Origin of the sequence: Clostridium liquoris (assembly GCF_002995785.1) — a bacterium.
GTDB classification, from domain to species: domain Bacteria; phylum Bacillota; class Clostridia; order Clostridiales; family Clostridiaceae; genus Clostridium_AO; species Clostridium_AO liquoris.
Window position 1 is genome coordinate 57,672 of the sequence record NZ_PVXO01000036.1, and the last position, 57,671, is coordinate 115,342.

Consider the following 57,671-nt stretch of genomic DNA (forward strand, 5'->3'; position numbering starts at 1 on the left):
GGTAGGAGCTACAATATTAGTACCAATGTTAACAGGAATGAGTCCATCAATAGCTCTATTTTGCAGCGGCGTGGGAACTCTTCTATACATTTTGTGTACTAAAGCTAAACTTCCAGCATATATAGGCTCTTCATTTGCCTTTATTGGACCTATGACAGTAGCATCAGCAGCTTATGGACCAAATGCAATGATGTCAGGTATAATAGCAGCAGGATTAGTTTATATAATTGTTGCCTTTATAATTAGTTTAACAGGTACGGATTGGTTAAACAAATTATTGCCATCAGTAGTTGTAGGTTCTGTAGTAATAGTTATAGGGCTTGGATTAGCGGGAGTAGCTATAAACTGGGCAGGATTAAACCCATCATTCTCAGTCCCTGCTATGGCTAGTGTACCAAGATGGGCTTGGATATCAGTTTCACTTATAACTTTGGGCGTAGGTGTATTCGGAACCATGTATTTTAAAGGTTTTTTGGGAGTAATTCCAATTCTTATAGCAATGATTACAGGATATATATCAGCTTTAGCGCTAGGAGTTATATCCCAGGAAAGTTTAAACAAGATTATGGGAACAAAATTATTTCAGCTGCCACCTTTTATGGCACCAAAGTTCAATATAAATGCAATCATACTTATGGCTCCTATAGCTTTTGTAACTTTAGCAGAACATATTGGCCATGTTTATGTAACTAACAATGTAGTAGGAAAAGATTTTACAAAAGATCCAGGTCTTCATAGATCCATTTTAGGAGATGGTGTAGCAACTATATTTGCAGGATTCATAGGAGGCCCTCCAAACACTACTTATGGAGAAAATATAGGCGTTATGGCTATAACTAGGGTATATAGTGTATGGGTAATAGGTGGAGCAGCAATAATTGCTGTAATACTATCCTTCATAGGTCCAGTATCTGCTATAATAGAGACTATGCCAATGCCAGTAATGGGAGGAGTAAGTATACTACTCTTTGGAATAATAGCATCATCAGGATTTAGAATATTTGTAGAAGATAAGGTTGACTTTAGCAAAAAGAGAAACTTAATCATAGCTTCAGTAATAATAGTATTAGGAATAGGTGGAGCGTCAGTTAAGTTTAAGTTCAATGGTGCAGATGTAGAAATAGCAGGTGTTGCCTTAGCAACCTTAGTTGGAATAATACTTAATTTAATACTGCCAGCTAAAAGCAGAACAGAAGATGATGAATTTCCAAATAATAATGACAAAGAAGCAAGTGTTGAAAAAGCAATTTAAAAAAATTACGAAGTAATTTTAAAATAATAAATAGTAGAGAATAAAGAATAAATGCGGAAGAAAATCCTTCATATTTATTCTTTTTCTTTTTTATTTATTATTTAAATAATGTATAATATAGGTAGTGAGGTGTATGAATTCCATAGTTTTGAGAAGAAACTATGAATAAAGGAGGAAAGTCACAATGACGCAATTAATATCAGTATGCGCTGTAATAGATCCTGTGGTGACCATAATGGCTAAAATGGCTTTTATATTTGCTGCTTATAAAGCAATGCAAGTGATGAATATATATATAAATAAAAACAATAAAAAATATTAAATGCTTAAGATTAAAAAAGAATAAATTGTTATAATTACCTTCAATATTATATTATATTAAAGTGCCTTTTTGTACAAACTTATAGTACATAATTAAATAGCATAATAAAAAAATTCAAAGAGGAGGTAATCTTTATGGCAAGAACAAATAGAGTATTGATACCAGAAGCTAGACAGGGATTACACAGATTTAAAATGGAAGTAGCTAATGAATTAGGATTTACAGATTATGAAAATATAGATAAAGGGAATCTAACCTCTAGACAAAATGGTTCAGTAGGGGGAGAAATGGTAAAGAGAATGGTAGAAGCCTACGAAAGGAATCTGTAGTTATATCAAAATGGTTAGCATAGCTCTGCTAACCATTTTCTCTTAAAAAACTTTTAATATTTTAATCAATTCTTTCTAATATTGGTTTTTCTGGAGTGATATAAATAGTTTTATTTGTATAATATATTACCATTCCAGGTTTAGCTCCATTAGGTTTGTGAACATGTTTTATTTCAGTATAATCCACAGCTACCTTTGAGGAATCTTTTGCTTTACTATAGTAAGCTGCAAGATTTGCTGCTTCTTCAATGGTTTTTTCAGAAAAGTCTTTTGTTGTTTTTATTATTACATGGGAACCTGGTATTTCTTTTGTATGGAGCCATATATCATGATTGTTAGCAAACTTTAAAGTTAGATAATCATTTTGTATATTATTTTTTCCTACATATATATCTAAACCTTCTGAAGATAAGAAATGCATAGGCTTGCTAAGTTTTTCTTTTTTCTTTCCTTGCTTTTTAAATTTAATGTAGCCAGTTTCCATTAGCTCTTTTTTTATATCATCTATACTTTTATAATCTTCAGCATTTTTAATACTGGTAAATACGGATTGAAGATAATCTATTTCTTCTTTTGCAGCCTTTATCTGAATGAAAGCAGATTCCTCAGATTTTTTTAATTTATTGTATTTTTTAAAATATCTTTGAATATTTTGAGAAGGAGTTTTATTTGGATCTAATTTTACATCTATATATTCTTCATTTTCGCTATAGTAGTTTAATACACTTACTTTTTCTTCTCCTTGTTTTATATTATATATATTAGCAGTAAGTAATTCTCCATATATTTTATAGTTATCCTTTTTTTCACACTCTTTTAAGATGGACTCTAATATGTTAAGCTTTTTATAACATCTATCTAGATTGTTATTAATAAGTTTTAAAAGATTAGAACTCTTACTATTTAATCTATCTTTTTTATCTTTACAAGAATAATAATGGTCTAAAAGTTCAGAGGCACTGGAATAGTTCTTGCACTGAGTATCTTCTAAATTTGTAAGTTCCAAACAATAAAAATCCTTAATTTCATTTTCCTGCGAGTAAAGAGCAAAGAAGAAGTTATTATTTTTTATTTCCTTAAATATATTTTCTAATTCCATATATATTTCGCTTAAGTTATCAATATTTAATTGAATATTAGATTTTGAAATTCTATAAAAGATTTCTTTAGAAAACTGAGTACTTATACCAGTAAAAACTTTTGAACAAAAATTTTTATCTAATTTTATGTCTTTTTCTCTAACAAAAGTTACTAGATCATCGTATGTATAATTTAGAGGGCTTAATTTTTCGGAAGCAGGAGGAAAAACAAAAGGTATACCAGGATAAAGACATCTAATGCTATTTATTTCTGGAGTAACATGCTTAATGCTGTCCATTATAATATTGTCCCTATGTCTTATTAAGGTGATATTACTATGTCTTCCCATAATCTCAATAACTAATGAATATATACTATTGAATCCTAATTCATCTTTGCTTTCAAAATCTAAAAACAATACTCTATCTGTATCTAGCTGTCTTATATTAACCAATTTAGAACTATTTAAATGTTTCCTAAGCAGCATACAGAACATGGGCGCAGTCATAGGATTTTCTTTTGATATATTTGTTAAGTGTATTCTAGGATAAACAGGACTTGCACTTATTAGCAATTTATAATTATTTCTATCTTTTTTAATGGATAGAATGATTTCATCTTTTTCAGGTTGATTAACTTTTTCAACCTTTCCATTTAAAATTGAATTTTTTAATTCTTCTGCTATGCTATATAGAAAAATACCATCTAAAGCCAAAGTTATCATCCTTTCAGTATGTTGATTTATGTGGAGAATTAGGAAAGAAATTTTAGAAAGTCTTTCCTAAATTGTTGCTATTATTGTAGTATATAGTATACCATTATAAAAATTTAAAATAAAGGCATATTTATTATTGATATTGTTAGCCTAAAGTAGTAAACTAATTCTGATATTTTCTTAGGAGGGGGAGAGATATGTATTTTACTAAAATGCAAGGCAATGGAAATGATTTCATAGTTATAGAAGATCTTAATGACGTATATTTAAATAGAGAAAAGGAATTGGCAATAAAGCTTTGTGATAGGCATTTTGGTATAGGCGGAGATGGATTACTTTTAGTTAGGAAAAGTAATATATCCCAAGTTCAAATGGTAATAATCAATGCTGATGGCTCCTATGCTTCTATGTGTGGAAATGGGATAAGATGTTTTGCAAAATATGTTTATGATAAAGGTATAGTAAAAGACAAAACTATGAAAATAGAAACAGGAGATGGAATTAAAGAAGCCACTTTAGATATTGAAGAGAATAAAGTAAAGAATATAACTATCAGCATGGGAAATTCCTCCTTTAACCCAAAGGATATACCAGCTAATTCTAAAAATGAAATAATAAAAGAAACAATAGAGGTAGAAGGTAACACATATGAAATAACTTCTATGTTAATGGGAGTGCCCCATACAGTAATATTTGGGAAATTAGATAGTTTTCATATTTTAGAAGGAAGTCTTATAGAAAGGTACGAATTATTTCCTAAAGGTACCAATGTAAACTTTTGCGAAATAGTTAATAAAGACAAAATAAAAGTTAAAACTTGGGAGAGGGGAGCAGGCCCTACTCTTGCCTGCGGTACGGGAAGCTGTGCTAGTGTAATTGCTGCTAATAAGCTTGGGTTAATAAATAGTAAAGCAGAAGTTGAGCTGCCAGGAGGAATACTCTATATAGAGATTACTCATGCTGGAGTATTAATGACGGGACCTGCTGAAGTTGTATTTTCAGGAGAGATTATTATATAAATGTCTGTTAAAAAAAGAATTGTATTAACAATATGTTTTTTATTATTAATGTTAACTGCTTCATCCTGCAGCAAAGGAAAAAATAAAGCTATAGATAATCAAAAGAATTTTGATGTGCCTAAGTATCCAAATATTATGATTATGGAAAATAAAAGTGATAAGATAAATTTTTATAAGGCAGATCAGGACAGCATGACAAAAATGGGCTCAATGGATAATGTACGGGAAATAGTATATAACAATAATAACTCTATAGTTGGATTGCTTATGCCTGACAAAGATAATTTAAAGAAAAATACAATAAGAGTAATAAGCGGCAAGGGAGAAAATACAATAGATGGTTTTTATTTTGCTAAAGATTTAAGACTTTCTCCTAATGGAGAAAATTTGGCTTATAGGAGTTTTAAGGATCAATCTTTAGATAGTGCACAGGGACTATCGCTGTACAGTGTAGAAAATAATAAAAAAATAGATTTTGAAAGCCAGGTACTGACTTCTGGAAATCTATATGCGTGGATTAGTGATGAGGAAATTCTTTATTATGGAGCTAGTGTTAAAGATGGAAAAAATACAGGCATATTTAAATATAATACAAAAGAACATAAAGAGGAAATGTATGTAGGCAATATAAAGGGTTATTGCACTTATTTTATGCCTTTAGGAGATAAAATATTGATTCTTTCTAGAGATATAGAAGAAAATAAATTATATATATACAATAAAGGAAAAGATGAAAGTATTAATATCAGTAATAATATAGAAAATGTGTATGACGGAATCTTTGATAGAAATAATAATTTAGTCTATATTATAGCCTCTGAGAAAAATGTGGATATACCAACTTTATATAAAATAAATTTAACTTCATACAAAATTGAAAGAATTAATTATGATTTTCCTAAGATAGTAGATCCAGATGGAGGGCTTCGTGTAGATTCTAATGGCTTGTTATATTATTGTGGATTCACCAGCTTAGAAGAGAATACTGATAATAATAATGATGTGTTTATGTATAATCCTAAGGAAAATTCTAACAATCTAATTTCTATAGATTCTTCTCAATACAAGATAAATGGAAGCAATTAATTAAAACCTATTCTTATTCTTTGTAGTGTTATTAACTACAGAGGAAGAATAGGTTTTTTATGTTTATAAAAGCCTACATTGGGTATAATGCAAATAATAATAGGGGGAAGATTATTACAAGGAGGTTATTAAATTGGAAGAGAAAATATTGGATACAGCTAATTTAAAGGTAAATAATGAGGCCCTAAAATATATTCCATTGAATATTGCGTTAACCTATGAAGTGCTTCCTTACAATATAAAAAATAATAAACTGTACCTATTTGTGACAGATAAATTTACAGCTTCCATAGAAGAGGAATTAAGATTTATTTCAGGTATGGAAATAGAAACTAAAAGAATGAATAAAGATATTATTAGTCCATCTATACATAAATTTTATTATAAAGAACATGAGAATAAGGGAATGGGTGATTTAATAGAACAGGTAAGGAATAAAAGCGAATTGAAGAGATATGGCAGCCAAGAAAAGGGTGCACTAGAAGGTATACCTATAGTCAAGATTACTGATTATTTGATAACTTCCGCCATATTAAAAAAAGCTAGTGACATTCATATAGAGCCTTTTAAAGAAGAAGCAGTGATTAGATTTAGGGTGGATGGTATACTTTATGAATTTTCAATGATACCAATGGACATTTATTATCAAATACTGCGAAGAATAAAGGTTTTGGCTTTTATGGATGCTGCTGAAAAAAGGATACCTCAAGATGGGAAACTAAAATATAAATTTGCAAAGGAAAATTATGATTTAAGAGTGTCTACTCTACCCACAGTTAACGGAGAAAAAATAGCTATAAGAATATTATATGGAAAACATAATAAAAACACATTAAATTCATTAGGCTTTGATGAAGAAGGCATAGAAAGTATAAAAAGAATACTAAATTATTCTCGTGGCATGGTGATTGTAACAGGACCTACAGGCAGCGGCAAAACCACTACCCTATATGCTATGTTAAATGAATTAGATAAAGTACATAAAAATGTAATTACCGTAGAAGAACCAGTGGAGTATTCCATAGATGGAATAAGTCAGGTAAATGTAAACAATAAAGTTGGATTGACATTTTATACTGGATTAAAGAGCATTATAAGACAGGATCCAGATGTGATTATGATAGGAGAGATAAGAGATGAAGAAACAGCAGAGACAGCAGTTAGAGCGGCTATAACAGGACACCTAGTGCTATCTACTCTTCACACTAAGGACGCTCCATCTTCCATACTCAGGCTCATTGATATGGGAGTACCTAAGTATTTAGCAGCAGATGCTGTAACTGCAGTAATAGCCCAGAGATTAGTGAGAAAATTGTGCCCATATTGCAATAGCAAAAGTATTAAAACTGAATATAAAAAGGAATGTAATAGATGCAATAACACCGGATTTTTAGGGAGAACAATAGTTTATGAATTGATGGAAATTGATAATAAACATAAGGAGATTATATCCAAAGATTTCAGCGTGGAAAGGTTAAGAAATTACAGTTTAGAAAAAGGTATGAAATCTTTAAAGAATTGTGGCCTAAAATTAGTTAGAAAAGGTATAACTTCTCTAGAGGAAATAGAGAGTCTATGATTTTTTAGGAGGTGGATAAGGATATATTATTATAAAGCTGTGAACCTAAAAGGAGAAAAAATAAAAGGAATCTATGGTGGAGATAATATTGATAAGTTAAAATATGATCTTCGTCATAAAGGATTTTATATATTTTATATAAAAAGGAAAAATAGATTTAAAAGATTTTTAATCAATAACAGGTTATCTAATAAAGATTTATATATATTTTGTGATGAATTGTCTATTTTGTTGGAGTCAGGAGTAAATTTACCTCAATCAATAGGACTATTGGGAGAATATTTTAAAAATACTATGGTGAAAAACAGTTTGGTAAGTATAAATCAAGGGCTCTTTTCAGGAGAAACTCTATATTCCAGCATAAATAGATATAGATTTATATATCCCACATTTTTAATAGAAATGATAAGAATAGGAGAAGATAGCGGGGAATTACCTAAAATATTAAAAAAGCTTTCTTATTACTATAGGGGAGAAGAAGATATTAATAGTGAATTAATGAAAGCCTTATCCTATCCTATTATGGTGTTTTTTGTTGCACTATCTGTGATAATTTTTCTTGTATTTAATATCCTGCCAAATTTTATTCAATTATTGGTTAGTTTTGAAAGTGAAATACCTAAGTATTCTAAAATAATATTTTCAGTGGTAAATTATTTGAATAATAATATATATTTTATTTCTTTAATTCTAATAAGTTTAACTTTATTTCTATTATATTACTTTAAAACCCATAGGGGATCGCAAAGATTTTATAGTATTATAATCAATACACCCTATATAGGGAAAATATATAAGAAAGTACAGATATCCAGACTGTTTATGACAATAGGCATTATGTATAGTTCAGGCATGAACATTTTAGATTCTTTAGAAAAATCAACAGCGGTAATAAAAAATACAATAATTTTGGGAAAGGTAAATGAAATAAAAAACTCTATACTGAAGGGTAACTCCTTAAGCAAATCCTTTAATGATTCATCTTTATTTTCTCATAGTGTTATTGCAATGATAGCCATAGGAGAGGAAAGGGGAAACTTACAGGATATATTTATAAAAATATCTGAAAGATATGAGAAAGAAGTATTACAGAGCATAAATACATGGATTAAATATATAGAGCCTATGATTATTATAATAATATCAATTTTAGTTGGAATTATTTTAGTAGCTATATTGATTCCTATGCTAAGCATCATGGACTCAATAGCTTTATAGAAATCATTATTTAGATTAGTAATTTAATATATGGTTTATGGAGGTAACAATAATGAAAAAGCATTGTATAAACAGTAGCAAAAAAGGTTTCACTATAATAGAGTTATTAACTGTCATGTCTATAATCTTTATTCTCATGGGATTAATAATACCAAAGCTAAATGGATATAGAGGGAAAGCAGAGAAGCTAAAGATAGAAAATTATGCTAGACAAATATATATAGCTGCCATGGCAAGCTATGGAGAGAATAATGGTAAATTTATTGCAGATGCAATAAAAAATGATATAAATGATTTAACAAGTATTACCGTAAAGGAAGGCGTAAATACTAAAGTGGTAGCTGCAAATGATTCTGCTACAGTTACATTTACCATAGAAGGAGTTACATATGACGTAGTTATAGATAACAATGGATATTCTTATAAAGAACAATAAATGGGAAGCTGCTATGATATTTAAGAATATAATTAATCATAAAAAAGTTTTTAAGCTTAAAAAAGGTTTTTCTCTTATAGAATTATTAGTATCAATAGCTTTACTCTTAATGGTAGCTACTTTTATTAATATAAATATTAAAGGATATCTTAATATTATGAATGATATTGATTATATATTATGTGATGAAGCCATTGTTAGTTTTATAAATAATGGCAAACAGTACTGCAGAGAGAAAGAAGTTATGGGAAGAATATATTTTCCAAGTAATAATGACAGTTTGATTTTATATAGCGGCAGTAAGAGAATAGATATATATAATTTGCCAAAAAATTTTAAGTTCATAAAAGTTGGCGTTAGAAATAGGGAAATAAACATAAATAGCAAGGGGATAACCGGTGATGCTGGAACTTTGAATTATATAGATAGAAAGGGAAAAATTCATGAAATTACAATCTCAGTTGGAACTGCCCATGTGCAAATTAAATAAAAAGGCTTTTACGTTGATTGAGGTATTGTGCAGTATTGCCCTATTTTCATTGATGACAATAACTGCTGCTACTGTAATTATCAGCTCTTTTAAAATGAAGCTATATAATGAAGATTTGAAAAATTACACTTATTTTATTGAAGGATTAAAAAATAACATATTGTATAATACAGAAAATATGGATTTATTATATATGAAGGAAAATAAACAAAATTTTATACATAAGGGAAATATTAATATGGAAAGCTTAAAGAAAAGAAACTTAAGAGAAATTTTATCAGAAAATATTCCCCAGGAAGAGCCATATGTTGTTTTGAATGTACAGGAATTACAAGATGAAAATAAATATTATAGTATAAATATTGTTTTAAAGATGTCAAAGGATAAACAGATAAAATGTGAATTTAATAAAGGTAAAGATCAATGAAAAAAGGATTTACATTAATAGAAATTTTAATAACCATAAGCATAGTGTCAGTTATGTCATTACTAGGCATAAAAAACTTGGTAACATATTTAAATTTATATAAAAAGGAAAGTAGACATACTTTAGAAGAATTTTATGTAAACCAAGCATTTATTTTTATTGAAGAGCAATTTGATGAAAATCAGTACATTGAACTTTTTACAAATAATCAAAATAAGAATGAAATAAAAATTACATCAAATGATATAAGTAATTATATAAAATTAAAGGGTAATAAGTTAGTTATTGCTTATTATGAAAGTGATTCAATCTACACCAATAATATAATGTATGATGTTAAAAACTTTACTGTAGAAGCTGTTAATAATACCATGTATGTAAAAATAATGACAAAGTATGGAAAGGAATATGAGAGATGTTTTGCCATAAGAAAAAAGCAGGATTTGTCCTTATATATACCCTATTAATCTGTACAATATGTATTACAATTTCATTTCATCTACTTACTTTAGAGCAAATGAAGCTAAAGAACAATAAGTTTATTAAAAATTACATAATGGAAAAATAAGAATTATATTTTTATGGAGGAGAGACAGTGTTTAAGAAAAATAGTGTAATAGAAATAGATGATAAGTATATATATCTAAATGACTATAATGGGAAAAGACTGCTAAGAAAAGATTTTAAAGAAAATATTGAAAGAAAAATCATAGGAAATACTAACTTTTCATCAAATTTAAAAGTAAACATAGAAAAAAGAAATGTACATTTTGTATTAGATGGGGAGAAAATCTTTGTTAAGCTAATAACTATACCTAAGATAAAAAAAGCTTATATGGATAAAGTTATTAGAGAAGAAATTGAATATTATTTTAAAGATATAGATAATCTTATTTACTCTTATAGTATTTATAAAGAAGAAAAAGAAATTATAGAAGTATTAGTATTTTGCTTGAATTGGAAGGAAATTGATGTGCTAAAAAGTATTCAGAATAATAAAAATAGCATAAAAGGGGTATGGCTAATACAATTTTGTTTCTTAAACTTTTTTATAAACAATTTTGCTGAAAAGCAATTTATTTTCACTTTTATCTATAATGGTAAGCTATATTTATTGGCTTGTAAGGATAAAAAATTAATTTATAATAATATCATAAAGGATTACACTGAAAGCACATTTAGTAAAAACTTGAAATGTTTTATAGAGAATTGTAATAGGAGAATCCTGGGAGAGGACTTTAACACAGTATATTTTGTAAACTTTGAAAATAAAAATCTTATAAAAGACAATGTAAATAATTATAATTGTAAGGATCTAGGATTTGTGAATAGAGAAAATATGATAAAAAAATTAATTACCATGAGAGGATAATATAATGAGTAAGCTGAATTTTATTCCCTATAGTTATTTACAAAAGAATTTAAAAAGAAAAGAAAAAATATTTAGAAAAATATTTATACTAATTTCAATTCTTCTATTATTTTCAGTAGGCATTTTAATATCTAATATAAGTATGTTGAAAGGTTTGAAAAAGGAAGAGGAACTATTTAGCAGTAAAATACAGGGATTATACTTAAATGGAAATAGTAAAGAAAACATTAAAAATTCATTGGAAACAATACAATGTCTTAAGGATTTTCAGAATATAACAATAGAAAATAATATTCTATGGATAGAGGCAACTGGAAAAAGTATTGAATATTGTAAAAAAAGCATAAAGGAATTGGAAGAGAAAAGTGGTTTAAAAATAACAAGTTTAAAAGGTCCTGAGAAAAAAGAAGATTATTATTTTTATAAAGTAGGTGTGGTAATAAATGAAAAATAATAACTTTAGGTTGTTTTTACTTACTTTATCCTTATTATTAATAGCTGCTATTTTTAATTTTAATATTTATAGGGAATTAAAAAAGCAAAGGGATATTAATGAAAAAATACATGATAAATATAAAAAAATATCTGAAAACAAAGTGAAAAAGTATACATATAGTGATATTATAGAATTTGTAGAAAGAAATAAAGATTTTAGTATAGTATATATCAGTAAGGAGAAAAATAATGATATAAATGTTGAGTTAGCCTTTAAAGGAAGCTTTAAATCTTTCACAGATTCTATAAATAGTATTATAAATCAAGGAGAGTTTAGAAAAATAGCACACCTAAGTCTACAAAATGACAATAGAAATATAAATGATATTATAGGAAGATTAAAATTGATTTTATAGATTATTAAGGGAGAGGATAGCATAAATATAATCTTAGTAGGTATGCCGGCCTCAGGGAAAACTACTATAGGTAGAATGTTAAGCGGAAAAATGAATTATAATTTTATTGATACGGATAAAGTTATAGAAATAAATGAGAATATGACAGTGGAGGAAATCTTTAAATACAAAGGGGAAGAATACTTTAGAAATTTAGAAGGTAAAATGGCTGATAATATAATGCTTGTGGATAATATGATAATAGCAACAGGTGGAGGTCTTCCCACCTGTTTCCATAATATGGATAAGCTAAATAAGGCGGGGATAACTGTATTTTTGAATGTCCCAATAAAAGAACTGATTAAAAGAAATGAGCAAAGCCATGGTAGACCTTTATTGCAAAATAACATGAAAGAAAAAATAATTGATCTGTATAGGAAAAGATTTTTCGTATATAATAAAGCTCATATTAAGGTAAATAATTATAATAAATCCATTGATATTGTTTGTAATTCAATACTTAAAGCTATAATAGAATACGAAAATAATAACAAAATCAAATAATTATGCAATATTATTTGCAAATAATCACAAGTTTTGATAAAATATCATTGTTCAGCAGTAATAATACTCTTATTGAACTTTTTAATTAAATATGATATAGAGAGGTAAAAGTGAATTGGATTCTATTAAAATATTAGTAATAAATGGGCCTAATTTAAATCTTCTTGGAGTAAGAGAAAAAAATATATATGGAAGCTTAAATTTAGAAGAGATGAATAAAAAGATACAGGAAGAGTTTAAACATAGTAATGTTGAAATTGAATTTTTTCAAAGTAATATGGAAGGTGAAATTATTACTAAAATAGGAAACAGCATAGGTAACTTTTCTGGTATTGTAATAAATCCAGGGGCATATTCCCATTATAGTATAGGAATATTAGATGCTATAAGAAGTATTGATATACCTGTAGTTGAGGTTCATTTAACCAACATATACAATAGAGAAGAATATAGAAGAAAGAGTGTAACTGCAGAAGGATGTAAGGGTATCATTAGTGGTTTTGGCTATTATGGATATATAATGGCAATACATGCGCTATTAGATAGTATTTTAAATAATAATTAGTTAAATATATATTGCGGGGTGAAAATATGTTTGAAAACAGAATAGAAAAATTAAGAGAAAGAATGAAAGAAAATTGTTTAGATGGAGTTCTATTGGTAGGAGATCCCAATAGAAATTATATGAGTGGTTTTACTGGAGACGAAAGTTTTGCTGTTATAGGATTGGATAGAGCTATATTTATAACAGATTCAAGATTTACAGAACAGGCAAAATCACAGGTAAAAGATTTTGAAATAAGACAATATAATGGTAAAATTGAAGAGTTTTTAAGTGATGTAGTAGAGGAATTAGAAATAAAAACTCTTGGTTTTGAAGAAGATATACTTACTTTTGATAAATATTGTTTATATGCAAAAAACTTAAGCTGCAAGCTAGTACCCATGGAAGGTATGGTAGAGCAGATAAGAATAATAAAGGATAGTGATGAAGTTGCAGCCATAAAAAAAGCAGCTTCTATTGCTGATGAAGCCTTTATGAAGATATTGCAATTTGTAAAGCCTGGCATGACTGAAAGAGAAGTTGGAGTAGAGCTAGAATATTGGTTAAAAAAATTCGGAGCTAGCGGATTATCCTTCCCTTCTATAGTTGCTTCAGGTGAAAGATCTTCATTGCCTCATGGACAGGCAACAGATAAGGTAATAAGGATGGGAGATTTCTTAACACTAGATTTTGGTTGTGTATATAATGATTATTGTTCAGATATGACTAGAACTATTGTTATGGGAAATGCCACAGAAAAAATGACAGAAGTATATAATATAGTTTTAAAAGCTCAGGAAGCAGCTTTGAAATCATTTAAACCTGGCGTAACAGGTTCAGAGGTTGATAAAGTAGGTAGGGATATTATAAAAGAAAATGGTTATGGTAATTACTTTGGTCATGGGCTTGGTCATGGTGTAGGAAGGGAAATACATGAGAATCCAAGAGTAAGCCCTATGGGAAATACTGTACTAAGAGCTGGTATGGTAGTTACAGATGAGCCAGGAATATATTTACCAAATGAATTTGGTGTAAGAATTGAGGATTTAGTAGTTATTACTGAAAATGGATGCGAAGTGCTTTCAAAATCACCAAAAGACATGATATTTATATAAATTTAATAAGTATTAACTTACCTGATAAGGTTATAATATAAATGAATTAATAGTTTTGGAGGGATACTTAAAAATGATATCAGCAGGAGATTTAAGAAAAGGAACTACTTTTGAATTAGATGGACAAGTTTTCACAGTTGTAGATTTTTTACACGTAAAACCTGGTAAAGGAGCTGCTTTTGTAAGAACAAAATTAAGAAATGTTATGTCTGGCGGAGTAACTGAAACAACTTTTAACCCAACAACTAAATTTCAGGAAGCAGTAATTGAAAGAAAAGAAATGCAGTATTTATATACTGACGGACAGTTATATTACTTCATGGATCAGGAAACTTTTGAACAAATACCTTTAAATTTTGATCAAGTTGAAGATGCAATTAAGTTCCTAAAGGAAAATATGTTTGCTATAATAAAATTCTACAAAGGGGAAGCATTTTCAGTAGAAGCACCTAACTTTGTTGAATTGCAGATAACTCATGCAGAACCAGGTGCTAAAGGGAATACAACATCAAATGTATTAAAACCAGCTACTGTAGAAACTGGAGCAATTGTTCAAGTACCTTTATTCGTAAATGAAGGAGATATGATTAGGATAGATACTAGAACAGGTGAATATATGGAAAGAGTTTAGGCTATAATATAATATGTACATTTTGGTAACGACATACATGTAAATGTATGTCATTACTATTAAATAAATAAAAAGGAAGTGACATTATGGATTCTTTAAAATCAAAGATTTCATATCTAAGCGGATTGATTGATGGCCTTGGCTTGGAAGCTGAAGGCAAAGAAGGAAGAATAATAACAGAAATAGTTGGCATATTGGAACAAATGGCAGATGAAATTGAAGAAGTACAAGATTCTCAAAATGATATGCAGGAACATATTGATGCATTAGATGAAGATTTAACTTCAGTAGAAGACGATTTATATGATGAAGATGACTATGATGATGACTATGATGATGAGAATATTGAAGACTTTATAGATATGACCTGTGATAATTGTGGTGAAACAGTATATGTAGATACTGCTATACTAAAGGGAAAAGATAGCATAACATGTCCAAATTGTCATAAAGATATCCCTCTTCATTTTAATTGTGGCTGCGACTGTGATGATTGCGACGACTGTGAATAGAAAATTATAATATATATAAGAAAAGCAGATTGATTTTTTAAAATCAGTCTGCTTTCTTTTTTTGAAAAATAAATAAAAAATTTCTTTAGGTCAGTCATATTTTTACTTAAATAAAAATACCTTGTAATAAGAAAGGAGGATAAAAAAATGATAAACACTAAAGAAATATTAAATATTTTACCTGATAGCATTAAGAAATCAATTGATTTAAAAGACATTGACAATCTCCAAGAGATCAGGATAAAAGGAGAGAAGCCAATTTTACTTCAAGTTGGAGAAAGGGAAGTAATAACTAAACATATTGCATCCTTAGAAGAAATTAAGATTATTCTTCAAAGGATGAGTAATTATTCTATTTATGCCTATGACGAAGAAATTAAACAGGGATATATAACTATAAAAGGTGGACATAGGGTAGGTATATGTGGAAGATGTGTTATTGATAACAATATGGTTAAGACAATAAAGGATACAGCCTCTTTGAATATAAGAATATGTAGAGAGGTAATGGGATGCTCCGATAGAATAATGCCCTATATTATTCAAAAAAATAGAATAGAAAATACCATAATAATTTCTCCTCCTAAGTGTGGCAAAACAACTCTTTTAAGAGATATAACCAGAAATATATCTAATGGCATAAAAGAAATAGATTTTAATGGCAAGAAAGTATGTGTAATAGATGAAAGAAGTGAAATAGGAGCTTGCTATAGCGGAGTGCCTCAATTAAATGTGGGGTTAAGGACAGACGTATTAGATAGCTGCCCGAAAAGCTGCGGCATAATGATGGCAATTAGAAGTATGTCTCCAGATGTTATAGTGTGTGATGAAATAGGTACAGATGCAGATATTGAAAGTATTATAAGTGCTATGAATTCAGGGGTTAGTCTTATAACAACCATACATGGCTATCATATAGAGGATCTATACGAAAGAACAGTTTTTAAAAGAATAGTGGATAACAAAGTTTTTAAAAAGGCTATTGTATTGAGTAATAAAAATGGCGTAGGCACTGTGGAATATATATATAGTTTTGTAGATGATGAGGTTATCTTAAGGAGGTAATGTATTGAAATTTATTGGAAGTTTATTAGTCATAATTTCTACCACAGTAGCAGGATTCATTTTAGGGGGAAAATTTAAAAAAAGAACCTTTCAATTAAAGGAAATGGAAAGGGCTATATATCAACTACAGAATGAAATAATATACACTCATACTGCTTTACCAGAGGCTTTCTTGAAGGTACATGAAAAAAGCAGCTGTCCATTAAATGAGTTTTTTAAAATTGTATCCCATATGCTGTATTTTAATGAGGTGGACAGTGTATATGAAGGGTTCAAATGTGCTCTAAAAAAAATGAAAAACCCATTAGATATAAACAAAGAGGATATGAATGTAATTTTAAGTCTTGGGAAAACCTTGGGGGAATCTGATATAGAAGGTCAAAAAAGAATGTTTGCATTGACTTTAGAAAATTTAAAAAAACAAATAATAGAGGCTGAAATATTAATGAAGAAAAATGTGAAGATGTATAGATATTTAGGTTTTACTTTGGGAACCATGATTGTAATTATGTTCATTTAAAAGGGGGATAAAACATGTTAGATGTAAATTTAATTTTTAAAATAGGAGCTGTAAGTATTTTGATAATTGTACTTGACAAAATACTAAAAACAAGCGGGTATGATGATTATGCAGTATTAACCAATTTAGCAGGTATAGTAATAATATTAATGATGGTAATAAATCTAGTAAATAAGTTATTTAATACAGTTAAAACTATGTTCCAATTATAGGAGGAAGACATGGAAATAGTAAAAGTAGTGGCTTTTGCCTTCGCTTCTTTGTTTATTGTTATGGTTGTAAAAGACAGCAAAAAAGAAGAATTGGCAGTACAAATTAGCATATGTGTAGGTATTTTGATTTTCCTTTTTATGATAAGCAAAATAACATCCATTATGAATTTATTGCAGCAGCTTTCATTAAAAGCTAATATAGACTTTATATATTTAACCACTGTTTTTAAAATACTTGGTATTGCATATTTAGCATCCTTCTGTAGTGAAATATGTAAAGATGCAGGACAGGCAAGTATAGCTTCAAAGGTAGAGTTTGCAGGAAAGATATTAATACTTGTATTAGCAATGCCAATTCTAATGGCTGTGTTGCAGTCAATTCTAAGGATAATGTAGGAGAGAAAGATGAAAAAATGGATAATTATTTTATTAACGGTTTTTATTATGGCTTTCATAATGCCACTTAATGTACAAGCATCTCCAAATCAAGAGCAGTTTGATAAAAATAAAGAAGTTGAACAACTATATGATTACATCACCAATATGAAAAGTGAATGTGAACTATTAAAGGATATGGATATTAAATCCTATGTAAATAATTATATGAAAAAGGGAGAAGGTAATTTTTCTATACAAAAGTTTTCCAAAGCCATCACTTCATATTTATTAAGGGAAACCGCGGTATCTCTTAAACTTATGTCAGTACTTATTATTATAGCTATTGTATGTGCTTTAATAACTAACCTAGAGAGGGCTTTTAGCAATGAAAGTTTATCTAATATAGCTTATTTTGCATGTTATTCATTAATAATCATTATTATGGCTAAAAGTTTTTATATAGGGGTGGATTTGGCAAGAGAAACCATAAATAGGATGTCTGATTTTATGCTAGCTTTATTGCCTATACTCATAATGCTGCTTGCTTCCATTGGTGGAATAACGGAAGCTGCGGTAATGGATCCTATTATAATAGGAACAATTAATATAGGAGCTAAAATATTTGCCAACGTAATAATCCCCTTAATATCCATGAGCTTTGTATTGCAATTTGTAAATAATATTACAGAGGAATATAAAATAGATAAGCTAACTAAGCTGTTAAATCAAATAGCATTATGGGGACAAGGCATACTAATGACTGTATTTATAGGGGTAATGACGGTCAGAGGGATATCATCTAAAACATTGGATCAAGTGGTTGCTAAAACAGCAAAATATGCGGTAGATAATTTTGTGCCCATAGTAGGGAAGTGTCTTTCTGATGCAGTGGCTACGGTAGCTGGATATTCATTACTTTTAAAAAATGCCTTAAGCAGCGTAGGATTAGTAATTCTTATCTTAATAATGATTTTACCGATTTTAAAAATACTCGTAACAGCAATTTTATATAAACTTACTGCAGCTCTAATAGAGCCTATAGGAGATAAAAGGCTTGTAAATTGTATAGGATCAGCAGGGGACTCTCTTATTCTCATAACTTCTTGTCTTATATGTGTTTCTGTAATGTTCTTTATAATGATATCTATTGTTGCTGCAGCAGGGAAAATAGCTGTGGGAGGGTGATTGAATGATGGAGAGTTTAAAAGCCTGGGTAATAAATATATCCTCAGTGGTATTATTTATTACCGCGGTAGAAATGATACTTCCAGATAATAGCTTAAAAAAATATTCTAAATTTGTTCTTGGATTAATACTTATATCTGTACTTATAAATCCTGTGATAAAAATATTTGATAAAAAATTTGATATTAATGTATATAGTAATAATATTTCTAAAGCCATGGATGAAGAAGAATATAAAAATAATATACAAGAATATAAAGATAAAGCTCTGAAAAATACTATAAATACCTTTCAAGCAAATCTTGAAGGCATAATAGAAGAAAAGATTAAAGAAAATTTTTCCGATGTAAATCCTAAGATTAATGTAAAGGCAGAGTTTGATAGCAAAGAAAATAAATTTAATATAAAGAGCATAGATATAGGAATAAAAGATAAAAAAGTTCAGAAGGTTAAAAAAGTGCAGGTAAACATCAGTGGAAAAGAAAAGGAGGATAAAGTCCTAAAGGATCAGTTATCTATTGATATAAAAGAATATTTAAGCAAGGAACTAAAGGTCCCTAAAAATATAATAACAATTTATAAGATATAAAAGGAGGTAAACCATGGATTTTAAAAAGCTTTTAGAGAAACTTAAAAATGAAAAGGCCAAAAAGACCTTAAGCAACAAAACTACAGTGAACCTATTAATAATTTTTCTTATAGGAGTACTAATTTTAATAAGTGCAAGTTTTTTTAAAACTACAAGCAATACTGCAAAAGGGACTATTTCCCAGGACAATAGCGATGGTGCCCCTATGGAGGAAATAACCAAAAAGCCAGAGGATGAAAGTGAAAAGGAATTAAAATTTGAGTTAAAAAATATACTGCAACAAACAGATGGTGTAGGAAGAGTAGAGGTAATGATTTATTTTGCCAGTGGGGAAGAACAAGTTCCTGCACTAAATATCAATGATTCAACTAATGCTACAGAAGAAATAGATACTGAGGGTGGAAGAAGACAGACAACTCAAAAAAACAATGGTTCTACTGTGGTTATAACCAATGACGGAGACAAAAGTCAACCTTTAATAGTAAAGAAAAATAAACCAAAGGTAACAGGAGTGCTTGTAGTAGCTGAGGGAGCTGAAGATAAAGTTACAGAGTATAGGATAAGAAAAGCTGTAACAAACTTATTCGATATACCTGACAACCAGGTAAATGTTTATCCAATGAAAAAATAGTATATATTTTGAAATTAAAGCATATAATTTTGTAGAAAGAAAGATAGGGGGAATTTTTATGAATAAAAAACAAGCTGTTATTATTGTCACATTGCTAGCTCTTATAGTATGTATGGGTTTATTAGCTACAAGACTTAACAATCCGCTATATGTTCAAGGAGAAGGAGATAAAAGTGCCATTTCTTTAAAAAATAATGACAACAAGAAAGCTACAAATACCTCAAATTATTTTGCAGAAGCAAAGATGGTAAGAGATAATAAAAATGCCCAAACATTGCAGAATTTAAAGAGCGTAATGGAGGATAAGAACATATCTCAGCAGCAAAGGGACAAGACGGCAGAAAAATATGCAGCTTTGGCTATGGCAGTAAATTATCAAAATAATATTGAATTAAATCTTCAAGCAAAAGGATATGAAGATGTAGTATGTACATTAAATGAAACTAAAGCTACGGTTATAGTAAAATCAAGCGAAAAATTAACGGACAAACAGCTTAAGGAAATACAAAGTGCAGTAATGAATGAAACAAAAATAAAGGAAGTAGAAGTTATACCTAAATAATAATATTTGTAAAAGCAATATGTATTTGATATAATATACCTAAAGATAAACCTTTTATTAACGTAGAAGAATTACTAAGGTAGAATAGAAGCCAGGGGGTAGAGAATATGGAAGAAAATATAACTAATGAAATGGATATGGGTGTAGTTAAAATATCTGATGAAGTAGTAGGCGTAATAGCAGGGCTTGCCACTACAGAGATTAAAGGAATAGTTGGTATGAGTGCTGGTCCTGTAGGTGGAATTACTCAGATATTAACAGGGAAAAAGAACTTATCAAAGGGAGTAAAGGTAACTGTTGGAGAGAATAGTGCTACTATAGATTTACATGTTGGTATGGAATATGGAGTAAGAATTCCAGATGTTGCTGTGAAAGTGCAAGATAATGTAAAGAAAGCAGTTGAATCTATGACCGGGCTTACTGTTTCAGCGGTAAATATACATGTACAAAATGTATTGATACCTAAATCTGAAGATAATAACATAGAAGAATTAGAAGAATAAAATTTATTCACCCTCTGTTTTCAGAGGGTGTTTCCATGTTATAAATAGTTTAGTATAATTATGAATAATATGACAATAATTTAAAATATAATAAATATCCAGGAGGAATAACATGAATAGGAAAAAAACTAGAGAAGTGGCAATGAAATTACTATTTGAAATGATAATAAAAAAAGAAAACTATATGGATATAATAAATAACTTAAAAGAAATAAATAGTGAAGAAGAAACTGCAACAGAAATTATGGGAATTAAAAAAGAAAAAGACCCAGAAGATATGGATTTAGATGATATAGATATGAAATATGTGATCAGAATACTAAAGGGTATACAGGAAAATGAAAAGTTAATCGATGGGAAAATAGAAAAATACCTTAGTAATTGGAAATTAAACAGAATTGCAAAGGTAGATTTAGCAATTTTAAGATTATCTACCTATGAGATATTATTTGAAAATGAAATACCGAAAAATGTTTCTATAAATGAAGGAATAGAATTAGCTAAAAAGTACGGAGAAGATAAATCCCCAGCTTTTATAAACGCAGTACTAGATAACATAGCAAAAGAATAATAAGAGGAGTTGGAGCATAAATGGGAGTACCTATTGATGGGAAAAAAGTAGCTATAAGCTATAAGGGAAAATTAAAGAAATTCATATATGATAGATCAGCAAATGGGCTAAGACCTCCTTGTATTGCTAGTATATTAATAGGTAACGATAAAGGATCGCTTTTTTATATAAGGAATCAAAGCAAGTTATGCAAAGAAGTTGGGGTAGAATTTAAAAGTATAGTTTTAGAGGAAAGTGTTCCGGAAAAAAGCATATTGGATACTATTGACAGATTAAACTTAGACTCTAATGTAGATGGAATAATACTTCAAATGCCATTGCCATCCTATTTAAATGAAGAAAAAATTATAAGTAAAATAGATCATTTAAAAGATGTAGATGGTTTAACAGATATTAATGCGGGAAAATTTTATAAAGGTGAGAAGTGCTTCATACCTTGTACATCTCAAGGTATAATAGAACTAATTAAGAGCACAGGTATAAAAATAGCTGGTAAAAATGCAGTGGTATTGGGAAGAAGCACTATTGTAGGAAAGCCAGTGGCTCAATTGCTGGTAAATGAGGATGCAACAGTAACCATTTGTCATTCAAAGACAAAAGATATAATTAAAATATGCAGAGAAGCAGATATATTGGTTTCTGCTATGGGAAAGCCAAGGTTTATAACTGAGGATTTTGTAAAAGAAGGAGCTGTTGTAATTGATGTAGGTTTTTCTGTACTAGATGGCAAAATGGTTGGAGATGTAGACTATGATGCTGTTTTACATAAAGTAAGTTTTATAACTCCAGTACCGGGCGGAGTTGGATCTATGACGCCTATAATGCTTATAAAAAATACATGTGAGGTATTGAAATAATGTTTATTAAAACCCTAACGGTTTCAGATATAAATAATTACATAAAAAAAGTTATGGATAATGACTTTATTTTAAACAATGCTGGTGTTAAAGGGGAAATTTCCAATTTCAAACTTCATTCTTCAGGACATATATATTTTTCCCTAAAGGATTCATTCAGCAAAATAAATTGTGTTATGTTTAAAAGCTATGCAAATAAATTAAAGTTTATACCTGAAAATGGTATGAAGGTAATAGTAAAGGGAAGAGTATCCGTATATAGTAAAGAGGGAACTTATCAGCTTTACTGTGAAGAAATTGAGCCAGAAGGTTTAGGAGAACTGTACATAGCTTTTGAGAAATTAAAAAGCAAATTAGAAAAAGAAGGGCTATTTGACATTTCACATAAAAAGACTATACCTAGATATGCAAAAAAAGTAGGTATAATAACTTCACCTACTGGTGCAGCAATAAGGGATATAATAAATGTTACTAAAAGAAGAAATAAAAATTGTGAACTTTTAATATACCCAGCAGCAGTTCAAGGAATAGGAGCAAGTAGAGAAGTAATAAATGGCATAAAGGAATTTAATAAGAGAAATGATGTTGATGTTATTATAGTTGCAAGAGGGGGAGGTTCCATAGAGGAACTATGGGCCTTTAATGATGAGGAGCTAGCAAGAACTATTTATAATTCTAAAATACCAATTATAACTGGAGTTGGTCATGAAACTGACTATACTATAGTAGATTTTGTTTCCGATAGAAGAGCTCCAACTCCATCTGCAGCTGCAGAAATTGCTGTGTTTAATTTAGATGAACTAGAAAATAAGATAGAAAATTTCAGAAAAAGTCTAAATTATTCTATGATAAAAGATCTAAAGGATAAATATAATAGGATTCATGTACTTAAAAGAACTTTAGACTTAAACAATCCAGGCAAAATAATAGTAAATGAATACAATAAAATAGATAGATTAAAGGAAATGTTAAATTATAAAGCCAAAAGGCAAATAGATATAAGAAAAGAGAAACTTAGCAGTATAAGCTCTCTTTTAACTGCCAATAATCCTTTAAATATTTTAAATAAAGGCTATGCTGTAATACAGGATGAAAATAGCAATGTGGTTAGTGAGATTAGTAGATTAAGTGAATATGGAAATGTTAAAATTACATTAAAAGATGGAGAAGGTAAATTTCAGATAATGAAGAGTGAAGAATGAAGAGAGGTGTTTACTATGGCTAAGAAGACAGAAAACTATGAAAGTTTAATGGGAAGGCTAGAAGAAATAGTAAATGAAATGGATGGAGGAGAACTTTCTCTAGAAGAATCCATGAAAAAGTATGAAGATGGAATAAAGATTTCTAATAAGCTATATAAGATATTAAATCAAGCTGAAGGAAAGATAAAGATTTTAACAGAAGAGGGAGAAAAGGAATTTGACTCAGTAAACAAGGAATAATTAATATTTATCCCATAAATATCTGTATCTTAATTATCCAATTAAAATGAGGTGATACCATGTGCATAGAAAAGTTAAAAAATGAAGTAGATCAATGGTTGTATGAATATTTTAATAATAAAGGCACCTATAACAAGAAATTATACGAAGCTATGGCTTATAGCGTAAACATAGGTGGAAAAAGAATAAGACCAATACTTATGCTACTTACATACAAAATGTATAATGAAGACTATAAGGATATACTTCCTGCAGCCGGTGCTTTAGAAATGATACATACTTATTCACTTATACATGATGATTTACCTGCTATGGATAATGATGATTTAAGAAGAGGAAATCCTACAAATCATAAGGTATTTGGTGATGCTGCAGCTATCCTTGCGGGAGATGGTCTTTTAAATGAAGCCTTTAATATTTTATTTAGAGAGTCTCTAGAAAAAGGAGAAAAGTGGATAAAGGCAGGCTGTTTAATAGGTAACTCTTCTGGCGCTGATGGAATGATAGCTGGACAGATAGTAGATATTTTAGGAGAAAATAAGACTATGCAGGAAGATGAATTAGTTTATATGCATAGTAAAAAGACTGGTGAACTCATTAAAACAGCAATATTGTCGGGAGCAACTTTGGCAGGTGCAGAAGAAAAGGATTTAACATTATTAAAGGAATTTGGAGAAAAATTAGGATTAGCTTTTCAGATAAAAGATGATATCTTAGATGTTGTAGGCGATGAATTAAAGCTAGGAAAGACGACAAAAAAGGATGAAATACAGAATAAAAGCACCTTTGTAAGTGTATATGGATTAGATAAATGTAATGATATGTGCTGTAAATTAACGGAGCAGTGCATAGAGCTTTTAAATAATATAGAAAGAGATAGCTCTAAATTGAAGGAATTAACTCTATTCCTACTAAAAAGAGATTATTAGCACATTGACTTTATAAATTGCATATTGTAAAATTAAGAGATGTTGATGTAATAATTATACCTATTTTTGAATATATAATTTATATTTGATAGAATGTAAAATTTAAATAGATATGAAATTAAAAAAAATTTAATAAAAAGGTGGCGCAGTATTCTAGTCAGGTAAGTATTCTCTGAAGGCGGGGCTAAAAATCCGCCAAAGGGCATATCGATGAAGTTCTTTGTGCTGGCTTATGACGCCCAGTCATGGGCTGGTGCTGGGAGTAAGGAAGATGGGGCGGCCGCAATGGCATGCGACAACTGACCCTACTTTCGTGGAGACCATTGTTTGTGTTTTAGGTTAGTCGCCTATTGCACGAAAATGGATTAAACCTGTATCGTGGTGTAAGCTATGTACAGTGTAGCCTGCCTTGAGTGATATTGGGAGAGGTAATAACACCTTTTGGACTTTGGCCAAAAGTTTAGAGGCTTTGCTTACTGAAACCTATATTGCAAAAGAGGCTAGGGGGGTACCTAACTGCTGAGGAAATCTCCTAGACTGTTCCATTGGAAGTATTTTGAGGATTGCAGTGCGGACTAAGTGGCAATCCAGTCCTGCTTATGGTAACATAGCAGATAGGATATTAAAGGGAAACCGTCAAAATGGCGACATTTTGGTTATTCTATGGGAAATCCTACTGGACCTAAGCCGCAAGTTTTACTCAAATTGCTGCCACTTTTTTCTATACATATTATAATGGAGGATTATTGTTGGATAATGGTTTAAAGGGAAACGGCAAGAATGCTAAAAAAAATGGAAATAAAGATAGTAAATTAAGAATTGATAAAAAGTGGATTATAACTATTATCTTATGGACAATATTAATATCTGGAAGTGTTAATCTTCTTTCTGATGTGCTACTAAGAAATGTAAATATATTAGTAGCTTTTATTATATTAATTTTTATAATATTTGTTGGAATAATTTTTGATATAATAGGGGTGGCTGTGACAGCAGCTGATGAAACGCCCTTTCATGCTAAAGCAGCAAAAAAGATTCCTGGGGCGAAAATTGCAGTAAAACTTATAAGAAATGCAGATAAGGTTTCTAATTTTTGTAATGATGTAGTAGGAGATGTATCTGGAATTGTAAGTGGTACTGTAGGTGCTTCAATTGTAATTAAGGTTATCGCAGTTTTTAAAAATATTAATATTACAATAATAACAGCTCTTATTGGTGCTCTTATTGCAGCTGCAACAGTTGGAGGAAAGGCTTTAGGAAAAAGTTTTGCTATGAATCAAAGCGAAATGATTGTCGATAAGGTTTCAAGGATAATATACTTAATAAAAAAGGAAAGATGAATATGGGCAGATTATTAGAAGACTACCAAGATATAAGTGAAATAAAGAATATGTCATTAGAAGAATTAGATATATTTTCTGAGGAAATAAGGAAGTTTTTAATAAATCATGTATCAAAAACAGGAGGACATTTAGCTTCAAACCTAGGAGTAGTGGAGCTGACCATAAGTCTTTATAATGTGTTTGACTTTAACGTTGATAAGCTAGTTTGGGATGTGGGACATCAAAGCTATGTACATAAGATACTTACAGGTAGAAAGGATAAATTTGATACTTTAAGAAAATTTGGAGGATTAAGTGGTTTTCCTAAAAAATGTGAAAGTAAATTTGATCACTTTCAAACAGGACACAGCAGTACTTCTATATCTGCTGCATTGGGAATGGCTAGGGCCAGAGACATAAAGAAAGAAAATTATGAAGTGGTAGCAGTTATAGGAGATGGAGCTTTAACTGGTGGTATGGCACTTGAAGCTTTAAATGATGTAGGATACAGAAAATCAAAGATGATTATAATATTAAATGATAATCAAATGTCTATTGGCAAAAATGTTGGAAGTCTATCTACATATTTAAGTAAAATAAGAGTAGAACCTGGATATAATAAACTTAAACAGGATATAGATGCTGCTTTAAAAAAGATACCTAACATTGGGAAAGGTATGGCTAATACTTTGGAAAAAGTTAAAAATGGAATAAAACAAATGGTAGTGCCAGGAATGCTTTTCGAAAACATGGGTATTAAATATTTAGGGCCTATTGATGGACATAATATAAAGCAATTGAGCAAAGTGTTGTCAAATGCTAAGGAAATAGATGGACCTGTGTTAATACATGTAGTAACAAAAAAAGGCAAAGGATATAAATATGCTGAAAAAAACCCTGGTAAATTTCATGGGATAGGACCTTTTGACTATATAAGCGGAGAAGTATGTGCAGGCAAATGTTTAACCTATTCACAGGCTTTTGGAGAAGCAATGATGAAAATTGCCTCCGAGGATAGCAGAGTAGTTGCTATTACAGCGGCCATGAGGGATGGCACGGGACTTCATGATTTTGCAGAGAAGTTTAAAAATAGATTTTTTGATGTAGGAATAGCTGAACAGCATGCAGTAACCATGGCAGCAGGTATGGCTACAGAAGGTTTAAAGCCTGTATTTGCAGTTTATTCTACTTTTCTTCAAAGAGCCTATGATCAAATACTACATGATGTGTGTATACAAAACCTTCCTGTAGTTTTAGCTATAGACAGAGCGGGAATAGTTGGAGCAGATGGAGAAACCCATCAGGGCGTATTTGATTTATCCTATTTATCAAGTATGCCTAATATGACCATAATGGCACCTAAATCTGTTTCTGAATTAGAATATGCTTTACGATTTGCTATAGCTCAAAATTCACCTGTGGCCATAAGATATCCAAGAGGAGGAGATAATCCTAGTGTTAATTTAACTCCATTAAAGGAGTTCAAAATGGGGAAATGGGAGACACTATATGATGAAGGTGAAATTACCTTACTAGCTGTAGGAAGAATGGTTCAACAGGCGGTACTAGTAAGAGAAAAACTTAGAAAATCTGGTATAAAAATTGGAGTAGTAAATGCTAATTTTGTAAAACCTTTAGATATTTCTTTATTAAAGCATTTGGTATACTGCGGTAAAAAAATAGTTACATTAGAGGACAATGTATTACATGGCGGTTTTGGTTCCATGGTTTTAGAGTACATAAATACTTTAAATAAAGAAACTAAAGTTATTAATCTAGGTTTCAAGGATGAATTTATTCCTCATGGAGGAGTAGATATACTATATAAAAATTATGGCTTAGATGTAGATGGTATAATACAAAATATTGTAAAACTGATATAGAAAAGGAGTTAGAAATGTCTGAAGCAAAAGTTAGACTTGATGTATTACTTGTAGATAAAGGTATTTTTTCCTCAAGAGAAAGAGCGAGAGCCAGCATTATGGCGGGAGAAATATTTGTTAATGGTGTTAGAGTAGATAAATGTGGGGAAAAGGTAAAAGAAAATGCTCATATAGAATTTAAGGGAGACCAAATGCCATATGTTAGTCGTGGCGGTTATAAACTAGAAAAGGCTATAAAGAGCTTTAATATAAATTTAAAGGATAAAGTATGCCTGGATATAGGTTCCTCTACAGGAGGATTTACTGATTGTATGCTTCAAAATGGAGCTAAAAAGGTATTTTCCATTGATGTAGGATATGGTCAATTAGCTTGGAAGTTAAGGGTAGATCCAAGGGTTGTATGTATGGAAAGAACTAATTTTAGATATGTCACACCTGAAGATATAGGGGAATATGCGGACTTTGCTAGTATTGATGTATCTTTTATTTCTTTAGAGAAAGTGATACCGGCAGCGTTGAATATATTGAATGACAATGGATGTATTGCAGCACTTATAAAACCACAATTTGAAGCAGGTAGAGATAAAGTAGGGAAAAAGGGGGTAGTTAGAGAAAAGAGTACCCATGAGGAGGTTATACAAAAAATAATAGATTTTGTAAAAGCTTTGAATCTTAAAATAATAGGTATTCAATTTTCTCCAATAAAGGGTCCAGAGGGTAATATAGAATATCTTATATATTTTACTAAGGATAAGAATTATGAGGAAGATTTATCTTTAACTATTGCCCATGACATAGTAGAGTTATCTCATGAAAATCTAGATGAAAGGTAATAAAATGAAAACAATAGGAATAAATGTAAACACAAATAAGGATACTGGGGGAAGAATACTGAAATCAATTATTCAAAAAATAAAAGAGTATTCTGCGGATGTAAATATAAAAGTATTTAAGGATTCTATGGGACTAGAAAATAAGGATACTTCAAATTTAGAGGCAGTTATAGTATTAGGCGGAGATGGTACAATATTAAAAGCCTCTAAGTTTTTAGCCAAATATGATGTACCTGTGTTGGGCATAAATGTAGGACATTTAGGATTTTTAGCTGAGGTAGAAAGCTGTAATTTTGATTTAGCAGTTAAAAGCATCTTAAACAATGACTACCATATTGAAGAAAGAAAAATGATACAGTGTAAAGTAGATTATGAACAAGAAAGTAAAATATTTCATGGATTAAATGAAATAGTAGTAGCTAAGGATGCAATTGGCAGAGTGGCAAAATATAAAATAGATATAGATAGCAATTACTATACTACTTTTGTATCTGATGGATTAATTGTATCTACTCCAACTGGCTCTACGGCATATTCTCTATCTGCAGGGGGACCAATTATATATCCAACACTAGATGTTGTCTGTTTAACTCCAATATGCTCTCATTCCTTGGGTATGAGAAGTATAGTTCTTAGCGGAAGTAGTAATATAAGAGTTACCATGGAAAGAAAATTTACAAATGTGCACTTGGCTATAGACGGTCAGGAAGTTATAAACTTGCAGGGCATAAACCATGTGGATATATCTTCTTCACCTTATAAATGCAAACTTATAAAGCTAAATAATGATCACAATGATTATTTTAATATACTAAGGAAAAAATTATATTTATAACTCTTAAGAAGGCGAAGGTGAATATAAATGAAAGTAACCCGTCATGCAAAGATATTGGAATTAATTGCTTCAAAGGATATTGAAACTCAAGAGGAGTTGGCGGAAGAATTAAGGAAAACTGGTATGAATGTAACTCAAGCTACTGTGTCTAGGGATATTAAAGAATTAAAGCTTATAAAAGTGCTATCTAATAGTGGTAAGTATAAATATGGAACAATAAATCATACGGAAAATTATCTTTCCAATAAGTTGGTAAATATTTTTACACAGTCTGTAGTGAATGTAGAAAATGTTTCTAATTTTGTTATAATAAAAACTTTACCAGGTTCTGCTTCAGCAGCAGCAGAGGCAATAGATTCCTTAAGATTTGATGGAATAGCTGGAACCTTAGCTGGTGATAATACAATTTTTGTTATGACGAGAAATGAAGAACAAGCTATTCAGATAACTCAAAGAATGAAAAAAATGATTATAGAACAGGAGGATTAGATGTGCTCCTTCAATTAAATATTAAAAATTTTGCTTTAATAGAAGATTTAAGTATTTCTTTTGAAAGAGGATTTAATATTTTATCCGGAGAAACTGGAGCTGGTAAATCCATATTAATTGATGCCATAAACTATGTGATTGGAGGTAAATTTAATAAGGATTTTATAAGAACGGGGAAAAATAAAACTTTTGTAGAGGCAATATTTACTTTAGAAAATGAAAAATCTAAAGAAGAATTAATAAAACAAGGCATAGAATATGAGGACTGGATAATAATAAGTAGAGAAACCTTTCAATCTGGGAAAACCATTGCTAAAGTAAATGGAAGGGCTATTTTACTTTCTCAATTAAAACTTATAACTGAAACCCTTTTAGATGTTCATGGACAACATGAAAATCAGAATCTTTTAGATGGCTCCAAACACATATTTTATTTGGACTATTATGGTGAAAAAGATATAGAAAAATCATTACTATGTTATAGAGAAAGCTATGATAAGTTAAAGGAAGTAGAAAATAAAATACATGAGTTATCAGGAGAAGTGGGAGAAAGAGAAAAAATAATCGATTTTTTAAAATACCAAATAGATGAAATAAATAATGCTAATTTAAGGATTGGAGAAGAGGATGAGCTCCAAGAAAGATACAATGTATTGTCCAATGCAGAGAAGATTAGTAAAATTCTAAATATCAGCTATGAAAGCCTATATAATGGCAATGAAAATACCTCTTCAATATTAGATGGCATAGGAGCAATAGTAAAGGATTTAAAGTCTATTGAAATGCATATGGATAAGATAAAGCAGGTTAGTAGCTCCTTAGAAGAAATATATTATAATATGGAAGAAAACATTGATGACATAAGAAAAATAAAGGATAACATTTACTATGATGAAGAGGAATTGAATTCTGTAAATAGTAGATTATATCAAATTGCTTCTTTAAAGAAAAAATATGCTCCAGATGTTAAAGGCATATTAGAGTATAGGGATAAAATAACTAATCAATATGAGGAACTTGTGCATAGTGGTGAAATAATTGAAGAATTAAACAAAAAGAGAACTATTATATTAAATGGACTAAAGGAAAAGGCTATGACAATTCATAATATAAGATTAAACATTGCACAGTCTTTAGAAAAAGATATTAAAGAAGAACTAAACTATATAGGTTTGGAAAAGAGTACATTAAAAATATCCATAGATTTAAAAGAAGAATATAATGAAAATGGATTAGATAGAGTTCAATTTTTAATTTCCACTAATCCTGGTGAGCCATTAAAACCTCTAGAAAAAGTTGTATCTGGTGGTGAGCTTTCAAGAATTATGCTAGCTTTAAAGACTGTATTTGTAGATAAAGATAATATACCATCTGTTATATTTGACGAAATAGATACTGGTATAAGTGGTAGAATTGCTCAAAGTGTAGCAGAAAAAATGTATAGTATATCAGGAAAACATCAAGTTTTTTGTATAACACATCTTCCACAAATAGCCTGTATGTCAGATACACATTATTTAGTGTCTAAAGAAGTTATAAAAGACAAGACATATACCTCTGTAAGAAAATTAACTAGCAAGGAGAAGGAGGAAGAAATATCCAAAATGATTGGAGGAACTGAAGTAACTGAACTAACACTAAAGCATGCTGAGGAAATGATTAAAATGGCAGATGATAAAAAACCGCATCTTATATAATGATACATGTAATTAAAAATTTTCAAAATTTAAGCAAATAAGTAAATATAAAATGATATATTTTTTACTAAAAAGGTTACAATATTAAAAGTATTGTAATCTTTTTTATTTTACCTTATAAATTTAGTTTTAAAAAGGAATAGTTAACTACTTATACAGTGAAATGATAGCATAAGAAAGGTTTCTGGAGGGCAACTTAAAGGTATACAAATGAAAGAAACAGGAGGTAAAAGCATGAAAAAATCAACTTTAAAATTTATTTATTCTTTTATAATATCCGTCCTGTTAATAGCTTTAGGTGCTTATTTTAGAGCTTCTAATGTGCCAACAACTATATTTGTAAGAGAAGGAAAAAACTTAAAATCTAATAACATTGTAAAACTAGTTCAGGATAGCAGTGTGAAAGCATCACAAGGAATAACTAACGGAGATAAAAATGCAAATGTAAGTTTGCTAGGGATATTTAATGTTAAATCCGTTTCTATAAAATCTATACCTAATGAACTATCAGTATATCCTGGAGGGCAGCCAATAGGAGTAAAACTCAACACAAAAGGTGTATTAGTAGTGGCTTTATCAGATCTGGAGACGGATAAAGGCAAGGTGATTAGTCCTGCAGCCAGTGCAGGAATTGAAATAGGAGATAGTATAGTAGAAATAAATAGTGAGAAAATCATGAATGCGGAAAATATATCTTCTATAGTTAACGCATCAGAAGGAAAAGAAATAACTCTTACTATAGAAAGAAAAGGTATAATTGTTAAAAAGAAGATAATACCTATAAAAACCAACGATGGTAAATATAAAATAGGTTTATGGATAAGAGATTCTACTGCAGGAGTGGGAACATTAACCTTTTATGATGATAAAACAGAAAATTTTGCAGCATTAGGTCATCCTATTACGGATGTGGACACGGGAACTATATTAAATGTTAATTCGGGTCAAATTGTAAATTCTTCTATAGTATCAGTAAGAAAAGGAGTAAAAGGAACTCCAGGTGAACTAAAAGGTATTTTTATTGATGAGGATGTAGTATTAGGAGAAATAATAAAAAATACTGAATGTGGGATATTTGGAAAAGGTAATATAACGTTAAAAAATAAATATAATAAAAAGATGAAATTAGGCCTTAGAGATGAAATAAAAGAAGGACCAGCTCAAATACTTACTACAATTGACGGAAATACTCCTAAGCTGTATAATATAGTGATAGAGAAGCTATTACCTCAAAATTCACCGGGTCCTAAGAGTATGGTAATAAGAATTACGGATAAAGATTTGTTAGAGAAAACTGGTGGGATAGTTCAGGGTATGAGCGGTAGTCCAATAATACAAGATAATAAGATAATTGGTGCAGTCACTCACGTACTAATAAATAAGCCAGATACAGGATACGGTATATATATTGAATGGATGATTAAGGATGCAGATATACTAAATAAATAGTTATCTTAAAATGTAGATAAAACTATAAAAGAATAGATAGCCTATAATGCTATCTATTCTTTTATATAATTTATTGAAAATATTTTCTTATTTAAGAAGGAATTATCATTCTTTTGTCGAATTTAATAATTGCTAAGATATGGGAATTAATTTGTAAAGGGGAGTAGTTTTATGGAAGATTCAAAAATTAGTGTAGTGATTGCTGATGATAATAAGGAATTTTGCAATATTCTTAATGATTATCTTTTAAATCAAAGGGATATTGTAGTAGTGGGTGTAGCAAAGGACGGAGTAGAGGCCTTAAAGTTAATAGAAGAAAAGAAACCGGATCTAGTTGTATTAGATATTATAATGCCACATCTTGACGGGTTGGGAGTGCTTGAAAAACTAAACAGCATGGATATAGATCCAATGCCAAGGATTATAGTTCTTTCGGCAGTTGGTCAAGATAAAATTACCCAGAGGGCTATTACTTTAGGTGCCGATTATTATGTTGTAAAACCATTTGATATGGATGTATTTACAAAGAGAATTAGACAGATGTTTAACAATACTATTTCTAGTGATGAAGTTAAAAGAAGTGTAACTGCAATGGATAGCACCATGGATAGTAAAGCAAATAGAAATGAACCTATTGATTTAGAAGCAGAAATAACTAATATTATTCACGAAATAGGTGTTCCAGCCCATATTAAAGGTTATATGTATTTAAGAGAAGCCATAACTATGGTGGTAAATGATATGGAATTGTTATCAGCAGTAACTAAGGAATTATATCCATCTATAGCAAAGAAATATAATACCACAGCTAGCCGTGTAGAAAGGGCCATAAGACATGCTATAGAAGTTGCATGGTCAAGAGGGCAAGTAGACACAATAAATAGAATTTTTGGATATACCGTACATAACGACAAAGGTAAGCCAACAAATTCAGAATTTATTGCTATGGTAGCAGACAAATTAAGATTAAAGAATAGGGTTAGTTAATGTAGTAAAATCAAGGGCTTGAACAAGGTTCGTTCTTTATCTAAAATGTAAAAATAGTGTTTCAGTGCAACTAATCCTAAAAGTACAGTACAACAAATCCTCCTATTTATTGGTGTGTAAAGATTACCAGTAAATAGGAGGATTTTATTATGCAAGAAGTTTACAATAGGTAGTATTCATGAACTGTCAATTGCCCTCTGTCAACTGTCAACTAAAAATGATTATTTAGGCATAATTCTTCTAAAGAGTTCTTGTATTTCAGCACTAAACTCTGACATTGGTTTTCCTTGGCTAATTCCTGTTCCTATATGGGTGATTCTTTGAACTATGTCTGGATCTGCAGATACAGCCACAGTTTTTATTTTAGAATCTATAGCTTTAACTTTTTTATCTACTTCACTTTTTATATTATTTGTCATGTCACCTTTTACGGTTTTATCAAGGGTAATGCCAACCAAGGCAGCATCTTCAGAAATCACTACATTGGCTACTTTTACTCCTTTTATGGTAGTTAATTGTTTAGCTATTTTATCTGCTCTTTTAGATAGATCCGTTACAGCTAGAGGAGCACTTTTTTCTGGAGTAATTTCTGTTGGTGTTGGTGCAACATTTTTATTTGCACATGCGGAAACGTTCAAGGAAAAAAGAATTAGTAATACTGAAGATACAATCATATTTTTATTTTTAAATTTCATAAATTATCACCTCAATGATATTATGTACAAAATAAAACATTTTACTATAAAATATTTGTTTGCTGCTATATAAAGGAGAGGATAAATATTACTCATATACCCAAACTTGCAATCATAAATATAAGAAGATGAAGAACAAAGGGGGATATATATGAGTAAAAAAACTCTAATTGGAAATTTTAATGAACATATACAGGATAATTTTTGGCTTTATATAATAAGTTTATTATGTATTTTTACTGGAATAGTTTTGGGAATATATAAAGTTAAATATTTAGGAGATACATATAGAAATGACCTTTTAAGTTATATAAATAGTTTCATGGATTATATGAAAAATAAAAATGTGAATTACAACACTGTTTTGATGACAACTATAAAGAATAATATACCATTCATAGCAATAATCTGGTTTTTAGGGATGACTATGATTGGAATACCTATAATACTTATAATAGATTTAATTAAGGGATATACTTTAGGATTCACCATAAGTATTATGATAAATTCCATTGGAACTAAGGGATTATGGATAGCTATGCTGGGTGTAATTCCTCAAAACATAGTATATATACCTTGCTTACTTTTATCTTCTGTATTAGCTATGGAATTTTCTCTTAATTTTTTAAGGGAAAGGATGGGAAAAAGATTTAGCAATGGAATATGGATGAGAATTCTTTCTTATTCATTAAGCTTTTTATTTATAGTGGTAATTATGTCATTAGGTTTTATTTTAGAGGCCTATGGAACGCCTAATGTATTAAAAATAGTAATGTAGTTTTTTATGTAAATGGAGAGGAAAGTATGAGTAATAAGTATTTATATTTAATAGAGCTTTTTATATGTTTTTTAAGATGCTTTTTCATACTATTAGTTTTGGGAGATTTTTTACCAAAAATATTGGATTTCATATTATATAGATATATGGGCGAAATAAATATTTATGATAATAGCGTTTTAGTTTACAACATGGTTAATATAAATAAAAAGATATTGTATAATTATATATATATCTTCAATGAATTTATAAAATTATAAAGGTTTTTCTATTCCTTTGTTGAATTAATTACAATATAAGAATACATTATAGTAGGAGAAGTGCTATGGATGAATTATTAAATAGTTATATGTCGTATTTAAAAAATAAAAATTTAAGTAAAAATACATTAGATGCGTATAAACGAGATATCAAAAAATTTTGCCAGTTTTTAAATAGCAGAAATGAAGGTATAAAAGATGTAGAAGAGACAACTATAATGGCTTATGTACAAGAATTACATAAAAACAAAAGAGCTAATTCTTCTATTATAAGGAATATAGTTTCCATAAGAAATTTTTATAAATATTTAAGTAAACAGGGAATATTAGAAGATGACCCAGTAATAAATTATGAGATGCCTAAATTAAAAAGAAACATTCCTCCGATTCTAACTGTAGAAGAGGTGGACAAACTTTTACAGGCTCCAGATTTAAATACTGAAAAAGGAATAAGAGATAAGGCTATGCTTGAAGTAATGTATGCTACTGGCATGAAAGTAAGTGAACTTCTTAATATAACTACATTTGATGTTAATTTAAAATTATGCTATATAAAGTGCAATGGAAGTAAAAATATTGAGAGAATAATTCCAATAGGATCTTATGCTGTTAATTGCTTAAATGAATACTTAAAAATAAGGCCCTCTTTAAATATATATAATTTGGACTATTTATTTTTAAACCTTCAGAGTACAAAGATGACAAGACAAGGATTTTGGAAAATAGTTAAATATTATGCTAAATTATCTGGGATTAAGAAAGAAATAAATTCATATACATTAAGGCATTCTTTTGCTGTGCATTTATTACAAAATGGTGCAGATATAAGAGTGGTACAAGAACTATTGGGGCATAGAGATATGGCCACTACACAAATTTATTCTACTATATGTAAGAAGAGTAAAATTGTGGAGGTATATAAAAAAACCCATCCAAGGGCATAGAATTTATGATATAGTATCATGCTAAAGTGTGGTTAATACTAATGAAAAAGAGAAAAAAGGAGGTAATTACAAATGAATTTAGAACAAATTAAGGAAAGTGTACAATATGTGAAGGAAAGAATAGACATAACACCAGAGATTGGAATAATTCTTGGATCTGGATTAGGGGATTTAGCAAATATGGTGGAAGAAAGAGTTAATATAAAGTATGAAGATATACCTAATATGCCTAAGTCTACAGTAGTAGGCCATGCAGGCCAATATGTTTTTGGTAAATTAAATGGCAAAAATGTGGTTATGATGCAGGGAAGAATACATTACTATGAAGGATATCCAATGGAAATATTGGCATTGCCTATACATATTATGAAGTATTTAGGAATAAAAACTTTAATAGTAACTAATGCTGCTGGTGGAGTAAATGAAGGTTTTATCCCAGGGGACTTAATGCTTATAAAGGATCATATTAATTTTGCATTTACTAATCCACTTATAGGTAAAAATGAAGAAGATGTGGGTCCTAGATTTCCGGATATGAGCAATGCCTATGATAAAGATTTGATACAATTAGGTGAGAAAATAGGCAAGGATATGAATATAGAACTTAAAAAGGGAGTTTATGTGATGATGACAGGACCAACCTATGAAACTCCAGCAGAGATAAAAATGATTAGAATATTGGGTGGAGATGCTGTAGGTATGTCAACGGTTCCAGATGTTATAGTGGCTAAACATTGCGGATTAAAAGTCTTAGGAATATCTTGTATTACCAATATGGCAGCGGGAATACTAGATCAACCTTTAAATCATAAAGAAGTTATAGAAACCTCAAATAGGGTAAAGGATAAATTTGTAAAGCTGGTAAGTGAAATAGTTAAAGAAATTTAGAGTATACTACAACAAGGAAAGGATGATTAACTATGGATTTATTAGAAAAGGTGCAAAAGGCAAAGAATTATATTACATCAATTGATAATTGTAAATTTGATTTAGCAATAATATTGGGTACTGGGCTTGGCAGTATAGTAAATGATATAGAAAATAAAAAGAAAATAAAATATAAAGATATACCTGGTTTCCCTGTATCCACAGTAGTAGGTCATGCAGGGGAACTAATAATAGGGGATCTTATGGGGAAAAAGGTTTTAGCTTTAAATGGAAGATTTCATTATTATGAAGGATATGAAATGAGTGAAGTGACTTTCCCTGTTAGGGTAATAAAAGCTCTAGGTATAGAAAAGATAATAGTTACTAATGCAGCAGGAGGTATGAATCCAGATTTTTCAGCTGGGGATTTGATGATAATAGAAGACCATATAAACCTTATGGGCAACAATCCTCTTATTGGTAAGAATTATGAAGAGTTTGGGCCAAGATTTCCTGATATGTCAGAGGCCTATAATAAAGACTTAGTGAATTTAGGCAAAAGTTGTGCTAAGAAACTAGGCATTAATGTACAAAGTGGTGTATATGCAGCGGTTTCTGGACCAACCTATGAAACTCCAGCAGAGCTTAGAATGTTAAGAAATGTAGGAGGAGATGCAGTAGGTATGTCTACTGTACCTGAAGTTATTGTAGCAAATCATATGAATATGAAAGTCTTAGGTATATCCTGCATAACTGATATGGCTATTGCGGACAATTTGAAACCTCTAGACCATGCAAAGGTTGTGGAAACTGCTAATAGGGCAATGGTGAAATTTATATCCTTGGTTAAGGAAATAGTTTCAAATATGTAAAACTATTTACACTATATGAGGTGAAAAAAATGAGAATGTACGATATTATTTTAAAAAAAAGAAATGGACAGGAGTTATCCACAGAAGAAATAAACTTTTTTATTGAAAACTATACTAAAGGAAATATACCTGATTATCAGGCTTCAGCCCTAACTATGGCTATATATTTTCAGAAGATGAATAAGAGAGAAACTGCAGATCTAACTTTGGCCATGGCACATTCGGGAGATGTATTAGATCTATCTTCTATCAAAGGAATTAAGGTTGATAAACATAGTACAGGCGGAGTTGGAGATACTACTACTTTGGTGCTTGGACCAATGGTAGCTTCTTTAGGAATACCAGTAGCTAAAATGTCTGGAAGAGGGCTAGGGCATACAGGTGGTACTATAGATAAATTAGAATCCTTCAAAGGCTTTTCTGTGGAGATGTCTGAAGAAAAGTTTGTGGAAAATGTAAATAAAATAAAATTAGTAGTGGGAGGACAAACTGGTAATTTAGCTCCTGCAGATAAAAAGTTATACGCTTTAAGGGACGTTACTGCAACAGTAGATAATGTGTCCTTAATAGCATCGAGTATAATGAGTAAAAAAATAGCTGCTGGTGCAGATTGTATCGTACTAGATGTAAAAGTAGGAGAAGGAGCCTTTATGAAGAATAAAGAGGAAGCCTTTGAACTAGCAGAGGAAATGGTGGAAATAGGTAAAAAGGTAAATAGAACTACAGTAGCTATAATTTCTGATATGGATCAGCCCTTAGGGTTTAGTGTTGGAAATGCTTTAGAAGTAAAAGAAGCAATAGATACATTAAATGGGAGTGGACCACAGGATTTATATGAATTATGTTTAACTTTAGGTTCACATATGGTAGTACTTGCGCAAAAGGCAAAAGATATGAAGGAAGCAAGAAAAATGCTTATACACGCTGTGGAAAGTGGAAAAGCATTAGAAAAATTAAAGGAGTTTGTAGCTGCACAAGGTGGAGATCCATCCTATGTAGATAATACAGAAAAGTTTTCAAAGGCTGAATTTATTATCCCTGTAAACAGTGACAGAGAAGGTTTTGTAACTAAAATTCATGCAGAAAACATTGGATTAATAGCAATGGAATTAGGGGCAGGAAGAGCTACAAAAGATGATATTATAGATCTTGCTGTAGGTGTAGTATTAAATAAAAAAAGAGGAGATAAGGTTACAGAGGGAGAACCATTAGCTTATGTACATGCAAACAGCATGGAAAAGGCTGAGAAGGCTGTAAAAGATATATTAGCTAATTATGTTATAGGCAGTGAATATAAAGAAAATATTCCCCTAATCTATGGAATAGTAAAATAAGTATGAATAAAAAGGAAAGAAGTTTTAACTTCTTTCCTTTTTAAATTGTTATATTTAAATGGATAAATTTTTGAAAGCCAGGGGAAAATATTATTGAAAGGAAGGAGGAAATTATGTTATGGAAAATAAAGAAAAAAAGTTAATTGGCTTATTTATGTTATTATTATTTTTCACACAGATTATATTTGTGCCTGTAAATGTAAAAGCAGAAGGTGAAGGAATAAATGTAGAGGCGTCTTCTGCCATATTGATTGAACCAACCACTGGAAAGATACTTTATGAAAAAAATTCCCATGAGAAACTTGCTCCAGCCTCCGTAACAAAAATAATGACCATGTTAATTGCCATGGAAGCTGTTGATTCAGGTAAAATAAAATTAACAGATAAAATAACCGTAAGTGAAAATGCAAAAATGAAGGGCAAAAATGGGAACAGTAGCATGCTTTTAGATACAGGAGAAATTAGAACTGTAGAAGAAATACTTAAAGGTATAGCTATAGCTTCAGGTAATGACGCAGCCACAGCTATGGCAGAATATATCGCAGGCAGTGAAGAGGCTTTTGTAAAATTAATGAATGAAAGGGCACAGACCTTGGGAATGAAAGATACAACCTTTAAAAATTGTTCGGGACTTTCTGAATCAGGTCATGTAACTTCAGCCTTTGATATATCCTTAATGTCTAAAGAGCTTTTAAAACATCCTCAAGTACTTAAATATACAGGTACCTATATGGAAACTATATCCGAAGGAAGAAAAAGCCCAATCGGTCTTGTAAATCATAATAAATTGGTTAGATTTTTTAAAGGCTGTGATGGATTAAAAACAGGATTTACCAATGAGGCTATGTATTGCATTTCTGCAACCGCAGTAAGAGATGGAGTAAGAATGTTAGCTGTTATTATGGGGGCACCTACATATAAAGTTAGGAATAGAGATGCAAGTATGCTTATGAATTACGGTTTTTCAAAATTTGAATGCAAGAAGGTTGTACCAAAGGATAGTAATGTAGAAAAGATACAGTTAGGAAAAAGAGAAGATAAATTCTTTATGGCTAAAGCCTTAGAGGATATAAATATTATAGTAGAAAGAGGCACAGAAAGTAAAATAACTAAAAAATGTGTAGTCAATTTAGAAAAGAAACATTATAATAAAGGTGATGTAGTTGGTAATTGCGAAGTATACCTTAACGGTAACCTAGTAGGAAATGTGAAAATTTATTGTGATAGGGAAATAAAAAAACCAGGTGTTTTTGATAATTTTAGATATAACTTTAAAAATTTATTTAATAACGGAATATAACATTATTTTAATTATATGATAGTCCATTTAAAGGCTATCATATAATTTTTAAAAGGAATATTTAATAAAAAATCTAGGAGAGATATTATATGGCATTAAAAATAAAGATAGATAATTTTGAAGGGCCTTTTGACCTTTTACTTCATCTTATAAAGAAAAATGAACTGGATATATATAATATAAGTATATCCCAGATAACGAATCAATATCTTCAATATATAAATTCTTTAAAGGAAATGGATTTAGAAATTACTTCAGAATTTATAGTTATTGCAGCTACTTTATTGCAAATAAAGTCCAGAGAATTACTTCCTAAAGCTAAAGAAGATGAAAGTGCAGTAACCCTAGAAGAACAGGATCCAGAAAAGATATTAATAGAAAAACTTATTGAATATAAAAAGTATAAAGGGGCGGCAGCTTTTTTAAAGTCAAAAGCTGGTATGGAGCATATTATGTTTACGAAAAAACCTGAAGTAATAGTAGAAGATAAAAAGGACATAAAAATGGAAGAAGTATTTAAAAATATTACTATACTTGACTTATTCAACATCTATAATGAAATTATGAGAACTTACAAAAATAAAATGAATACAAATGCTATATCTGGAGAAATACCTATAGATCAATATAAGATTGAAGATAAAATGATATATATAAAACAAAGGATAAAGAAAAGTAAAAGTATATCATTTTCTAAATTAGCCAAAGAGTGTTCTGCAAAAATAGAGGTGATAGTTACATTTTTAGGTATGCTAGAACTTATAAAATTAAGAGTAATAAGGGTAACACAGGAAGAAAATTTTAAAGAGATATTTTTAGAAAGGGTAGATTTAAATGAGAAAACTAAATATGAATCAAATTGAAATGGAACAATATCCTGTTAAGGACAGATTTATTTCAGTCATAGAGTCACTTCTCTTTGTCAGTGGAGAACCACTTAAAGCAAAGGATATGGCAAACATACTGGAATGTGACACAAAATTTATAAAAAGTTTAATTGAAGATATGAAAAAATTATATCGGGAAGAAAATAGGGGCATTATTATAATAGAAACAGAAGATAGTTATCAATTGGCTACCAAAAAAGAAAATAGCGAATTTGTCCAAAAGTTATTGAAAACAAATGTAAGACAATCACTTTCACAAGCAGCTCTTGAAACATTGGCTATTATAGCTTATAAGCAGCCAATCACTAGAATTGACATAGATGAAATAAGAGGAGTAAAAAGTGACAGGGCAATTCAGACATTGTTAGAAAAAGGTTTGACAAAGGAATGTGGCAGGTTAGATATGCCGGGTAGACCCATACTTTATGGAACTACAGAAGAATTTTTAAAGTATTTTGGTTTAGAGAGTTTAAATCAAATGCCCAGCTTAGAAGATGTATTAAAAGACTTCGGAGATAAGGATGAATTATTAGAGGAGAATATTATAAAGGAAATTGAGAAGAAATAGTGCAGGGAAGATTTTTAATCTTACTGCACTATTATTATGCAAATATTTTTTCTATTCTATAGGTGATGCATCATTATCAAGAGAATTTTTTTCTTTATCATCATCTTTTTTTATAAAGTTTTTTATTGTATCCATTATTTGAGGAACTGAATCAATGATTCTATCATAAGAATTGTTTTGTTCCATAGGAAGAAGCCTTATTGAGTCACATTTAATCACTAAAAAGGCTACTGGTTTAACAGAGACTCCAGCTCCAGAACCTCCTCCAAAGGGATATTTTGCATTATCGCTATTTAGACAAGTGCTAAACTCACTTCCACCGGAAGCAAAACCAAAGGACACTTTAGAAATTGGAATTATCAAAGAGCCATCCTTTGATTCTACCGGGTCTCCTACTATAGTGTTAACATCTATCATGTTTTTGATGCTTTCCATGGTGCTCTTCATTAAATTTTCAATTGGATGATTTTCCATTATAATACCTCCCTAGCTATATATTATTAATTTTTGTTACACAGTTATTTGAATCTTTATTTGCACTATGTATGCCCTTAAATATAATAATGAATATATAGATAATTTTGACTAAATTTATATAAATTATACTGTTTACTTTTGCATCAATTATTTTTTTATTAAATTCAGGATAAAGATTTAATTTCATATCTTTTACTTTAAAACAGGAGTAGGTGTAATATTGTAAATAAGAATATATATTGTATATTATGCCATATAGTATGCCTGTAAGTGCAGCATCATCTACACCATAGGTTAATTCTATGGACATGTTTATACTAGGCTTCAAGGTATTGTTTTTTAAATTTTGAAGTATATATTTTATTTGCTTAAATGTAAATTTTCTTATATTTAAGCTTTTTTTTGTACTTTTTTCTGCTTTATTAACTGTATCCCTTTGCCTTTTTGTTAGATCTTTGGGAGTAAATTTATAAGTCTTCCATAATATTTTAATGATAAGTTCATCCATGTTATACATAAAATAAATTTTAATAGGAAAGGGAATTATAAAGATAAGAAATAAAATTAATAAAATAATTAACCAGTTAATCATAACCTATCCTCCATGTAACATTTAAATATTATAACCATGACAGGAAATAGTATACAAAAGCCTATGAAAATAATTCTATGAGTAATAAATAAATATAGGTAAAAAATAATTAAAGTAGAAAGAGGTGATTTCGTTGAAAAAAATGAAAAGGATGATCTGTTATATTATATTTTCAGTAGTTTTAAGTAACATTTTACTTCCTCTTAAGTATGTTCATGCTTATGGTGGAATGGAAAACAATGATCTTATGGAAGAATTAAATTTTAAGAAAGATCCCAATAATATAGAAAAAAGATTAGTTGTAAATGCTAGAGCATATATAGCTTTAGATGCTAACTCAAAAATAGTATTAACAGAAAAAAACTCAGATGTTATTATGCCTATGGCTAGTACCACAAAGATAATAACAGCCCTAGTAGCGTTGAAATATGGCAGATTAGATCAAGAGGTTGAGATTTCCCAAAGAGCAGCAGCCATACATGGATCTACTGTAGGATATAAAAAAGGAGAAAAGATAACTATAAAAGAACTATTATTTGGGCTTATGCTTCGTTCAGGTAATGATGCAGCAATAGCTATTGCAGAGGGAGTAAGTGGCAGCGTGGAGGAATTTGTTAAACTCATGAATGAATATGCTGCAGGGTTAGGATTAATAGATTCACATTTTCACACTCCTCATGGATTAGATAATCCAGACCATTATTCTACTGCATATGACTTAGCGGTAGTTACAGCAGAAAGTAAAAATCATCCCTTATTTGATGAGATAGTTAGTGCTAAAGATGTAGATGGTAAAGAATATGGATTTACTAGAGATTACCATAATATTAATAAAATATTATGGCAGATACCTGAAGCTAATGGTGTAAAAACAGGATATACTGGAGGAGCGGGTAAATGCTTGGTAACTTCAGTAGATATTCAGGGAAATGATGTAATTATAGTGGTTTTAAATGCACCGGGAAGATGGAATGAGACTATAAAGATCAATGAGTATGTGAAGAAAAATTATGAGTATAAAACATTTTATTCTAAAGGAGAAATAATAGGAGAAGCGCCTGCGGATAAAAAAAATATAAAATTAACTTGTGAAAAGGATATAACTTTACCAGTTAAAAAACAGAGTAATTATGAAGTAGTGGTTAGGGCACCTAAAGAAATAAAACATGATGTACTTAAGGGAGAAAAAATAGGAAATGTATATGTATTTGAAGGAGATAGATTAATTTATAGAAACAATTTAATTGCTGCTAATGATTATAAACTAGGCATACTTAGAAAAAAAATACATTTGCCTAATATTATTAATAAAAATAATTAAACATAGTAAAGTTTTTATGCAGAAGACAACTTCTGCATTTTTCATTGCAATAATTTGATATAATATATATAGTTTTAAAATCATAAGTATAGGGAGAGATAAATATGGAAAATAATAATGAAGAAATTTCAATGAATGAAATCATGGGAGAAATAGAAAAATCCATGAAAAGGATACATGAAGGAGATGTAGTGAAAGGAACAGTTGTTTCAGTTTCTTCAGATGAAGTTTTAGTTAATATAGGTTATATGGCAGATGGAATCATTTCTAGCAATGAATTAAGCCAAGAGGATATATTAAACCCTGGTGATGAAATATATGTTTATATACTTAAAATAAATGATGGAGAAGGAAATGTAGCCCTTTCCAAAAAGAAAGCTGATGAAATAAAGACTTGGGATGATCTTCAGGAAGACTTTAATTCAGCCACTATATTTAAAGTTAAAGTCAGCCAAATTGTAAGAGGTGGAGCTATAGCTTATATAAATGGAATAAGGGCTTTTATACCTGCTTCACACATATCTTATTCCTATGTAAAAGATTTGAATTCATTTATAAACAAGGAGATTAATGTAAAAATAATAGAGTTTGATAAGTATAAAGGAAAAGTTGTACTATCAGCTAAGGAAGTAGAAAAAGAAGAAGTGGAAAAAATTAAAGAAAAACTATGGGAATCCCTTCAAAAGGGAGAAAAAAGAATGGGTACAGTAACTAGAATTGTGAAATTTGGTGCCTTTGTAGATTTAGGAGGAGTAGAAGGTTTAATACACTTAAATGATTTATCCTGGAAAAGGGTGAATAATCCATCAGAAGTAGTATCTGTAGGAGATAAGGTTTCTGTATATGTATTGGACTTTGATAAAGAAAAAAATAGAATATCATTAGGGTTAAAAGATGTGGCAGAAGACCCTTGGAAGTTAGCAATTTCAAAGTATAAGGTTGGAGAAATAGTAGAAGGTAAAGTAGTAAAACTTTTAGATTTTGGAGCCTTTGTAGAGTTAGAGGATGGACTAGAGGGACTTGTACATATAACAGAAATTAGTGATGATAGAATATTAAAGCCCTCTGATGTTTTAAACATAGGAGATAGAGTAAAGGTTAAAATATTAGAAATAGATGAAGAAGCTAAAAAAATGTCTTTAAGTATAAAGGCTGGAAATAGCGCATCATCAGAGGAAATTTCAAAATATAACGATAATGATGGTGGAGTAACCTTAGGGGATTTGTTAAAGGATAAATTTAAAGATTTTAATTTTGAGAAATAAACAAGGTTTATAATGAATAATAAATTTTAAATAATAAAGAATAAATAATGGATTATATATTTAATCATTATTTATTCTTTATTATTAACTATTCATACTAAAATGCTATGTGTTTTGAAAAAAATTATATTAAAAACATAGCAAATATGGTGGTCACAATAAGACCAATAGCTACAGGTTTTAAATTTCTTTTAGCTAGTTCAAATGGATCAACTTTGCAGATTGCTGCAACAGGAATTAGGGCCCAAGGAATTATAGTTCCTCCTCCAACCCATATAGCGGATATCTGTCCTAAAGCAGTTAGAGTAGCAGTGCCTCTCTGGAGTGCAGTACCAAATATTTTTGCTACAGAACCGGCTAGTGATATACCAGAAAATCCGGAACCATCAAGGCCAGTTATAATACCTACTGTAGTAAGGGTAGTAGCTCCTATTGGAGCATTAATTGGGACAGTACTTGCAAGAGCTAGACCTAAATCATTTACAAGGCCTGTAGAGCCTTTAGGAAGCACTTCGCCAAATACCTTTATAAAACCTAAGTCACCTAGATAGAAAAATGCGGCTATAGGAATAACTGGACCAAATACTTTAAAACCAAATACAAAACCATCCACAATATATGAAATTATTAAAGAAGAAGCTTCTTTTTTCTTTACATACATTGTTATTATAACCAATATTACTAAAGCAGTTCCACCTATTAGAGCAGTAGCATCTCCACCTTGAAGATTGAGTTTGTACATAAGGTATATATCAAAAGCAAACATTAGCATAATTATTAAAGCGAACATCTTTTTAGCCTTTTCTGAAAGCAAATCTTTAAATTCATGAGTATCTTCATCATCAAATTTTAAATCCTTCTTGTCTATAGACAATTTTCCAGAACTCATATCCTTTTTTATCATAATAAATGCTATTACAGTAGTAACAATGCTCATAACAGCTACTAATGGAATAGATGCAGAAACAACCTTACCGACTGGTATACCTGCAGCATCAGCAGTAAGTTTCGGGGCTCCTTGAATAACAAAATCTCCTGATAGGGCAATGCCATGACCAAATAAATTCATTGCAACTGCAGCACCCAAGGCTGGCAAGCCAGCTTCTAAAGCAGCTGGTACCAACATAGCTCCAATTAGAGCGACAGCTGGGGATGGCCAGAAGAATAACGATATTATCATCATAAATATACCAATGATCCAATATGCTAAAGTAGGAGTTTTAATGAACTTTGTAAAGGGTTGCACCATAGCTTTATTTATACCAGTTTTATTTAGAATAACTCCCATGGCAGTAATCACAGATACAATAAGAATAGTGCCAAGCAACTCGTTTATGGCTAATATGAAACTATTAAATACACCAGTAATTGCAGTAGGTATAGAACCTGTAGCAGTAAGCCCTAAAATAAAAATACCCAGCATGCATAGCACTGTAATATCTTTTTTTAGAACCATGAATATAAATATTATAATAATTAGAAGTAAGTAGATGTAATGAAGAGAACATAACTGAATTGCCATAAATAGCCTCCTAAAATAAATTACTAATACTAAAAAATATGATAGAAATCGTTAAAATGTTACAGCCAAAAAAGTTAAGAATAAACTTATATTGTTTAGGAGAAAATAAACATGAATTTTAATATGGTAATGATAGGCATATGCCTTTATATTTTTGTGACATGGTAACCATAGTTACTGAATATTGGAATAAAACGTATTATATTAAAACTAATAAGAAAAATATCAATAGATTAGTAAAACTCGTAATTTTATTTTAAGGAGGAAAAATTATGGATAAGCACTTTATTAAGAATATTGATTTTGAAGTACCTTTAAATATGGAAGGATTGGTAGATTATCAAGAAGGCAAGGTAATTAGCAGAACCCTTGCACAAGGAAAAAATTTAAGTTTAACATTATTTTCATTTGATAAGGGAGAAGAAATAAGTTCTCATTCTTCAGGAGGGGATGCACTAGTTTATATAATCGATGGTGAAGCTGAAATAACAATAGGAGAAAATAAATTCAATGTAAAAAAAGGTGAAACCATTGCAATGCCAGCAGGAATTTCTCATGCATTGTTAGCCAATGAAAGATTTAAAATGCTTTTAATTGTTGTGTTCAATGCTTAAAGTTAAATATGATTAATTAAAAAGCATGTGTTTACTTGATGTAAACACATGCTTTTTAATATGTTTATGCTTTTGCAGTAGTTTTTTTATCCACCTTAGTAGAAGATTTTTCTTGAATAGTATCAACAATCATTGCAACAGCTTGGTCTCCTGAAACATTGCAAGCTGTTCCGAAACTATCTTGAGCTATATATAGTGCAATCATTAGTGAAAGCATTGGCTTACTGAAGCCTAAAATTGATTCCAAAACTCCTAATGAAGCCATAATTGCACCACCTGGTACACCAGGAGCAGCAACTATTGAAACCCCTAACATTGCTATAAATCCGGCAAAAGTGCTTAAGGTTACAGGCATGCTATTAAGCATCATGACTGCCATAGCACAGGTAGTTATAGTAATTGTACTGCCTGACATATGTGTGGTAGCACAAAGAGGTATAACAAATTCCCTTATTCCTTTAGAAATCCCCATGCTTTCTGAACACTTTAAATTAACAGGGATAGTTGCAGCTGAGGATTGAGTTCCTAAAGCAGTTAAATATCCAGGTATTTGTGATTTCAAACAACTAAATAAATTCTTTTTGCTTACGGAGCAGCCAATTGCAAATTGAAATAATATTATAATTAGATGACAACAAATTATTATTATAAATGCTTTCCAGAATACTGAAAATACAGTGGCAACTTGTCCAGTATATGTCATGTTGCCAAATATACCTATTATATGAATAGGAAGTAAAGGTATAATAACATTTTCAATTACTTTGGTAATAATTGCTTGAAAATCTTCAGCTATTTTTCTAAGAGGATCACTATCAATTGCTGCAATACCTAAACCTAATAAAAAAGCTAATATAAGAGCTGTCATAACTCCCATAATAGGTGGCATGTCTATTGTAAAAAAAGGTTTCAAATCCTTTGCAGCAGAAGCTATATTTCTAGCACTATCAGCAGTGACTATGGATGGTAATAATGTTTTTCCCACACCATATGCAAAAAAACCTGAAATCAATGTAAATCCATAGGCTATACCTACAGTTATACCTAAAAGTTTACCAGCACCAGTACCAAGTTCAGCAATACCAGCTGTTACAAAGCCTACTATAAGAAGTGGAATTACAAATCCTAAGAAGTTACCAAATATGGAGCTAAATGTAACAAAGATTCTTGTGAACCAGACTGGACAGAAACTACCGATTATTACACCAATTATGATACCGATTACTATTTTTGGAATTAAGCCTAACTTGAATTTTTTACTACTCATAAATATTACCCCCAGTATAATTTTTAATTACTTGAAACAACAGTATACATTAATGGATTGATCATTTAAAAATTATTGATATTTTGTATGAATTAATTAATACAAAGTTCTATTTAAATAAAATATATCACATCAAATTTTAAAATACAACCATAAATGGGCCACAATATAAAAGTTTTACAATTATGTAATATGGAGTATTATAGTGGCGAACAATTGTATGCTCAATGGATAATTGTACTATAATTGATATACATCTGTTAAAAATATGATGACAAAGTATAAATTTGATATATAATAAAATTATATATAATATATAGGCTTATTCAAATGAATTGATATGTGCATAATAATATGCTTAAATTTATTATTGTGGAGGGAAAACATGAAGGAATTTGGTGTATTTGATATAGTTGGTCCTATAATGATAGGACCATCCAGCTCTCATACAGCTGGAGCTGCCAGATTGGCAAAAGTAGCCAGCATAATTGCAGGGGGCGGAATAAAAAAAGTAGAATTTTTACTTCATGGTTCTTTTGCTAAAACTTATAAAGGGCATGGAACAGATAAAGCTTTGGTAGCTGGTATACTTAGAATGGACCCTTGGGATGAAAATTTAAAAAAATCTTTTGAAATAGCAGAGGAACAAGGAATAGATTTAGTATTTACAGAGACAGATTTAGGAGATGTACATCCTAATACAGTAAAATTTATAATAACAAAAGAAGATGGACAGGTATCTGTAATAGCTGGTTCATCTATTGGAGGAGGCAACATAGTTATTTTTGACATAGACGGACAGGAAGTAGAGTTTACAGGGGACTATCCAACACTAATAACTAAGCATAGAGATACTCCGGGTGTAATAGCAAAAATAACTTCAATTTTATATGAGGAAAAAATGAACATAGCAAATATGAGAGTTTATAGGAATAGTAAAGGTAGAGACGCTACTATGGCACTGGAAACTGATAACTTAATACCTCGTGAAATAATTGATAAAATAAAGGTTATTCCAGAAATTGAAAACGTAAAATTTATAAATCCAATTGTAGAAGGAGATATTTAATATGTTTGTTTCAAAGGGCAAGGAATTAATTGAAGTATGTAATAAAAAAAATATAACTATATGGGAATATACACTAGGAGAAGAGATTGAAAAAAGTGGGCTAAGCAGAGAAAAAGTAATAGAAAAGATGAGACAAAATTTAAATGTTATGATAAGCTCTTCAAGTTATGCACAAGAAAATAATGTAAAGTCTGTAAGTGGGCTGATAGGTGGAGATGCATTAAAGCTTAAAAAATATGCTCAAAGTGGTAATACACTAACAGGAGAATTTATGGTAAGTGCCATGGCAAGAGCCATATCATCTTCAGAAGTTAATGCTGCTATGGGAAAAATAGTTGCTTGTCCAACAGCTGGTTCTTGTGGAATTTTACCAGCAGCAATTTTATCAGCAGGAGAAAAATTAAATAAATCAGAAGATGAATTAGTACAGGCTTTATTTACTGCTGCAGGAGTTGGAATAATTATAGCTAAAAATGCTACTATGGCAGGAGCAGAAGGCGGATGCCAAGCTGAGTGCGGCTCAGCTGCTGCTATGGCATCAGCTGCAGTAGTGGAGATGATGGGAGGTACTGTAGAACAAGCATTAGATGCAGCTGCTATAGTAATAAAAAATATTTTAGGACTTGTTTGTGATCCAGTGGCAGGACTTGTTGAAGTACCATGTGCTAAAAGAAATATAGCAGGAACGGTAAGTGCTTTGACTACTGCGGATTTAGCAATATGTGGTGTTAAAAGTAAAATACCATTTGATGAAGTAGTTTGGGCAATGTATAAGGTTGGGAAACAGTTGCCATCGGAACTTAAGGAAACTGCATTGGGAGGAATAGCTATTACCCCTACAGGCTTAAGATTAAAAAAAGAAATATTTAAATAGTGGAAAAACTAGCTCTTAATATTTATGAGCTAGTTTTTTGTTACATAAAAAATAAATATTAATCCAATAATAAACTATATGTATTGTTATTTTACATAAGGAGGTTGGATTATGAAAAAAGTAATGAAGACAATGGATGGAAATGGAGCAGCGGCATATGCTTCCTATGCTTTTACAGAAGTTGCAGCTATATTTCCTATTACACCATCTACCCCAATGGCAGAAGGCGTAGATGAATGGTCAGCTCATGGAAAAAAGAATATATTTGGGCAAAGGGTAAAGGTAGCAGAAATGCAATCTGAAGCAGGAGCTGCAGGATCAGTTCATGGATCTTTGGCAGCGGGGGCTTTGACTACTACTTATACTGCTTCTCAAGGACTTTTACTTATGATACCTAACATGTACAAAATAGCAGGAGAACTATTACCAGGTGTTTTCCATGTAAGTGCTCGTGCTATTGCAGCTCATGCTCTGTCTATTTTTGGTGATCATCAAGACGTAATGGCCTGCAGACAAACAGGGTTTGCAATGCTGGCTTCTTCAAGTGTTCAAGAGGCAATGGATTTAGGGTTTGTTTCTCATTTATCAGCAATAAAATCTAGAGTACCATTTTTACATTTTTTTGATGGATTTAGAACATCTCATGAATATCAAAAAGTGGAGGTAATTCCATATGAAGATATAGCAAAGATTGTTGATTATAAAGCTATAGATGAGTTTAGAAAGAGAGCATTAAACCCAGAGCATCCTATTCTTAGAGGAACTGCTCAAAATCCCGATATATATTTCCAAGGAAGGGAAATGTCCAATAAGTTTTATGATGCAGTACCTGATATAGTGGAAAATTATATGAAAGAAATTAAGAATATAACAGGAAGGGAATATCATCCATTTGATTACTATGGAGCACCAGATGCAAAATATATAGTAGTTGCCATGGGATCTGTATGCGATACCTTAGAGGAAACTATTGACTATATGTTAACCCAGGGAGAAAAGGTAGGATTTATAAAAGTACACTTATATAGACCTTTCTCTGAAAAATACTTCTTTAATATTCTGCCAAAAACTGTGGAAAGAATAGCAGTGCTAGATAGAACAAAGGAACCTGGGTCTATAGGAGAACCATTGTATTTAGATATAGCAAAATTATTCTATGAAAAAGAAAATAAGCCTATGATAATTGGCGGAAGATATGGATTAGGTTCAAAGGATACAATACCTTCAGAATTGATTGCTGTATATAGAAATCTACAGAATAACACTCCAAAGGATCATTTTACTATAGGAATAATAGATGATGTAACTAATACTTCTATTGCTGCAGAAGGCATGGTAAATACTACACCAGAAGGAACTATAAGCTGTAAATTCTGGGGACTTGGATCTGATGGAACTGTAGGAGCAAATAAAACTGCAGTTAAGATAATAGGTGACAAAACAGATTTATATGCTCAAGCATACTTCTCCTATGATAGCAAAAAGTCTGGGGGCACCACAGTTTCTCATTTAAGATTTGGCAAAAAACCTATAAGGTCAGCTTATTTAGTATCAACTTCAGATTATATAGCTTGCCATAATAAATCTTTCTTATATAATTATGATTTATTAAAAGGACTAAAGAAAGGTGGAACCTTCGTATTAAACTGTCCATGGAAAGAAAAAGAATTGGATGAAAGGTTACCAAGTTCTCTAAAAAGATATATTGCCGAAAATGATATTAATTTCTATGTAATAGATGCTATAAGTATTGCTAGAAATATTGGCCTTGGCGGAAGAATAAATATGGTAATGCAGTCTGCTTTCTTTAAATTAGCAAATATAATACCTATAGAAGATGCAGCTAAGTATTTAAAAGATTCCATTCAAACTACCTATGGTAAAAAAGGCGAAAAAATTGTTGAGATGAACAAGAAGGCAGTTGATGAAGGAATAAACGGACTAATAAAAGTAAATGTTCCAGAATCATGGAAAAATGCTGTGGAGGAAAAGGTTGTAGAAAGAAACATTCCAGACTTTGTAAGAAACATTCAAATACCTATGGCAAGACTTGAAGGAGATGAATTACCTGTAAGTGCTTTTCTTGGAAGGGAAGATGGTTCATTCCCATTAGGTACTGCTGCTTATGAAAAGAGAGGAATAGCAGTACTTGTACCAGAATGGCAAATTGATAGGTGTATTCAATGCAACCAATGTTCATACATTTGCCCACATGCTACTATAAGACCTTATTTACTCACAGATGAGGATTTGAGGAAAGCACCAGACACATTTAAAACTAAGCAGGCAACAGGTAAGGGGCTTGAAAATTATCAATATAGAATTCAAGTTAGTCCATTAGATTGTACTGGCTGCGGTAACTGTGCTGACATATGTCCAGCTCCAGGAAAAGCACTAATTATGAAACCAGCAGAAGAAGAAATAGAAATGGAAGATGCTAATTGGGATTTTGCAGTAACTATTGAGAATCAAAAGCCTCCTATGGATGTATACACTGTTAAGGGCAGCCAGTTTAGGAAGCCATTGCTTGAGTTTAATGGAGCTTGCCCAGGTTGTGGAGAGACTGCTTATGTTAAACTTATAACTCAGTTATATGGAGATAGAATGATGGTTGCTAATGCTACAGGATGTTCATCTATTTGGGCAGGTAGTGCTCCATCTGCTCCATATACTACAAACAGCAAAGGTGAAGGACCTGCTTGGGGTAACTCCTTATTTGAAGATAACGCAGAATATGGATATGGAATGTATTTAGCTACAAAGCATATTAGAGAAAGATTGGAAGAATTGATTAGAGAAGCTCTAAATACAAATAATTATAAAGAAGAAATTAAAGCAGCATTTACGCAGTGGTTGGATTCAACAGAGGATGGAGAAAAATCTAAGTGTGCTTCAGAAAATGTTATAGAAATATTGAAAAAAGAAGATTATGCTAAGGATCCAATATTAAAAGAAATAATGGATAAGAAAGATTATCTTGCTAAGAAATCTATATGGATAGTAGGTGGAGATGGTTGGGCTTATGATATTGGTTTTGGTGGATTGGATCATGTATTAGCATCAGGAGATGATATAAATATACTTGTATTAGATACAGAAGTTTACTCTAATACTGGTGGACAGATGTCGAAATCCACACCTACTGCAGCTGTAGCCAAATTCGCCGCAGCAGGAAAGAGAATAAGAAAGAAGGATTTAGGTCTTATGGCTATGAGTTATGGATATGTATATGTAGCTCAAATAGCTATAGGAGCTAATATGAATCAAACAATAAAGGCAATAAGAGAAGCAGAGGAACATAAGGGACCATCTTTAATAATTGCCTATGCGCCTTGTATAAATCATGGTATAAAATCTGGTATGGGAAGCAGTGTAGCAGAAGAGAAGAAAGCTGTAGCAGCGGGGTACTGGCACCTATATAGATACAATCCAATGCTAAAGGAAGAAGGAAAGAATGCATTTATGCTTGAATCTAAAGAACCGGAAGCATCTTTCCAGGATTTCATCAGAGGGGAAATAAGATACACTTCATTAGCTACTGTATTCCCAGAAGTTGCAGAAGAAATGTTTACTGCAGCAGAAAAGCATGCTAAGGAAAGATATGTTACCTATAAAAAAATGTCTGAAAATTTCTAAATAATATAAAAAGCACCCGATTCAGGGTGCTTTTTATATTAGGGTATTTTAGCGAATATATATTTTATTTTTGATTAGAATCTACCCATTCCTTAGCATTAAAAGTTTCCATTTCACTAGGTACAGTAACCTGAGATATAGGTTTCATAGATTCTATGTTTGCCCAAGCAGCAGTGTTGTGTTGCTCTATTGGAATTTTTTTAGTTGTTGTATTTACCTTTATTGTATTATTAACCATAGTAACCCTCCTGTAATAAAATAATTGTTCAAAATTATTATTCTACAGGGAGTGAAAAGTTATACTATATTATATATTACATTTTTGACTGTTCTATTTTTTCAGCTAGTTCACTGAGATATGCCCATCTATCCATCTTTTCCTCAAGAAGTTTTTCTAATTTTTTCTTTTTTTCTAAGGATTCCTCCAGCTTTTTAAAATCAGAACTATACTGCTCTATATCTTTTTCTACTGCACATAATTCTTCTTCCAGCTTTTCAATAACGCTTTCTATTTCTTCATATTCTAATTTTTCTTTATATGAAAACTTTAAAGGCTTTTCCTTCTTCTTTTCTTCAGTATCCTTATTTTTTATATTGCTTTTTTCTATGTTCAATTTTTCTTCATTATTTTTAAAATTTTTATCTCTTATCTTTTCCCAACACTCTGTATAGTTTCCTGTATATTCTCTAATTACTCCTTGACCTTCAAAAACAAAGATCTTATCTACTACTTTATCTAAGAAGTATCTATCATGAGAAACAGTAATCACTGCACCATTAAAGCTTTCAAGGTAATCTTCTAAAATAGTTAAAGTTTCAGTATCTAAATCGTTGGTAGGTTCATCCAGTAGCAATACATTTGGAGATTCCATTAATACTTTCAAAAGATAAAGCCTTCTTTTCTCTCCGCCAGAAAGTTTATTTATAGGGGTCCACTGTATTTCTGGAGTGAACAAGAATTTTTCAAGCATCTGAGAAGCAGATATTTTTGTTCCATCAGATGTAGTTATGAATTCCGCAGATTCCCTAATGTATTCAATAACTCTTAACTCTTCATTTATAGGCTTCCACTCTTGAGAGAAGTAACCAATTTTTACTGTTTCGCCTACATCTATAGTCCCTTTATCTGGTTCTAAATTTCCAACTAGAATATTAATAAGAGTAGATTTTCCTATTCCATTAGGGCCAACTATTCCTATTCTGTCATCAGGTAAAACTATATAACTAAAATCTTTAATTAATACATTGTTTGAAAAACATTTACTTATATTTTTAAGTTCTATAACCTTCTTACCAAGTCTTGTATAAGAAGTGGATATTTCTAATTTATCATTATTTAGATCAACTTTTTCTTCAGAAAGCTTATTAAATCTATCAATTCTAGCCTTTTGTTTTGTTGATCTAGCTTTAGCACCTCTTTTTATCCACTCTAGTTCTCTTCTTAGGAGATTTTGACGTTTTGATTCAGAAGCTTGTTCTAACTCTTCCCTTTCTAATCTTTTTTCTAAGAATACACTATAATTTCCAGTATAGCTGTAAAGATTACCTTTGCTTATTTCAAATATTTTATTGGTTACTCTATCTAGGAAATATCTATCATGGGTAATCATAAGCAAGGCACCTTTTCTTTTATTTAAATATTCCTCTAACCAGCTTATAATTTCATTATCCATATGGTTAGTAGGTTCATCTAAAATTAAAAGATCACTAGGATTTACTAAAGAAGAACAAAGAGCAATTCTCTTTTTCTGACCTCCAGACAGATTCTTAATCTTTTCAAAAAAATTTGTAATCCCAAAGGTAGTTAATATGGCTTTTGCTTCACTTTCTATTTGCCAAAGATTTAGACCATCCATTTTTGAAGTTAAATTCATAAGTCTCTTTTGCAAAATTTCCTCATGAGGATTTAATTCCACTTCTTTTAAACATTCTTCATAATCCCTTATGGTTTCCATTAAAGGAGATGTACCCTTAAAAACCTGTTGAATTACATTAGCTTCTTCATCAAAAAAAGGATTTTGGGGAAGATATTCTATAACCATATTATTTTTCCGAATAATATTACCGGT

At 30.4% G+C, this 57,671-nt stretch carries 64 protein-coding genes (2 of these 64 cut by a window edge); 56 read left to right on the top strand and 8 right to left on the bottom strand.

Annotated elements, in window-relative coordinates; translation table 11 throughout:
• The 3 genes from uraA to CLLI_RS06800 form a co-directional block, all read left to right on the top strand.
• Positions 1 to 1,252: the 3' portion of a uracil permease gene (gene uraA / locus CLLI_RS06795; protein WP_106063468.1), read on the top strand. It extends 80 nt beyond the left edge of the window; 1,252 of the gene's 1,332 nt are visible here — the last part of the coding sequence; the start codon falls outside the window, past its left edge; it ends in the stop codon at positions 1,250 to 1,252.
• A 184-nt stretch (positions 1,253 to 1,436) separates the two neighbouring features.
• On the top strand, positions 1,437 to 1,574 hold the full coding sequence (locus tag CLLI_RS14470) for a hypothetical protein (RefSeq protein WP_170063658.1): 138 nt from the start codon (positions 1,437 to 1,439) through the stop codon (positions 1,572 to 1,574).
• 134 nt (positions 1,575 to 1,708) lie between these two features.
• Positions 1,709 to 1,903, top strand: a complete 195-nt coding sequence (locus tag CLLI_RS06800) for an alpha/beta-type small acid-soluble spore protein (protein WP_106063469.1) — start codon at positions 1,709 to 1,711, stop codon at positions 1,901 to 1,903.
• 61 nt (positions 1,904 to 1,964) lie between these two features.
• Here CLLI_RS06800 and CLLI_RS06805 read toward each other — a convergent pair whose 3' ends face one another.
• The gene (locus CLLI_RS06805; RefSeq protein ID WP_106063470.1) at positions 1,965 to 3,698 is read right to left on the bottom strand and encodes an Rqc2 family fibronectin-binding protein; all 1,734 of its coding nucleotides are present in this window, start codon (positions 3,696 to 3,698) and stop codon (positions 1,965 to 1,967) included.
• A gap of 197 nt (positions 3,699 to 3,895) precedes the next feature.
• Between CLLI_RS06805 and dapF the strand changes: the two genes are divergently transcribed.
• The 38 genes from dapF to spo0A all read left to right on the top strand — a co-directional run bounded on the left by dapF (position 3,896) and on the right by spo0A (position 34,460).
• Positions 3,896 to 4,717, top strand: coding sequence for a diaminopimelate epimerase (dapF, locus tag CLLI_RS06810; RefSeq protein WP_106063471.1), 822 nt, complete (start codon positions 3,896 to 3,898; stop codon positions 4,715 to 4,717).
• Entirely contained in the window at positions 4,718 to 5,803 is a 1,086-nt protein-coding gene (locus CLLI_RS06815) for a hypothetical protein (RefSeq protein ID WP_106063472.1), read from the top strand. It begins immediately after the preceding gene.
• A 133-nt stretch (positions 5,804 to 5,936) separates the two neighbouring features.
• Positions 5,937 to 7,382 carry a GspE/PulE family protein gene (locus CLLI_RS06820; protein WP_106063473.1) on the top strand — a complete coding sequence of 482 codons (1,446 nt, stop codon included), beginning with the start codon at positions 5,937 to 5,939 and terminating at the stop codon, positions 7,380 to 7,382.
• 39 nt (positions 7,383 to 7,421) lie between these two features.
• Positions 7,422 to 8,600 (top strand): type II secretion system F family protein, encoded by a 1,179-nt coding sequence (locus CLLI_RS06825; protein ID WP_106063474.1) that lies wholly within the window; start codon positions 7,422 to 7,424, stop codon positions 8,598 to 8,600.
• Positions 8,601 to 8,652: 52 nt separating this feature from the next.
• Positions 8,653 to 9,036, top strand: a complete 384-nt coding sequence (locus tag CLLI_RS06830; protein ID WP_170063659.1) for a type II secretion system protein — start codon at positions 8,653 to 8,655, stop codon at positions 9,034 to 9,036.
• Positions 9,037 to 9,049: 13 nt separating this feature from the next.
• Entirely contained in the window at positions 9,050 to 9,526 is a 477-nt protein-coding gene (locus CLLI_RS06835; protein ID WP_170063660.1) for a type II secretion system protein, read from the top strand.
• Positions 9,510 to 9,953: a type II secretion system protein gene (locus CLLI_RS06840; RefSeq protein WP_170063661.1), complete on the top strand. Its 444-nt coding sequence runs from the start codon at positions 9,510 to 9,512 to the stop codon at positions 9,951 to 9,953. Before CLLI_RS06835 ends, CLLI_RS06840 begins: the two co-directional genes overlap by 17 nt.
• On the top strand, positions 9,950 to 10,420 hold the full coding sequence (locus CLLI_RS06845; protein WP_106063478.1) for a type II secretion system protein: 471 nt from the start codon (positions 9,950 to 9,952) through the stop codon (positions 10,418 to 10,420). Before CLLI_RS06840 ends, CLLI_RS06845 begins: the two co-directional genes overlap by 4 nt.
• Positions 10,421 to 10,548: 128 nt before the next feature.
• Positions 10,549 to 11,325 carry a hypothetical protein gene (locus CLLI_RS06850; RefSeq protein WP_106063479.1) on the top strand — a complete coding sequence of 259 codons (777 nt, stop codon included), beginning with the start codon at positions 10,549 to 10,551 and terminating at the stop codon, positions 11,323 to 11,325.
• A 4-nt stretch (positions 11,326 to 11,329) separates the two neighbouring features.
• On the top strand, positions 11,330 to 11,779 hold the full coding sequence (locus CLLI_RS06855; RefSeq protein WP_106063480.1) for a hypothetical protein: 450 nt from the start codon (positions 11,330 to 11,332) through the stop codon (positions 11,777 to 11,779).
• Positions 11,769 to 12,176: a hypothetical protein gene (locus CLLI_RS06860; protein ID WP_106063481.1), complete on the top strand. Its 408-nt coding sequence runs from the start codon at positions 11,769 to 11,771 to the stop codon at positions 12,174 to 12,176. Before CLLI_RS06855 ends, CLLI_RS06860 begins: the two co-directional genes overlap by 11 nt.
• A gap of 30 nt (positions 12,177 to 12,206) precedes the next feature.
• Positions 12,207 to 12,719: a shikimate kinase gene (locus CLLI_RS06865; RefSeq protein WP_341456999.1), complete on the top strand. Its 513-nt coding sequence runs from the start codon at positions 12,207 to 12,209 to the stop codon at positions 12,717 to 12,719.
• Positions 12,720 to 12,843: 124 nt separating this feature from the next.
• Positions 12,844 to 13,284: a type II 3-dehydroquinate dehydratase gene (gene aroQ, locus CLLI_RS06870; protein WP_170063663.1), complete on the top strand. Its 441-nt coding sequence runs from the start codon at positions 12,844 to 12,846 to the stop codon at positions 13,282 to 13,284.
• Positions 13,285 to 13,310: 26 nt separating this feature from the next.
• Positions 13,311 to 14,378, top strand: a complete 1,068-nt coding sequence (locus tag CLLI_RS06875) for a M24 family metallopeptidase (RefSeq protein WP_106063484.1) — start codon at positions 13,311 to 13,313, stop codon at positions 14,376 to 14,378.
• A gap of 73 nt (positions 14,379 to 14,451) precedes the next feature.
• Complete coding sequence (efp, locus tag CLLI_RS06880) at positions 14,452 to 15,009, top strand: elongation factor P (protein WP_106063485.1); 558 nt, start codon at positions 14,452 to 14,454, stop codon at positions 15,007 to 15,009.
• 86 nt (positions 15,010 to 15,095) lie between these two features.
• Complete coding sequence (locus tag CLLI_RS06885) at positions 15,096 to 15,521, top strand: CD1247 N-terminal domain-containing protein (protein WP_106063486.1); 426 nt, start codon at positions 15,096 to 15,098, stop codon at positions 15,519 to 15,521.
• A gap of 147 nt (positions 15,522 to 15,668) precedes the next feature.
• The gene (spoIIIAA, locus tag CLLI_RS06890) at positions 15,669 to 16,586 is read left to right on the top strand and encodes a stage III sporulation protein AA (RefSeq protein WP_106063487.1); all 918 of its coding nucleotides are present in this window, start codon (positions 15,669 to 15,671) and stop codon (positions 16,584 to 16,586) included.
• A 4-nt stretch (positions 16,587 to 16,590) separates the two neighbouring features.
• On the top strand, positions 16,591 to 17,106 hold the full coding sequence (gene spoIIIAB, locus CLLI_RS06895) for a stage III sporulation protein SpoIIIAB (RefSeq protein WP_106063488.1): 516 nt from the start codon (positions 16,591 to 16,593) through the stop codon (positions 17,104 to 17,106).
• 14 nt (positions 17,107 to 17,120) lie between these two features.
• On the top strand, positions 17,121 to 17,318 hold the full coding sequence (spoIIIAC, locus tag CLLI_RS06900; RefSeq protein ID WP_106063489.1) for a stage III sporulation protein AC: 198 nt from the start codon (positions 17,121 to 17,123) through the stop codon (positions 17,316 to 17,318).
• 9 nt (positions 17,319 to 17,327) lie between these two features.
• Positions 17,328 to 17,714, top strand: coding sequence for a stage III sporulation protein AD (spoIIIAD, locus tag CLLI_RS06905; RefSeq protein ID WP_106063490.1), 387 nt, complete (start codon positions 17,328 to 17,330; stop codon positions 17,712 to 17,714).
• Between the two features lie 9 nt (positions 17,715 to 17,723).
• A complete protein-coding gene (spoIIIAE, locus tag CLLI_RS06910) occupies positions 17,724 to 18,881 on the top strand; it encodes a stage III sporulation protein AE (RefSeq protein ID WP_106063491.1) in 1,158 nt (385 codons plus the stop codon).
• A 4-nt stretch (positions 18,882 to 18,885) separates the two neighbouring features.
• Complete coding sequence (gene spoIIIAF / locus CLLI_RS06915) at positions 18,886 to 19,470, top strand: stage III sporulation protein AF (RefSeq protein WP_106063492.1); 585 nt, start codon at positions 18,886 to 18,888, stop codon at positions 19,468 to 19,470.
• 13 nt (positions 19,471 to 19,483) lie between these two features.
• Entirely contained in the window at positions 19,484 to 20,101 is a 618-nt protein-coding gene (gene spoIIIAG, locus CLLI_RS06920; RefSeq protein WP_106063493.1) for a stage III sporulation protein AG, read from the top strand.
• A gap of 58 nt (positions 20,102 to 20,159) precedes the next feature.
• On the top strand, positions 20,160 to 20,663 hold the full coding sequence (locus CLLI_RS06925; RefSeq protein ID WP_106063494.1) for a SpoIIIAH-like family protein: 504 nt from the start codon (positions 20,160 to 20,162) through the stop codon (positions 20,661 to 20,663).
• A 107-nt stretch (positions 20,664 to 20,770) separates the two neighbouring features.
• Positions 20,771 to 21,166: an Asp23/Gls24 family envelope stress response protein gene (locus CLLI_RS06930; RefSeq protein WP_106063495.1), complete on the top strand. Its 396-nt coding sequence runs from the start codon at positions 20,771 to 20,773 to the stop codon at positions 21,164 to 21,166.
• Between the two features lie 112 nt (positions 21,167 to 21,278).
• On the top strand, positions 21,279 to 21,737 hold the full coding sequence (gene nusB, locus CLLI_RS06935) for a transcription antitermination factor NusB (RefSeq protein WP_106063496.1): 459 nt from the start codon (positions 21,279 to 21,281) through the stop codon (positions 21,735 to 21,737).
• 20 nt (positions 21,738 to 21,757) lie between these two features.
• The gene (locus CLLI_RS06940; protein WP_106063497.1) at positions 21,758 to 22,594 is read left to right on the top strand and encodes a tetrahydrofolate dehydrogenase/cyclohydrolase catalytic domain-containing protein; all 837 of its coding nucleotides are present in this window, start codon (positions 21,758 to 21,760) and stop codon (positions 22,592 to 22,594) included.
• Positions 22,594 to 23,796, top strand: a complete 1,203-nt coding sequence (gene xseA / locus CLLI_RS06945; protein ID WP_106063498.1) for an exodeoxyribonuclease VII large subunit — start codon at positions 22,594 to 22,596, stop codon at positions 23,794 to 23,796. Before CLLI_RS06940 ends, xseA begins: the two co-directional genes overlap by 1 nt.
• 15 nt (positions 23,797 to 23,811) lie before the next feature.
• Entirely contained in the window at positions 23,812 to 24,036 is a 225-nt protein-coding gene (locus CLLI_RS06950; protein ID WP_106063499.1) for an exodeoxyribonuclease VII small subunit, read from the top strand.
• 59 nt (positions 24,037 to 24,095) lie between these two features.
• Positions 24,096 to 24,965 (top strand): polyprenyl synthetase family protein, encoded by an 870-nt coding sequence (locus CLLI_RS06955; protein ID WP_106063500.1) that lies wholly within the window; start codon positions 24,096 to 24,098, stop codon positions 24,963 to 24,965.
• A 749-nt stretch (positions 24,966 to 25,714) separates the two neighbouring features.
• A complete protein-coding gene (locus tag CLLI_RS06965) occupies positions 25,715 to 26,305 on the top strand; it encodes a hypothetical protein (protein ID WP_106063501.1) in 591 nt (196 codons plus the stop codon).
• A gap of 2 nt (positions 26,306 to 26,307) precedes the next feature.
• On the top strand, positions 26,308 to 28,170 hold the full coding sequence (gene dxs, locus CLLI_RS06970) for a 1-deoxy-D-xylulose-5-phosphate synthase (protein ID WP_106063502.1): 1,863 nt from the start codon (positions 26,308 to 26,310) through the stop codon (positions 28,168 to 28,170).
• 14 nt (positions 28,171 to 28,184) lie between these two features.
• Positions 28,185 to 29,003: a TlyA family RNA methyltransferase gene (locus CLLI_RS06975; RefSeq protein ID WP_106063503.1), complete on the top strand. Its 819-nt coding sequence runs from the start codon at positions 28,185 to 28,187 to the stop codon at positions 29,001 to 29,003.
• 4 nt (positions 29,004 to 29,007) lie between these two features.
• The gene (locus CLLI_RS06980) at positions 29,008 to 29,838 is read left to right on the top strand and encodes an NAD(+)/NADH kinase (protein WP_242975546.1); all 831 of its coding nucleotides are present in this window, start codon (positions 29,008 to 29,010) and stop codon (positions 29,836 to 29,838) included.
• 27 nt (positions 29,839 to 29,865) lie between these two features.
• Entirely contained in the window at positions 29,866 to 30,327 is a 462-nt protein-coding gene (locus tag CLLI_RS06985; protein ID WP_106063504.1) for an arginine repressor, read from the top strand.
• Between the two features lie 2 nt (positions 30,328 to 30,329).
• Positions 30,330 to 32,024: a DNA repair protein RecN gene (recN, locus tag CLLI_RS06990; protein WP_106063505.1), complete on the top strand. Its 1,695-nt coding sequence runs from the start codon at positions 30,330 to 30,332 to the stop codon at positions 32,022 to 32,024.
• Between the two features lie 234 nt (positions 32,025 to 32,258).
• Positions 32,259 to 33,473: a SpoIVB peptidase gene (gene spoIVB, locus CLLI_RS06995; protein WP_106063506.1), complete on the top strand. Its 1,215-nt coding sequence runs from the start codon at positions 32,259 to 32,261 to the stop codon at positions 33,471 to 33,473.
• A 171-nt stretch (positions 33,474 to 33,644) separates the two neighbouring features.
• Positions 33,645 to 34,460: a sporulation transcription factor Spo0A gene (gene spo0A, locus CLLI_RS07000; protein ID WP_106063507.1), complete on the top strand. Its 816-nt coding sequence runs from the start codon at positions 33,645 to 33,647 to the stop codon at positions 34,458 to 34,460.
• Between the two features lie 221 nt (positions 34,461 to 34,681).
• Here spo0A and CLLI_RS07005 read toward each other — a convergent pair whose 3' ends face one another.
• Positions 34,682 to 35,155, bottom strand: coding sequence for a YhcN/YlaJ family sporulation lipoprotein (locus tag CLLI_RS07005; protein ID WP_106063508.1), 474 nt, complete (start codon positions 35,153 to 35,155; stop codon positions 34,682 to 34,684).
• A 151-nt stretch (positions 35,156 to 35,306) separates the two neighbouring features.
• Here CLLI_RS07005 and spoIIM point away from each other — a divergent pair, with 151 nt between their 5' ends.
• The 9 genes from spoIIM (at position 35,307) to scpB (ending at position 42,965) form a co-directional block, all read left to right on the top strand.
• Positions 35,307 to 35,933: a stage II sporulation protein M gene (gene spoIIM, locus CLLI_RS07010; RefSeq protein ID WP_106063509.1), complete on the top strand. Its 627-nt coding sequence runs from the start codon at positions 35,307 to 35,309 to the stop codon at positions 35,931 to 35,933.
• Positions 35,934 to 35,959: 26 nt separating this feature from the next.
• Positions 35,960 to 36,193 (top strand): endonuclease III, encoded by a 234-nt coding sequence (locus CLLI_RS07015; protein ID WP_106063510.1) that lies wholly within the window; start codon positions 35,960 to 35,962, stop codon positions 36,191 to 36,193.
• 65 nt (positions 36,194 to 36,258) lie between these two features.
• Positions 36,259 to 37,137 (top strand): site-specific tyrosine recombinase XerD, encoded by an 879-nt coding sequence (gene xerD, locus CLLI_RS07020; protein WP_106063511.1) that lies wholly within the window; start codon positions 36,259 to 36,261, stop codon positions 37,135 to 37,137.
• 72 nt (positions 37,138 to 37,209) lie between these two features.
• Positions 37,210 to 38,025 (top strand): purine-nucleoside phosphorylase, encoded by an 816-nt coding sequence (locus tag CLLI_RS07025; RefSeq protein ID WP_106063512.1) that lies wholly within the window; start codon positions 37,210 to 37,212, stop codon positions 38,023 to 38,025.
• A gap of 32 nt (positions 38,026 to 38,057) precedes the next feature.
• The gene (locus tag CLLI_RS07030) at positions 38,058 to 38,876 is read left to right on the top strand and encodes a purine-nucleoside phosphorylase (RefSeq protein WP_106063513.1); all 819 of its coding nucleotides are present in this window, start codon (positions 38,058 to 38,060) and stop codon (positions 38,874 to 38,876) included.
• Between the two features lie 29 nt (positions 38,877 to 38,905).
• Complete coding sequence (locus CLLI_RS07035; RefSeq protein WP_106063514.1) at positions 38,906 to 40,210, top strand: pyrimidine-nucleoside phosphorylase; 1,305 nt, start codon at positions 38,906 to 38,908, stop codon at positions 40,208 to 40,210.
• A 154-nt stretch (positions 40,211 to 40,364) separates the two neighbouring features.
• Positions 40,365 to 41,510 (top strand): D-alanyl-D-alanine carboxypeptidase family protein, encoded by a 1,146-nt coding sequence (locus CLLI_RS07040; RefSeq protein WP_479723243.1) that lies wholly within the window; start codon positions 40,365 to 40,367, stop codon positions 41,508 to 41,510.
• Between the two features lie 89 nt (positions 41,511 to 41,599).
• Positions 41,600 to 42,373 (top strand): segregation/condensation protein A, encoded by a 774-nt coding sequence (locus tag CLLI_RS07045; protein WP_106063516.1) that lies wholly within the window; start codon positions 41,600 to 41,602, stop codon positions 42,371 to 42,373.
• On the top strand, positions 42,345 to 42,965 hold the full coding sequence (scpB, locus tag CLLI_RS07050) for an SMC-Scp complex subunit ScpB (protein ID WP_106063517.1): 621 nt from the start codon (positions 42,345 to 42,347) through the stop codon (positions 42,963 to 42,965). Before CLLI_RS07045 ends, scpB begins: the two co-directional genes overlap by 29 nt.
• A gap of 51 nt (positions 42,966 to 43,016) precedes the next feature.
• Here scpB and ytfJ read toward each other — a convergent pair whose 3' ends face one another.
• The gene (gene ytfJ / locus CLLI_RS07055; protein ID WP_106063518.1) at positions 43,017 to 43,439 is read right to left on the bottom strand and encodes a GerW family sporulation protein; all 423 of its coding nucleotides are present in this window, start codon (positions 43,437 to 43,439) and stop codon (positions 43,017 to 43,019) included.
• A 16-nt stretch (positions 43,440 to 43,455) separates the two neighbouring features.
• Positions 43,456 to 44,034 carry a DUF2953 domain-containing protein gene (locus CLLI_RS07060; RefSeq protein WP_106063519.1) on the bottom strand — a complete coding sequence of 193 codons (579 nt, stop codon included), beginning with the start codon at positions 44,032 to 44,034 and terminating at the stop codon, positions 43,456 to 43,458.
• Between the two features lie 133 nt (positions 44,035 to 44,167).
• On the opposite strand from CLLI_RS07060, the gene CLLI_RS07065 reads away from it, so the two are divergent.
• Positions 44,168 to 45,355 carry a D-alanyl-D-alanine carboxypeptidase family protein gene (locus CLLI_RS07065; protein ID WP_423236795.1) on the top strand — a complete coding sequence of 396 codons (1,188 nt, stop codon included), beginning with the start codon at positions 44,168 to 44,170 and terminating at the stop codon, positions 45,353 to 45,355.
• A 104-nt stretch (positions 45,356 to 45,459) separates the two neighbouring features.
• Positions 45,460 to 46,620 (top strand): 30S ribosomal protein S1, encoded by a 1,161-nt coding sequence (gene rpsA / locus CLLI_RS07070; protein ID WP_106063520.1) that lies wholly within the window; start codon positions 45,460 to 45,462, stop codon positions 46,618 to 46,620.
• 124 nt (positions 46,621 to 46,744) lie between these two features.
• Here rpsA and CLLI_RS07075 read toward each other — a convergent pair whose 3' ends face one another.
• A complete protein-coding gene (locus CLLI_RS07075; RefSeq protein ID WP_106063521.1) occupies positions 46,745 to 48,142 on the bottom strand; it encodes a hypothetical protein in 1,398 nt (465 codons plus the stop codon).
• Positions 48,143 to 48,414: 272 nt separating this feature from the next.
• On the opposite strand from CLLI_RS07075, the gene CLLI_RS07080 reads away from it, so the two are divergent.
• Positions 48,415 to 48,756 (top strand): cupin domain-containing protein, encoded by a 342-nt coding sequence (locus tag CLLI_RS07080; RefSeq protein WP_106063522.1) that lies wholly within the window; start codon positions 48,415 to 48,417, stop codon positions 48,754 to 48,756.
• Positions 48,757 to 48,820: 64 nt separating this feature from the next.
• On the opposite strand, the gene CLLI_RS07085 is transcribed toward CLLI_RS07080, so the two are convergent.
• Positions 48,821 to 50,023: a dicarboxylate/amino acid:cation symporter gene (locus CLLI_RS07085; protein WP_106063523.1), complete on the bottom strand. Its 1,203-nt coding sequence runs from the start codon at positions 50,021 to 50,023 to the stop codon at positions 48,821 to 48,823.
• A 385-nt stretch (positions 50,024 to 50,408) separates the two neighbouring features.
• Between CLLI_RS07085 and sdaAB the strand changes: the two genes are divergently transcribed.
• From sdaAB to nifJ, 3 genes are all read left to right on the top strand, one after another.
• The gene (sdaAB, locus tag CLLI_RS07090; protein WP_106063524.1) at positions 50,409 to 51,092 is read left to right on the top strand and encodes an L-serine ammonia-lyase, iron-sulfur-dependent subunit beta; all 684 of its coding nucleotides are present in this window, start codon (positions 50,409 to 50,411) and stop codon (positions 51,090 to 51,092) included.
• Between the two features lies 1 nt (position 51,093).
• Positions 51,094 to 51,966 (top strand): L-serine ammonia-lyase, iron-sulfur-dependent, subunit alpha, encoded by an 873-nt coding sequence (gene sdaAA, locus CLLI_RS07095; protein WP_106063525.1) that lies wholly within the window; start codon positions 51,094 to 51,096, stop codon positions 51,964 to 51,966.
• Between the two features lie 111 nt (positions 51,967 to 52,077).
• Positions 52,078 to 55,602, top strand: coding sequence for a pyruvate:ferredoxin (flavodoxin) oxidoreductase (gene nifJ, locus CLLI_RS07100; protein WP_106063526.1), 3,525 nt, complete (start codon positions 52,078 to 52,080; stop codon positions 55,600 to 55,602).
• 64 nt (positions 55,603 to 55,666) lie between these two features.
• On the opposite strand, the gene CLLI_RS07105 is transcribed toward nifJ, so the two are convergent.
• Entirely contained in the window at positions 55,667 to 55,840 is a 174-nt protein-coding gene (locus CLLI_RS07105) for a CDIF630_02480 family spore surface protein (protein ID WP_106063527.1), read from the bottom strand.
• Positions 55,841 to 55,916: 76 nt separating this feature from the next.
• Positions 55,917 to 57,671 carry the 3' portion of an ABC-F family ATP-binding cassette domain-containing protein gene (locus tag CLLI_RS07110; protein WP_106063528.1) on the bottom strand. 168 nt of this gene lie beyond the right edge of the window, so only the last 1,755 of its 1,923 coding nucleotides appear in the window; its start codon lies beyond the right edge, outside the window; the stop codon is at positions 55,917 to 55,919.

Bases quoted from the DNA above. Each gene is read 5' to 3' on its own strand.
- CLLI_RS07105 (WP_106063527.1), bottom strand. From the start codon at position 55,840: ATGGTTAATAATACAATAAAGGTAAATACAACAACTAAAAAAATTCCA.
- efp (WP_106063485.1), top strand. From the start codon at position 14,452: ATGATATCAGCAGGAGATTTAAGAAAAGGAACTACTTTTGAATTAGAT.
- spoIIIAG (WP_106063493.1), top strand. From the start codon at position 19,484: ATGGATTTTAAAAAGCTTTTAGAGAAACTTAAAAATGAAAAGGCCAAA.
- spoIIIAC (WP_106063489.1), top strand. From the start codon at position 17,121: ATGTTAGATGTAAATTTAATTTTTAAAATAGGAGCTGTAAGTATTTTG.
- scpB (WP_106063517.1), top strand. From the start codon at position 42,345: ATGAGAAAACTAAATATGAATCAAATTGAAATGGAACAATATCCTGTT.
- CLLI_RS06835 (WP_170063660.1), top strand. From the start codon at position 9,050: ATGATATTTAAGAATATAATTAATCATAAAAAAGTTTTTAAGCTTAAA.
- CLLI_RS06800 (WP_106063469.1), top strand. From the start codon at position 1,709: ATGGCAAGAACAAATAGAGTATTGATACCAGAAGCTAGACAGGGATTA.
- CLLI_RS07015 (WP_106063510.1), top strand. From the start codon at position 35,960: ATGAGTAATAAGTATTTATATTTAATAGAGCTTTTTATATGTTTTTTA.
- spoIIIAE (WP_106063491.1), top strand. From the start codon at position 17,724: ATGAAAAAATGGATAATTATTTTATTAACGGTTTTTATTATGGCTTTC.
- CLLI_RS14470 (WP_170063658.1), top strand. From the start codon at position 1,437: ATGACGCAATTAATATCAGTATGCGCTGTAATAGATCCTGTGGTGACC.
- rpsA (WP_106063520.1), top strand. From the start codon at position 45,460: ATGGAAAATAATAATGAAGAAATTTCAATGAATGAAATCATGGGAGAA.
- sdaAB (WP_106063524.1), top strand. From the start codon at position 50,409: ATGAAGGAATTTGGTGTATTTGATATAGTTGGTCCTATAATGATAGGA.
- CLLI_RS06840 (WP_170063661.1), top strand. From the start codon at position 9,510: ATGTGCAAATTAAATAAAAAGGCTTTTACGTTGATTGAGGTATTGTGC.
- CLLI_RS06845 (WP_106063478.1), top strand. From the start codon at position 9,950: ATGAAAAAAGGATTTACATTAATAGAAATTTTAATAACCATAAGCATA.
- spoIIM (WP_106063509.1), top strand. From the start codon at position 35,307: ATGAGTAAAAAAACTCTAATTGGAAATTTTAATGAACATATACAGGAT.
- CLLI_RS06980 (WP_242975546.1), top strand. From the start codon at position 29,008: ATGAAAACAATAGGAATAAATGTAAACACAAATAAGGATACTGGGGGA.
- dxs (WP_106063502.1), top strand. From the start codon at position 26,308: ATGGGCAGATTATTAGAAGACTACCAAGATATAAGTGAAATAAAGAAT.
- CLLI_RS06830 (WP_170063659.1), top strand. From the start codon at position 8,653: ATGAAAAAGCATTGTATAAACAGTAGCAAAAAAGGTTTCACTATAATA.
- CLLI_RS06975 (WP_106063503.1), top strand. From the start codon at position 28,185: ATGTCTGAAGCAAAAGTTAGACTTGATGTATTACTTGTAGATAAAGGT.
- ytfJ (WP_106063518.1), bottom strand. From the start codon at position 43,439: ATGGAAAATCATCCAATTGAAAATTTAATGAAGAGCACCATGGAAAGC.
- nifJ (WP_106063526.1), top strand. From the start codon at position 52,078: ATGAAAAAAGTAATGAAGACAATGGATGGAAATGGAGCAGCGGCATAT.
- CLLI_RS06930 (WP_106063495.1), top strand. From the start codon at position 20,771: ATGGAAGAAAATATAACTAATGAAATGGATATGGGTGTAGTTAAAATA.
- nusB (WP_106063496.1), top strand. From the start codon at position 21,279: ATGAATAGGAAAAAAACTAGAGAAGTGGCAATGAAATTACTATTTGAA.
- CLLI_RS06885 (WP_106063486.1), top strand. From the start codon at position 15,096: ATGGATTCTTTAAAATCAAAGATTTCATATCTAAGCGGATTGATTGAT.
- dapF (WP_106063471.1), top strand. From the start codon at position 3,896: ATGTATTTTACTAAAATGCAAGGCAATGGAAATGATTTCATAGTTATA.
- CLLI_RS06855 (WP_106063480.1), top strand. From the start codon at position 11,330: ATGAGTAAGCTGAATTTTATTCCCTATAGTTATTTACAAAAGAATTTA.
- CLLI_RS06860 (WP_106063481.1), top strand. From the start codon at position 11,769: ATGAAAAATAATAACTTTAGGTTGTTTTTACTTACTTTATCCTTATTA.
- CLLI_RS07025 (WP_106063512.1), top strand. From the start codon at position 37,210: ATGAATTTAGAACAAATTAAGGAAAGTGTACAATATGTGAAGGAAAGA.
- sdaAA (WP_106063525.1), top strand. From the start codon at position 51,094: ATGTTTGTTTCAAAGGGCAAGGAATTAATTGAAGTATGTAATAAAAAA.
- CLLI_RS06925 (WP_106063494.1), top strand. From the start codon at position 20,160: ATGAATAAAAAACAAGCTGTTATTATTGTCACATTGCTAGCTCTTATA.
- CLLI_RS07035 (WP_106063514.1), top strand. From the start codon at position 38,906: ATGAGAATGTACGATATTATTTTAAAAAAAAGAAATGGACAGGAGTTA.
- CLLI_RS06815 (WP_106063472.1), top strand. From the start codon at position 4,718: ATGTCTGTTAAAAAAAGAATTGTATTAACAATATGTTTTTTATTATTA.
- xerD (WP_106063511.1), top strand. From the start codon at position 36,259: ATGGATGAATTATTAAATAGTTATATGTCGTATTTAAAAAATAAAAAT.
- CLLI_RS06875 (WP_106063484.1), top strand. From the start codon at position 13,311: ATGTTTGAAAACAGAATAGAAAAATTAAGAGAAAGAATGAAAGAAAAT.
- CLLI_RS06950 (WP_106063499.1), top strand. From the start codon at position 23,812: ATGGCTAAGAAGACAGAAAACTATGAAAGTTTAATGGGAAGGCTAGAA.
- spoIIIAD (WP_106063490.1), top strand. From the start codon at position 17,328: ATGGAAATAGTAAAAGTAGTGGCTTTTGCCTTCGCTTCTTTGTTTATT.
- CLLI_RS07085 (WP_106063523.1), bottom strand. From the start codon at position 50,023: ATGAGTAGTAAAAAATTCAAGTTAGGCTTAATTCCAAAAATAGTAATC.
- CLLI_RS07060 (WP_106063519.1), bottom strand. From the start codon at position 44,034: ATGATTAACTGGTTAATTATTTTATTAATTTTATTTCTTATCTTTATA.
- spoIIIAF (WP_106063492.1), top strand. From the start codon at position 18,886: ATGATGGAGAGTTTAAAAGCCTGGGTAATAAATATATCCTCAGTGGTA.
- CLLI_RS06940 (WP_106063497.1), top strand. From the start codon at position 21,758: ATGGGAGTACCTATTGATGGGAAAAAAGTAGCTATAAGCTATAAGGGA.
- spo0A (WP_106063507.1), top strand. From the start codon at position 33,645: ATGGAAGATTCAAAAATTAGTGTAGTGATTGCTGATGATAATAAGGAA.
- xseA (WP_106063498.1), top strand. From the start codon at position 22,594: ATGTTTATTAAAACCCTAACGGTTTCAGATATAAATAATTACATAAAA.
- CLLI_RS07040 (WP_479723243.1), top strand. From the start codon at position 40,365: ATGTTATTATTATTTTTCACACAGATTATATTTGTGCCTGTAAATGTA.
- CLLI_RS07030 (WP_106063513.1), top strand. From the start codon at position 38,058: ATGGATTTATTAGAAAAGGTGCAAAAGGCAAAGAATTATATTACATCA.
- CLLI_RS06985 (WP_106063504.1), top strand. From the start codon at position 29,866: ATGAAAGTAACCCGTCATGCAAAGATATTGGAATTAATTGCTTCAAAG.
- spoIVB (WP_106063506.1), top strand. From the start codon at position 32,259: ATGAAAAAATCAACTTTAAAATTTATTTATTCTTTTATAATATCCGTC.
- CLLI_RS07045 (WP_106063516.1), top strand. From the start codon at position 41,600: ATGGCATTAAAAATAAAGATAGATAATTTTGAAGGGCCTTTTGACCTT.
- spoIIIAA (WP_106063487.1), top strand. From the start codon at position 15,669: ATGATAAACACTAAAGAAATATTAAATATTTTACCTGATAGCATTAAG.
- CLLI_RS07005 (WP_106063508.1), bottom strand. From the start codon at position 35,155: ATGAAATTTAAAAATAAAAATATGATTGTATCTTCAGTATTACTAATT.
- CLLI_RS07075 (WP_106063521.1), bottom strand. From the start codon at position 48,142: ATGGCAATTCAGTTATGTTCTCTTCATTACATCTACTTACTTCTAATT.
- CLLI_RS07080 (WP_106063522.1), top strand. From the start codon at position 48,415: ATGGATAAGCACTTTATTAAGAATATTGATTTTGAAGTACCTTTAAAT.
- CLLI_RS06955 (WP_106063500.1), top strand. From the start codon at position 24,096: ATGTGCATAGAAAAGTTAAAAAATGAAGTAGATCAATGGTTGTATGAA.